Annotated in this window: 55 protein-coding genes (1 of these 55 running past the window's edge); 19 read left to right on the plus strand and 36 right to left on the minus strand. The window is 41.3% G+C overall.

The window, feature by feature from the left end; translation table 11 throughout:
* Nucleotides 1-344: 344 nt before the first annotated feature.
* The 15 genes from C4S61_RS12240 to C4S61_RS12315 all read right to left on the minus strand — a co-directional run bounded on the left by C4S61_RS12240 (nucleotide 345) and on the right by C4S61_RS12315 (nucleotide 21,104).
* Entirely contained in the window at nucleotides 345-1,055 is a 711-nt protein-coding gene (locus tag C4S61_RS12240; RefSeq protein ID WP_103925095.1) for a hypothetical protein, read from the minus strand.
* A 296-nt stretch (nucleotides 1,056-1,351) separates the two neighbouring features.
* Nucleotides 1,352-5,161, minus strand: a complete 3,810-nt coding sequence (locus C4S61_RS12245) for an AAA family ATPase (protein WP_103925096.1) — start codon at nucleotides 5,159-5,161, stop codon at nucleotides 1,352-1,354.
* 354 nt (nucleotides 5,162-5,515) lie between these two features.
* On the minus strand, nucleotides 5,516-6,211 hold the full coding sequence (locus C4S61_RS12250) for a hypothetical protein (RefSeq protein ID WP_103925097.1): 696 nt from the start codon (nucleotides 6,209-6,211) through the stop codon (nucleotides 5,516-5,518).
* 24 nt (nucleotides 6,212-6,235) lie between these two features.
* A complete protein-coding gene (locus tag C4S61_RS12255) occupies nucleotides 6,236-6,886 on the minus strand; it encodes a hypothetical protein (protein WP_103925098.1) in 651 nt (216 codons plus the stop codon).
* A 233-nt stretch (nucleotides 6,887-7,119) separates the two neighbouring features.
* Complete coding sequence (locus C4S61_RS12260) at nucleotides 7,120-8,130, minus strand: hypothetical protein (RefSeq protein WP_146064388.1); 1,011 nt, start codon at nucleotides 8,128-8,130, stop codon at nucleotides 7,120-7,122.
* 176 nt (nucleotides 8,131-8,306) lie between these two features.
* The gene (locus C4S61_RS12265) at nucleotides 8,307-9,113 is read right to left on the minus strand and encodes a hypothetical protein (RefSeq protein WP_103925100.1); all 807 of its coding nucleotides are present in this window, start codon (nucleotides 9,111-9,113) and stop codon (nucleotides 8,307-8,309) included.
* Nucleotides 9,114-9,164: 51 nt separating this feature from the next.
* Complete coding sequence (locus C4S61_RS21840; RefSeq protein ID WP_160111238.1) at nucleotides 9,165-9,320, minus strand: hypothetical protein; 156 nt, start codon at nucleotides 9,318-9,320, stop codon at nucleotides 9,165-9,167.
* Between the two features lie 218 nt (nucleotides 9,321-9,538).
* Nucleotides 9,539-11,626 (minus strand): antiviral reverse transcriptase Drt3b, encoded by a 2,088-nt coding sequence (gene drt3b, locus C4S61_RS12275; RefSeq protein WP_103925102.1) that lies wholly within the window; start codon nucleotides 11,624-11,626, stop codon nucleotides 9,539-9,541.
* A 3-nt stretch (nucleotides 11,627-11,629) separates the two neighbouring features.
* Nucleotides 11,630-12,973: an antiviral reverse transcriptase Drt3a gene (gene drt3a, locus C4S61_RS12280; protein ID WP_103925103.1), complete on the minus strand. Its 1,344-nt coding sequence runs from the start codon at nucleotides 12,971-12,973 to the stop codon at nucleotides 11,630-11,632.
* 406 nt (nucleotides 12,974-13,379) lie between these two features.
* On the minus strand, nucleotides 13,380-13,859 hold the full coding sequence (locus C4S61_RS12290) for a hypothetical protein (RefSeq protein ID WP_103925105.1): 480 nt from the start codon (nucleotides 13,857-13,859) through the stop codon (nucleotides 13,380-13,382).
* 162 nt (nucleotides 13,860-14,021) lie between these two features.
* A complete protein-coding gene (locus C4S61_RS12295; RefSeq protein ID WP_103925106.1) occupies nucleotides 14,022-14,924 on the minus strand; it encodes an RDD family protein in 903 nt (300 codons plus the stop codon).
* A gap of 62 nt (nucleotides 14,925-14,986) precedes the next feature.
* Nucleotides 14,987-16,159, minus strand: coding sequence for a tyrosine-type recombinase/integrase (locus C4S61_RS12300; protein ID WP_103925107.1), 1,173 nt, complete (start codon nucleotides 16,157-16,159; stop codon nucleotides 14,987-14,989).
* A gap of 163 nt (nucleotides 16,160-16,322) precedes the next feature.
* The gene (locus C4S61_RS12305; protein WP_146064389.1) at nucleotides 16,323-18,248 is read right to left on the minus strand and encodes a c-type cytochrome; all 1,926 of its coding nucleotides are present in this window, start codon (nucleotides 18,246-18,248) and stop codon (nucleotides 16,323-16,325) included.
* 20 nt (nucleotides 18,249-18,268) lie between these two features.
* On the minus strand, nucleotides 18,269-20,053 hold the full coding sequence (locus C4S61_RS12310; protein WP_103925108.1) for a 3-keto-disaccharide hydrolase: 1,785 nt from the start codon (nucleotides 20,051-20,053) through the stop codon (nucleotides 18,269-18,271).
* A 562-nt stretch (nucleotides 20,054-20,615) separates the two neighbouring features.
* Nucleotides 20,616-21,104 (minus strand): GNAT family N-acetyltransferase, encoded by a 489-nt coding sequence (locus tag C4S61_RS12315; protein ID WP_103925109.1) that lies wholly within the window; start codon nucleotides 21,102-21,104, stop codon nucleotides 20,616-20,618.
* Between the two features lie 118 nt (nucleotides 21,105-21,222).
* On the opposite strand from C4S61_RS12315, the gene C4S61_RS12320 reads away from it, so the two are divergent.
* Nucleotides 21,223-22,167 (plus strand): EamA family transporter, encoded by a 945-nt coding sequence (locus C4S61_RS12320; RefSeq protein WP_200820579.1) that lies wholly within the window; start codon nucleotides 21,223-21,225, stop codon nucleotides 22,165-22,167.
* A 3-nt stretch (nucleotides 22,168-22,170) separates the two neighbouring features.
* On the opposite strand, the gene C4S61_RS12325 is transcribed toward C4S61_RS12320, so the two are convergent.
* The 3 genes from C4S61_RS12325 to C4S61_RS12335 all read right to left on the minus strand — a co-directional run bounded on the left by C4S61_RS12325 (nucleotide 22,171) and on the right by C4S61_RS12335 (nucleotide 24,358).
* Complete coding sequence (locus C4S61_RS12325) at nucleotides 22,171-23,139, minus strand: metallophosphoesterase family protein (RefSeq protein WP_103925110.1); 969 nt, start codon at nucleotides 23,137-23,139, stop codon at nucleotides 22,171-22,173.
* Between the two features lie 11 nt (nucleotides 23,140-23,150).
* Entirely contained in the window at nucleotides 23,151-23,567 is a 417-nt protein-coding gene (locus C4S61_RS12330; protein ID WP_103925111.1) for a response regulator, read from the minus strand.
* Between the two features lie 89 nt (nucleotides 23,568-23,656).
* Nucleotides 23,657-24,358: a LytR/AlgR family response regulator transcription factor gene (locus C4S61_RS12335; protein ID WP_103925112.1), complete on the minus strand. Its 702-nt coding sequence runs from the start codon at nucleotides 24,356-24,358 to the stop codon at nucleotides 23,657-23,659.
* A 228-nt stretch (nucleotides 24,359-24,586) separates the two neighbouring features.
* Here C4S61_RS12335 and C4S61_RS12340 point away from each other — a divergent pair, with 228 nt between their 5' ends.
* Nucleotides 24,587-25,708, plus strand: coding sequence for a sensor histidine kinase (locus tag C4S61_RS12340; RefSeq protein ID WP_103925113.1), 1,122 nt, complete (start codon nucleotides 24,587-24,589; stop codon nucleotides 25,706-25,708).
* A 7-nt stretch (nucleotides 25,709-25,715) separates the two neighbouring features.
* Here C4S61_RS12340 and C4S61_RS12345 read toward each other — a convergent pair whose 3' ends face one another.
* The 5 genes from C4S61_RS12345 to C4S61_RS12365 form a co-directional block, all read right to left on the minus strand.
* Nucleotides 25,716-26,318 (minus strand): LbetaH domain-containing protein, encoded by a 603-nt coding sequence (locus C4S61_RS12345; protein ID WP_103925114.1) that lies wholly within the window; start codon nucleotides 26,316-26,318, stop codon nucleotides 25,716-25,718.
* A gap of 972 nt (nucleotides 26,319-27,290) precedes the next feature.
* Nucleotides 27,291-29,036, minus strand: coding sequence for an ABC transporter ATP-binding protein (locus C4S61_RS12350; RefSeq protein ID WP_103925115.1), 1,746 nt, complete (start codon nucleotides 29,034-29,036; stop codon nucleotides 27,291-27,293).
* 53 nt (nucleotides 29,037-29,089) lie between these two features.
* The gene (locus tag C4S61_RS12355; RefSeq protein WP_103925178.1) at nucleotides 29,090-29,836 is read right to left on the minus strand and encodes a TerC family protein; all 747 of its coding nucleotides are present in this window, start codon (nucleotides 29,834-29,836) and stop codon (nucleotides 29,090-29,092) included.
* A 76-nt stretch (nucleotides 29,837-29,912) separates the two neighbouring features.
* Nucleotides 29,913-30,311 carry a DUF1573 domain-containing protein gene (locus tag C4S61_RS12360; RefSeq protein ID WP_103925116.1) on the minus strand — a complete coding sequence of 133 codons (399 nt, stop codon included), beginning with the start codon at nucleotides 30,309-30,311 and terminating at the stop codon, nucleotides 29,913-29,915.
* A gap of 146 nt (nucleotides 30,312-30,457) precedes the next feature.
* Nucleotides 30,458-31,906: an ATP-dependent DNA helicase gene (locus C4S61_RS12365; protein WP_103925179.1), complete on the minus strand. Its 1,449-nt coding sequence runs from the start codon at nucleotides 31,904-31,906 to the stop codon at nucleotides 30,458-30,460.
* A 14-nt stretch (nucleotides 31,907-31,920) separates the two neighbouring features.
* On the opposite strand from C4S61_RS12365, the gene C4S61_RS12370 reads away from it, so the two are divergent.
* From C4S61_RS12370 to coaD, 4 genes are read left to right on the plus strand one after another with little or no spacing between them, the layout of a single operon-like run.
* Nucleotides 31,921-32,430: an NUDIX domain-containing protein gene (locus C4S61_RS12370; RefSeq protein ID WP_103925117.1), complete on the plus strand. Its 510-nt coding sequence runs from the start codon at nucleotides 31,921-31,923 to the stop codon at nucleotides 32,428-32,430.
* A gap of 49 nt (nucleotides 32,431-32,479) precedes the next feature.
* Nucleotides 32,480-33,064: a hypothetical protein gene (locus C4S61_RS12375; RefSeq protein WP_103925118.1), complete on the plus strand. Its 585-nt coding sequence runs from the start codon at nucleotides 32,480-32,482 to the stop codon at nucleotides 33,062-33,064.
* A 12-nt stretch (nucleotides 33,065-33,076) separates the two neighbouring features.
* Nucleotides 33,077-33,895 carry a DUF3822 family protein gene (locus C4S61_RS12380; RefSeq protein ID WP_160111239.1) on the plus strand — a complete coding sequence of 273 codons (819 nt, stop codon included), beginning with the start codon at nucleotides 33,077-33,079 and terminating at the stop codon, nucleotides 33,893-33,895.
* 2 nt (nucleotides 33,896-33,897) lie between these two features.
* Nucleotides 33,898-34,353 carry a pantetheine-phosphate adenylyltransferase gene (coaD, locus tag C4S61_RS12385; protein WP_103925120.1) on the plus strand — a complete coding sequence of 152 codons (456 nt, stop codon included), beginning with the start codon at nucleotides 33,898-33,900 and terminating at the stop codon, nucleotides 34,351-34,353.
* A 14-nt stretch (nucleotides 34,354-34,367) separates the two neighbouring features.
* On the opposite strand, the gene C4S61_RS12390 is transcribed toward coaD, so the two are convergent.
* Nucleotides 34,368-35,045, minus strand: coding sequence for an NUDIX hydrolase (locus C4S61_RS12390; RefSeq protein ID WP_103925121.1), 678 nt, complete (start codon nucleotides 35,043-35,045; stop codon nucleotides 34,368-34,370).
* A 95-nt stretch (nucleotides 35,046-35,140) separates the two neighbouring features.
* Here C4S61_RS12390 and pyrE point away from each other — a divergent pair, with 95 nt between their 5' ends.
* Complete coding sequence (gene pyrE / locus C4S61_RS12395; RefSeq protein ID WP_103925180.1) at nucleotides 35,141-35,785, plus strand: orotate phosphoribosyltransferase; 645 nt, start codon at nucleotides 35,141-35,143, stop codon at nucleotides 35,783-35,785.
* A 159-nt stretch (nucleotides 35,786-35,944) separates the two neighbouring features.
* Here pyrE and C4S61_RS12400 read toward each other — a convergent pair whose 3' ends face one another.
* The 7 genes from C4S61_RS12400 to C4S61_RS12430 all read right to left on the minus strand — a co-directional run bounded on the left by C4S61_RS12400 (nucleotide 35,945) and on the right by C4S61_RS12430 (nucleotide 42,182).
* On the minus strand, nucleotides 35,945-37,135 hold the full coding sequence (locus C4S61_RS12400) for a hypothetical protein (protein WP_103925122.1): 1,191 nt from the start codon (nucleotides 37,133-37,135) through the stop codon (nucleotides 35,945-35,947).
* A gap of 6 nt (nucleotides 37,136-37,141) precedes the next feature.
* A complete protein-coding gene (locus tag C4S61_RS12405; protein WP_317046052.1) occupies nucleotides 37,142-37,972 on the minus strand; it encodes a type 1 glutamine amidotransferase in 831 nt (276 codons plus the stop codon).
* A 40-nt stretch (nucleotides 37,973-38,012) separates the two neighbouring features.
* Nucleotides 38,013-39,131, minus strand: coding sequence for a carboxylate-amine ligase (locus C4S61_RS12410; RefSeq protein ID WP_103925123.1), 1,119 nt, complete (start codon nucleotides 39,129-39,131; stop codon nucleotides 38,013-38,015).
* Nucleotides 39,132-39,141: 10 nt separating this feature from the next.
* The gene (locus tag C4S61_RS12415) at nucleotides 39,142-40,098 is read right to left on the minus strand and encodes an ATP-grasp domain-containing protein (RefSeq protein WP_103925124.1); all 957 of its coding nucleotides are present in this window, start codon (nucleotides 40,096-40,098) and stop codon (nucleotides 39,142-39,144) included.
* Between the two features lie 25 nt (nucleotides 40,099-40,123).
* Entirely contained in the window at nucleotides 40,124-40,837 is a 714-nt protein-coding gene (locus tag C4S61_RS12420; RefSeq protein ID WP_103925125.1) for an esterase family protein, read from the minus strand.
* Nucleotides 40,838-40,989: 152 nt separating this feature from the next.
* On the minus strand, nucleotides 40,990-41,511 hold the full coding sequence (locus tag C4S61_RS12425) for a hypothetical protein (protein WP_146064390.1): 522 nt from the start codon (nucleotides 41,509-41,511) through the stop codon (nucleotides 40,990-40,992).
* A gap of 137 nt (nucleotides 41,512-41,648) precedes the next feature.
* Nucleotides 41,649-42,182 (minus strand): gamma carbonic anhydrase family protein, encoded by a 534-nt coding sequence (locus C4S61_RS12430; protein ID WP_103925127.1) that lies wholly within the window; start codon nucleotides 42,180-42,182, stop codon nucleotides 41,649-41,651.
* 139 nt (nucleotides 42,183-42,321) lie between these two features.
* Between C4S61_RS12430 and C4S61_RS12435 the strand changes: the two genes are divergently transcribed.
* From C4S61_RS12435 to secG, 8 genes are all read left to right on the plus strand, one after another.
* Nucleotides 42,322-43,044, plus strand: a complete 723-nt coding sequence (locus C4S61_RS12435; protein ID WP_103925128.1) for a YceI family protein — start codon at nucleotides 42,322-42,324, stop codon at nucleotides 43,042-43,044.
* Nucleotides 43,045-43,107: 63 nt separating this feature from the next.
* Nucleotides 43,108-44,352: an anthranilate synthase component I family protein gene (locus C4S61_RS12440; protein ID WP_103925129.1), complete on the plus strand. Its 1,245-nt coding sequence runs from the start codon at nucleotides 43,108-43,110 to the stop codon at nucleotides 44,350-44,352.
* On the plus strand, nucleotides 44,342-45,454 hold the full coding sequence (gene dinB / locus C4S61_RS12445) for a DNA polymerase IV (RefSeq protein ID WP_262495019.1): 1,113 nt from the start codon (nucleotides 44,342-44,344) through the stop codon (nucleotides 45,452-45,454). The genes C4S61_RS12440 and dinB overlap by 11 nt, the downstream gene beginning before the upstream one ends.
* A gap of 429 nt (nucleotides 45,455-45,883) precedes the next feature.
* Nucleotides 45,884-47,359, plus strand: a complete 1,476-nt coding sequence (gene miaB, locus C4S61_RS12450; protein ID WP_103925130.1) for a tRNA (N6-isopentenyl adenosine(37)-C2)-methylthiotransferase MiaB — start codon at nucleotides 45,884-45,886, stop codon at nucleotides 47,357-47,359.
* Between the two features lie 61 nt (nucleotides 47,360-47,420).
* Entirely contained in the window at nucleotides 47,421-48,707 is a 1,287-nt protein-coding gene (locus C4S61_RS12455; protein WP_103925131.1) for a sigma-54 interaction domain-containing protein, read from the plus strand.
* Nucleotides 48,694-49,230 carry an LPS assembly lipoprotein LptE gene (gene lptE, locus C4S61_RS12460; RefSeq protein ID WP_103925132.1) on the plus strand — a complete coding sequence of 179 codons (537 nt, stop codon included), beginning with the start codon at nucleotides 48,694-48,696 and terminating at the stop codon, nucleotides 49,228-49,230. The genes C4S61_RS12455 and lptE overlap by 14 nt, the downstream gene beginning before the upstream one ends.
* Before the next feature lie 30 nt (nucleotides 49,231-49,260).
* Nucleotides 49,261-50,007, plus strand: coding sequence for a hypothetical protein (locus C4S61_RS12465; protein WP_103925133.1), 747 nt, complete (start codon nucleotides 49,261-49,263; stop codon nucleotides 50,005-50,007).
* A 10-nt stretch (nucleotides 50,008-50,017) separates the two neighbouring features.
* A complete protein-coding gene (gene secG / locus C4S61_RS12470; protein WP_103925134.1) occupies nucleotides 50,018-50,395 on the plus strand; it encodes a preprotein translocase subunit SecG in 378 nt (125 codons plus the stop codon).
* 139 nt (nucleotides 50,396-50,534) lie between these two features.
* On the opposite strand, the gene C4S61_RS12475 is transcribed toward secG, so the two are convergent.
* Nucleotides 50,535-51,242, minus strand: coding sequence for a hypothetical protein (locus tag C4S61_RS12475; RefSeq protein WP_103925135.1), 708 nt, complete (start codon nucleotides 51,240-51,242; stop codon nucleotides 50,535-50,537).
* Between the two features lie 228 nt (nucleotides 51,243-51,470).
* Between C4S61_RS12475 and C4S61_RS12480 the strand changes: the two genes are divergently transcribed.
* The 3 genes from C4S61_RS12480 (at nucleotide 51,471) to C4S61_RS12490 (ending at nucleotide 53,971) form a co-directional block, all read left to right on the plus strand.
* Nucleotides 51,471-51,749, plus strand: coding sequence for a co-chaperone GroES (locus C4S61_RS12480; protein ID WP_103925136.1), 279 nt, complete (start codon nucleotides 51,471-51,473; stop codon nucleotides 51,747-51,749).
* A 39-nt stretch (nucleotides 51,750-51,788) separates the two neighbouring features.
* Nucleotides 51,789-53,417, plus strand: a complete 1,629-nt coding sequence (gene groL / locus C4S61_RS12485; protein ID WP_103925137.1) for a chaperonin GroEL — start codon at nucleotides 51,789-51,791, stop codon at nucleotides 53,415-53,417.
* Between the two features lie 200 nt (nucleotides 53,418-53,617).
* A complete protein-coding gene (locus tag C4S61_RS12490) occupies nucleotides 53,618-53,971 on the plus strand; it encodes a response regulator (RefSeq protein WP_317046053.1) in 354 nt (117 codons plus the stop codon).
* A 50-nt stretch (nucleotides 53,972-54,021) separates the two neighbouring features.
* Here the strand turns inward: C4S61_RS12490 and C4S61_RS12495 are convergent, their stop codons facing one another.
* From C4S61_RS12495 to C4S61_RS12510, 4 genes are all read right to left on the minus strand, one after another.
* Nucleotides 54,022-55,167 (minus strand): serine hydrolase domain-containing protein, encoded by a 1,146-nt coding sequence (locus C4S61_RS12495; protein WP_103925139.1) that lies wholly within the window; start codon nucleotides 55,165-55,167, stop codon nucleotides 54,022-54,024.
* A gap of 3 nt (nucleotides 55,168-55,170) precedes the next feature.
* Nucleotides 55,171-56,679 (minus strand): S10 family peptidase, encoded by a 1,509-nt coding sequence (locus C4S61_RS12500; protein ID WP_103925140.1) that lies wholly within the window; start codon nucleotides 56,677-56,679, stop codon nucleotides 55,171-55,173.
* 108 nt (nucleotides 56,680-56,787) lie between these two features.
* Nucleotides 56,788-57,003, minus strand: a complete 216-nt coding sequence (locus tag C4S61_RS12505; protein ID WP_103925141.1) for an amidohydrolase family protein — start codon at nucleotides 57,001-57,003, stop codon at nucleotides 56,788-56,790.
* Between the two features lie 147 nt (nucleotides 57,004-57,150).
* Nucleotides 57,151-57,558 carry a GNAT family N-acetyltransferase gene (locus tag C4S61_RS12510; protein WP_160111240.1) on the minus strand — a complete coding sequence of 136 codons (408 nt, stop codon included), beginning with the start codon at nucleotides 57,556-57,558 and terminating at the stop codon, nucleotides 57,151-57,153.
* Between the two features lie 24 nt (nucleotides 57,559-57,582).
* Between C4S61_RS12510 and C4S61_RS21845 the strand changes: the two genes are divergently transcribed.
* Nucleotides 57,583-57,671: the beginning of a hypothetical protein gene (locus tag C4S61_RS21845; protein ID WP_160111241.1), read on the plus strand. The gene runs 160 nt beyond the window's last position; only the first 89 of its 249 coding nucleotides appear in the window; the start codon lies at nucleotides 57,583-57,585; its stop codon lies off the right edge, out of view.

The raw sequence follows: 57,671 nt of genomic DNA on the forward strand, positions 1-57,671 counted from the left end.
CCCAAACGGGGACCACCAAAGGCCGTCTATCCCACTCTCTCAACCCAATTTTAATTCCTGATTTTTGTCGGGCTGGCGGAGCTATGCCTGCCCGATCTTCAGGCGGGCCTAAGCCACAAAAAAGCCCTTCCAAAACGGGGCTGAAAAGGCTCAGAATGATCTAATTTTTTTGATTCGATACGGAATCTGCTGGTAGGGTTTACTTTTTAATCTTAGTGGGCACCTCATTTACCTCCAAAAATACCGACTCAATCCCCATAAGCACTTCACCGGTTTCGTGCAACAGCGGTTTCATTGTTCGTGCTTCGCACGCAACGAAAACCTAGTTGTTATAGCCAGTGCTTCTATTTCTCATAGTAGTAAGTCCTTGTCAGCCCGTAACCAGTTTGTCTTTTATTTTCCTGTCCCCATTTTTCAAAGTCGGGATGTCCAGAGGTTTTCCAGTCAATGTAATTTCTCACAAGCTCTAAATCTTCTTCCAGTTCTTTCGTCCAGTATTCTCTTAGTTCCAGTGTCGTTAATTGTCGAATTTGTTCTTTTATTTTCTCTCCAAGTTTTATGTCGTCAAATGGTTCTCCGATGTAACCTTCGGGTAAATGATGAACTGAATAATAAATGTTGTAAGTCCACCAACCCAATATTGTCTGTCTTGCTAAGTCGTCCGTTGGGTTAATTTCTAATGCTCTAAATAAATGCTCTTCACTTCGATAATATTTACCCAACCAACGAAAAGGATTGTTGTCAATTTGCTCTGTGTCGCACCAAGTTGTCAAAGTCGGTTTTACAAGTTTGTCGCTTAATGGTTGAGGAAAAGCTCCATAGTCTGCGTCCTTAACATTCTCAAAAAAAGGAAATAGAAATTTCACAAAGTCAATCTTCTTGTCAAGCGACCAGTTTTCAGTTGATTTAAGAAATTTGTCAAGGTGCTTAAATGCCTCTTTTCTAAGACCCTTTTCTCTGTCAAAGCAATAGTTCGCATAGTCTGTCCAGTCGGAATTTTTCAAAGCTGAATTTCCAACTGTCAACAAGGCTGTATTTTGGTCTTTTGCTATCATTGGCTATGTCATCTTAGCATTGGCTATAACGGTTCTCAGCTATACGCAGGCAGGGATTTTAACCACTGAACTTCCTACGAAGAACTGAACTTTAATTTTACCACTTTCCTATCCTACGAAGCACGAAACCCCTGCTTGCGTATAGGTGATGTTATGCCTTCGCCCTTCTTTTTCTGTCGTCTGTTTTGTTGTCATATCGTGTCTGTTTGGGTGCGTTGGCTTGGTGGCTCTTTTGCAAAACTTGGCTTGTGGGTTGGCTTGAGCGGTTTTGCAAATGTGCCACTAATAGCGTGGGCTTATTCTTCTAAAATATATTTTTTTACAAGGTTGTCTATTTCTTGTGAGTTAATCCCTCCATTCGGGTTTTCTTCTGTTATGATTAAAACTTTTTCATTGTCAGGGTTTGCTTTTGTATGTAAAACAAACCCGTCTTGAATATATGATGCAAGCTTCTTTTCCCACTTCTCTCGATAGTCAGTTTTAGTCATCATTCCTAAATGTTCCCAATAGAACTTCTTTCCTGTTAGGATATTTTCTATTGTAAAATCAGGCTTCACTGTTCTTGTAGAGTTGTCAAATTTTAGTTTGTCCTCGTATGCGTATGAAATGCGGTTGCGATATTCTTTTTTATTTAAACAATTTGCAATTATAACTTCGTTTTTACTCAACATAGGTTCGCCTCTTTCACTGATATTAACATACCGAGCATCAAACCATTTCTGTTTGAGTTGACGCACTTCTGGCAAATGGAACAAATCAGTGAATCTTCTTGCAGTTGATGAAGCATCAGTCGCTGCAAGTCGAATAAAATCTCTAAAATCGCCTTGGTGTAGGATTATTATTTTATCCTCTTGCCTTGTCAGAGCAGTGTAAAGCAATTCTCTACTTAGGATAGCTCCTTTTGACGGAAGAACAAAAAACACTTTCTTAAATCCACTTCCTTGTGATTTGTGGACTGTAATTGCATAAGCTAAATCAAACGAATACTTTCCATCATCTTTCAACTGGTCAGCCCAAAAAACATAACTGTAGCCCTGTTGTGTTGAAAATGCAATTTCAATATTCGGTTCGCCCTTTCCCTTACCATTTGCTCCTCTGAACTCACCTGTAACAACACCTATCTCACCATTTGCGATATACTTAAATGCATCTTCTTTTCTATCGGTTGGTTTAATCCATTGCCAATTTTCCCAACGAGTATTCTTAAGATTAATCACTTTGTCACCATAAACAATATTGTCATTTCCTTTTGGTTTGGCAATCTTTCTTTTCTGAAAATAAGTGGAATTTTTCGGTTGAACATTCAGTGCCAATTCAATGAAATTTTTTCGATACGTTGTTTGAATAAACTTGTTCACTTCCTTTACTCCATATCCGTATCCATTAACTGGTGAAATGATTTGCCAATCCTCAATAACCTTTTCAGCATAGCCATTATTGAAATATTGATAATCTCCGAAATCCTTTGCTCCAATTGTTCTGTTAAAAGATTTTGAAATGTCTTTTGCATCCAATTCAAGTTCATTCTCTAAAATTTCTTGAAACTTCTTTCTGAAATCATCACTCTCATACCATTTTACCATGAGAATGTGTTTGGATGAAATTTCATCGGCAGCTATCGAATGAAAGGTTTCAATGTCTTCTTTTGTTGGCTCGTCACCGAAGCATTTGCTTAAAGCAACATCCCAACGCTTGTCTTTTTGTTGTGCCTGTCTTCTTATCTGTCTTAACTCTGCATATGCAGGTGCTGAACGGATATTTTCTTTTTCAAAAGTTGTTGGTTTCAGTTGTGCAACAATATCCACAAATGGTCTTCCTGTTCCTATTGGTGGTAGTTGTCTATAATCACCAACTAAAATAATTCGGTCAACAGGTCCCAAAGCATCGAATAAAGAAGCAAGTTGTTCTTCTGTCAACATAGATGCTTCGTCAATTATTATGTTTCGTGCACCTGAAAATTTTGCTCCTTCTTCATTAATGAAATAATTTCCGGTTAAAGCATCATATCTGTCAGGGAAAAGAAACTGTGCTAATGTCTTTGCATCATGACCGAGTTTCACTCTTGCCTTTCCTGTTGGTGCTAACTTCAAAACACCGCCTCTGCGGATTTCAGGTATTTGTTCAAAGATTTCAAGCAATGATGTTTTCCCTGAACCTGCAGGACCAATTAAAACTGAAAATCGGTAATTTGTTAAAATCCTCAATGCCTCGGCCTTTTCTTCTCTTGCTAATAGCTCATCATTGTAGTCTGGGCTTGTGCTGTCAAGAGTTGGGAAATCTTTGTAGTTATTAACTTCATTCAACCAATCTTTGTCAATATTTAAAGGCTTACCAATAATTTGCTCAAAATTTAGTCGCTGACGAATTATTGCTTTTAACTCAACTAATCTTTTTAGTTTGAAAAATAGAAATTTATTTTCCTTACTTGGAAGGACTGATTCAATTTCTTCCTTGAAAAAATCTTCTTCCGATTGAGCAGTCAAAATATCTTCATCAATCGGAAAGGATTCGTCAATAGCTTTTGCTTGCAACCTTTCTAAAACATCATTAAATGGAAGGATAGAATGTCCTTCTAATGCTGCTTCTTCCATTATAGAAGTTGCAAAAGCTCTTACTCTTCTTTCATCAAGATTGTCTGTTAATGCAATACATTCTTTCAACGGAAACGCATCTCGAATCTTTTCAGGGGGCAAGACAAGTTTGTCTACTTGTCTAAATGAAACTCCCGCTGCCGAAAATCTTGTTTTCTCATAAAGTAGATACAGATTACTTGTGATTTCCTCTGTTGTTCCTATTTCAGTTTGATGATGGTCAATTATGTAACTTGCTTGGTCGTTATTCAGTTGGCAGCGGCTAAGTAATTTGAGAAACTCTTTTTTCTTGGATGGTTTTCCTTTCCAAATTCTTTGTGATGTCGCAGTAAAAAGTTTTAAACCCTTTTCCTTTACATATTTGTTAGGTTCAATCATACTTTCTTCAAATATTTTCCAAGGGTCGGATTTTAAAAGGTCTCCGTCTTTTTGAAAAATATATTTTTCAATCTCCCATGCAATAGTGTTTCCATCCTCTATCTGCAAGGCACTTAAAACTGAACCCATTCCTGGGAACGCACCACGCATATCCCAAATTTTGGAAATTTCATCATCAATCCATCTTAGTTCTTTGGTGAATTTTTTATCAAGTAGAACCTCTGACTTTTTTAAACTGTCAGCCATAGTAAGTAGGGAATCAATGGCAGTGTCATGTTCAACTAATTCGGCAGCAAATGAAAATTGTGCAAAGTCTGGGGCAAAAGCCGCATATTCTTTTAAGTCAACTTCAATCTCATTTTCATTTATGAATTTAAGTATATCGTGATATGGTAATAAAAATCCTTCAGAATTTTTGTTGGTCAAAGTATGTTCAACACATCTGTCCCAAGGATAGCTTCTATGCCCATTATCGGTTTCTTTATCAAACTTATATTGAAGAATTTCGCCAATGTCTGTTCTGACTTTTGCCACTCCAACAATTACTCTTTCGTTCGGTTCTGAAAACGGAGTGTGTTTACAGTAAAAAAAAATTAATGATTGCTGTTTTTTTAGGCAACCGAAAAATGAATCCAACAAAACTTTTTGGTTATGTGGATGCTGAACCCAATGATTTCCTTCAAAGCCAAGTTTTGCATCAACTTCTGCTTCTAATTCTGGTTTGTAATCTAATTCATAAATTCTTGCTTGCTGTGAGCGGTGCGGATGGTCGCTTTTTGAATTTTCTTTTATCATCCACAAAAACGGAACTGCGTCAAATGAGAACGGTTTGTCTTGGTAAACGCATGGTCTAAAATGTTTGAAGAGTGGATTGATGTTTGTCCAAGCATGAGGAACTTCTCTTGCATAGCTATGTGGAGAAAGGAATGTTCCTTTTTCTGAAACACAAGGAGGAAGAAACTCTTCATTAATTTCCTTATCCGAAGTTTCGCTGTCTGGTTGTTTTGTTGCATCAATTTTAGGCAATATTCTGCAAAACGAATTGTCTAATACATTACAGCAAGATTTTCCATTCCACTTATTGTCATGCCATGGAACTCTCGCTGATAAATGTTTGATTGGTAAAGTTTTATTCATTGATTGTCTTTTTTGGAGCGTTGGGGCAAAAGCAAATGTGCTGCATTGGGTCGGCTTTGAGCGTTGGGATGCAGCTCTTTTGATTTTGCTGAAGCGTTGGCATTTTGTCTTTCACTTTTCTGTTCGTTTTTGTCGGTCGTGTCGTTTTTTAGGGTGAGGCATAACGGTATTCAGCTTGGAGACGGCGGGCATTGGAAGCCGTTCCCTTCCAGCCTACTCCTAACTTCTTAAAGATAGTAAACTTTCAATTTACTCTGAACCGCCCGCTGTCTTCCAAGGTGATGTTATGCCTTTGCCCTTTCTTTAGGTATTTTCAAAATAAAATCAAACTATGAGATTTAATAAAGGCTTTGGTCAATAATATCTTGAGCTTTCAAATCGGTCACCTGTATTATCATAAAGTTCTTGAATTATTCTTGATACCGTTGTTTCAATATTTTCACCTTGCTTTACAAAATATCTTCTCGGTTGAGACTTTAATAGATAAAATGCAATATTGGTCATTATATAATTCAAAGTCTTCTGAGAATCAGTGTAATATTTAATTTCGCTAACATACTGGAGAAAATAATCACAAAAGTGGTCAAACCATCTATCTGCTTGGTCTTGTCTAAAAGCAAGGAATTTTGTCGGAATTTTTCCATAAAACTTTGCTTTCATGTCCATTTTATCACCACTTTCTGTTATCGAGAGGGCATATTTAATTAAACTGTTGAATAAAGAATAGTTTATTTGAACTTCTGTAAGTTGGTTAATTTCTTTATTTGTGCTAACAATATCTATGAGCATTTTAACTTCCTTGGATTGGTAGAAATATTGATGGTTATCATTAAGTTTAAGAACCATTAAAAAACTGTTTATTATTCTTATCAAATTTTTGGACTCTAAATAATGTACTTGATTAATCTCAGAATGCTTAAAATTCCCAATAAAATCTACTAGTGATTGTCCTACTATGAAGTTTGATGCAATTAATCTTACATCATTATCTGAAATAAACTTACTATCAATTATACGTCTTGCTTCTTCGTGTGTAATTTTTTTTAACATTATACTTCAAGGTTTATAAGTTCATTATTTAAGAAAGTCTAATTTAATTTTACTTTCGGTGCTTTTAGTCGAGATTTTTTTCATAAAATCAAAAAGTCCTTTAATTTTCAAATACTGTCCTTGAGTTGGTTGAGAGTTGGCACTATTAGAATATTTATATGTTTCATTGTTGTATAAATCAATCAAATAAAAACAAGAACCTGAACCAGATGAACCTAAAATTCCTATCCCTTGTCTTTCGTAACTTACTTCTCCTTTAGAATACATCACTTCTACAGTTTTGGTCCAAAATGAAGTTCGAGGGCGCATTAATACTTTGTTTTTTTCAAAGATTAATTTCCATATTTTAACAGTTCCTCCATTGCTTAATTCAGAAAAATTATGTCTGATAAAACCATTTAAGGCTTTTGGCAATACCAGATTTACTATTTCTTGAACCTTTTCAATATTTTCTGTTGTGCTTGTTCTTTGTAAAAATGAATTGCTTGCAGAAACTGAAATCCAAATTGAATTATTTTTCCCAATTAATGTAAAGTCAATTCCTCCTACAAAATTTACGTATTGATGTGAAAATTCGAAATCAATAATGTCATCGTACTTAATACTATCTTTACCATAAGTAATGTAAGTGTCGGTAATAATTACTTCTTTGTTTTTAATTTGATATTTAATCATAGTTTACTGGGTTGATTAATTTAGATTATTTTTAATTGGTAAAACTCCTTTGCTTTTTAATCATAATGGGTTTTGGTTTTTGGTAGTTTCGTCTTTCAGGGTGAGGCATAACGGTTTTCAGCTATACGCAGGCAGGGATTTTTACAAATGAACTTCCTACGAAGAACTGAACTTTAAATTTACCACTTTCCTGTCCTACGAAGCACGAAACCCCTGCTTGCGTATAGGTGATGTTAGCGGTTCGGGCTTTTATATTTTGTCGTTTCAAATACATTGTCAATAATTGTTTCTACTGCATTTTTTGTTCTCGTGACACTGTCAACAAGTAAATATTCACGAAGTCTGTTAGCAATGATTTCAGGTCTTGGATTGTCAATTAGTCTTGGGTTTAATTGTCGTAACCAAAGCGATTGGTTTAATCTTTCGCCTATTGTTGTGCAATAAATTAAACTGTCAAGTGCTATCAAACTCAAAGGTCGTCCGAATGTCAACCACTTATTTGCTCTGTTCCAAGTGAACTGCGAACTTGCGGCAAGTTGTCCCCAGGTAGAAGAAATATTTTTTATTCTTTCACTAACTTTTTCAATCCAGTCAAGTGTCTGGTCGCTTTTGAAATAGAGCAGTGCAGAAACATTTTCGGATAGAAATTTGTCATCTCCTCTTTCAAGTTCTCTGGTAAGAATTTTAAATGCTTCGTCAAAATTCAAACACTTTGCTATTGGCTCTGCAAATATTTGAAGTTCATTTTCTCGTCTGTTTGCCCATTCTTTCTTTATCCATTCTTCTGCTGTCCTACCAATTACTTTTCCTGCAATTTCATAAGCTTTGTAATTGATAGCACGATTATAATCTACCTTCTCTTTAAGTCTTTTAAGCACTTCCAATTTGTCGAACTTTTGAAGTTCTTTGATAACAAAATCGTCTGTAAAATACTGAACGAATGCAAAGTCAATAAGTCTTTTTAAGTCACTTTTGATTTGTTCAAAGTCGGGAAATGGAAATTTTTCAGCGTCAATTACTTCAATTTCTGGTTGAGTTGCTTCGCCTGTGTCGTAATCGTAAAAATCATCGTGTAAATAGTAACTGTTTCCATGAATTGCAGTTAAGTTGAAAAACTCCATAGGTCTTAGTGCTTTGTTTAGCAGTCTGTCTTGGCAAGGCAAACACAAACGAAAAGGATTTTGTCCTTCGTCCGCAAGTACTTCAACTTCAATTTCTCTTATGTTACAACTTTCACATTTCATTGTCTGTACCATTTTTTAGCCTGACCGCTAACGTTTTGCAGCTACCCGAAGGTGGCGATTTCGAAGCACTTCACTGTCAACCAAGCACAAACTTTGATAGAAGCACAAAGCTTGATTTAACCACTGAACCGCCACTTTTGGGTAGGTGCTGTTATGCGGTCGGCTTTCTGTTTTCGTCATTTCTTTTTCTTCTTTTTTTCGGGTTCTTTTTCAGCGTGTATCCAAGTCCAACTATTGTCTGCCTTGAATGGTGTGCTTATACTTTTTGAGTTGTCAATAACGATTTTTGTAAAGTATGATTTGTAATACCAAGCAAAAAAGACTGCTCCTAATGTCGGTTCTTCGGTGTCACGATAGTTTATCCAAATTTCTCTTGGATTGTCAACTTTGAACCCAAGAAATTGTCCTTGAAAATAGCTTTCATCTTTAAGTACTTTCGTTCCTGTCGGGTCAATTGTATAGATAAATTCTCCACCATAAACAGCAACACTATTCGGTTGAAAGGCTGGTAAAATCCAAACAGAAAGTGTCTGGTCGTCATTTTCTTTTATGTATTGATTAAATCTCAAATTGACGGTGTCTTTAAGTGTTTTAATCTGTCCACTTGCTGTTTTCAATGCTCTTGAATATCTATGAAGCAATGTAGTGTCAACTGTTTCATTTGTTCTACTTACTTGTCCGTTGTCAACCTTAAAGTGAAAAACAAGGTCAAACTGATTGTTTTCATATTTTCCGTAAACAGCGTGCCAAATGTCATTTTTCTTGAAACAAAACCAATCACTTCCCAATCTTGCCAAGTCTTTTTTGTCTTGGGTCATTACGCTGTCCGAAGTTTTCCAAGCAATCATATCATATTCATACAACCATTCAGCGACTTCCATTTTCTTGTTGAAGTCCTTAATGTCAAAATTTGGTCCTTTTGATTTTTGTCCATAGGTCAAAGTTGTCAACCCGATAAAAAGTAATGTTAGAATTTTATTCATTTTTTTGTTTATGTTACGTTGTCTTTTAAGCTGCCGCATAACGGTTCTCAGCTATACGCAGGCAGGGATTTTAACCACTGAACTTCCTACGAAGAACTGAACTTTAAATTTACCACTTTCCTGTCCTACGAAGCACGAAACCCCTGCTTGCGTATAGGTGATGTTATGCCTTCGCCCTTCTTTTTCTGTCGTCTGTTTTGTTGTCATTCTACGCCTGTTTTGTCGTGCGTTTGCTCGGTGGCTCTTTTGCATTTTTTGTTTGGGTTTGAGCGTTGGCAAAAATACAAATGTGCAACCGAAAGCGTTGGTAACTAATTTAAAAAGAAGCAGCCCGTCCCTGCTGCTTCCTTGTTTCACTTTCATTGTATCTGAAAAGCGAAAACTATGCTTGTGTGTGAATTTATTTTAGACGGTGCATAATATCTTTAATAAACTTCCTGACTATGTTTCGCATCAAGTTCTTTTCCGAAATCAAAGTCAGTCCATTTTGTGAACCAATGTTTCCTTGTATTAATTATTTCTTCTTGTAAAGCTGGGTCTGTCACACCGTGCAAAGTTAGCATTTCTTGTTTATAGGTTATGTCTAAATATGGGCAAGTCAGAATGTCAAAAAGTAAATAAACTAACTCAGAAGATTTTCCGATATTCTCTTTGCTGACTTCATTGAATCTCATACGAATGTGGTCTTGTAAAAATGACCGTAACAATGAATACCGCTTTTTGTCTCTCATATAAAACAGTAAAACGATAATTGCGAAGAAATTAAGAGAACCTTTATAACTCAATGCTCCGCTATCCTTGTCTTTGTCAATGCAAAGATATTGTCTTAAAACATCAGCGTCTAACCAATACTCTTTGCCTAATTCGCCCAATGCAATCAGCAAATACAAAGTTTCAACTTGTGTATGTTCTAATGATTTGTTTTTTTGAAGTGTGAAATAAATATTATCGTAAATCTTTTTGAAAGCCAAATGTTTAAAGTCAATATTGATGTTGCCTTTCTCGCTAAGAAACTCTGTTAGCTTTCGCAATATTCGGGACAGCTTAATTGTCGTATTTACTCTTGGTGAAACTGAATAGAGAAAAAACGTAAAATCCAAAATCTCAAGTATGGCTTTTGTAAATGCTTTCTCAGAATTCTTTTTTCTTTCAAGTTCTTGATAGTCTTTCAAGATTTTTGCAATCTTCCTCTCAATAAGGGAAAGTGTATAATTTAAAATGTCTTTGTAATCAATTCCTGTTTCTTTGATTATTGTTTTGAATTTTGTGATGAGTTTATTTGAACTCACATAAATTGAACCTGACTTTTCATTATTATCTTCCGTTGCATCCTCAATGGCATTTTCACCTTTCGCATTTTCTTCTTCGCTAACTTTGTATTTGAGATACTTGTTTAGTAGGTCAGTAATTTTCTGTTTCGCTATTGTGATCTCAGTAATAATTGGTTTTTCATATAGAACTGTTTTTGAATCATTCAAGTAAAGTTTGTAATTCTTTAATTGTAAACGAAAATGTTTTAGAATTTTATCCTTTGTGCTTTCGGTGTTATAGAAAACAAAGAAGTCATCCACATAGCGAAATATTTCATAATCAACTTTGTGCTTTAAACCTTCTTCTTCTCTCAAAACCATTTCAACATTACGGTCAATTCTTTGAAGTATAAGCTCTGCAAAAATTCTTGAGAATTCAGGCCCAATCACAATGCCGTTTGTTTCTCCATAATTTAGATTTTGCATTATGGTATCAAACTTTCCTCCAAAGGTATCATTGGAAGAACGGGTTGATGAACCTAAAGTGTCTTTAACCATTTCTTTGTTGAGCAAAGCCCACGAAATAGAATGAGAGTAAATGCTGTCAAAGCATTTTGATATGTCAAACTTGAAAAGTTTGTTATATTTTTTTTCACAACGATGATACTTGTAGGATTCATAAAACTTGTGAATGTTGCTGTAATTCTTGTAAACAAAAAAGGTTTTCAAGCTCTCATATTCCTTGTCGTATTCTTCAACTGTCTCATAATCTTGGTTGTTGGATAGTTTGTCTTTGTGTGTTTTGTCCTTGTGAAAAATAAACTTTGCAACTTTATCTGCTCTCCTAATTGAGAAAGGACTTAAACTGCAATAGTGTAAAATTAATTGTTTGTTTGCCTCGTAGAATTCAATCAACGCAAGTTGATTTTTAGGATGAACAATTGTCAGTTCTCTAAAATCATTTTCCTTGTGTGATATTTTATAGTTGAAGGGAATAGTTTTTAATTCCCACTTTCTGTTGATTCCAATTTCATTTGTGATTACAGCTTTATCTCTGAAGTCAAAAAGGAGTTTAATGATTGTATTTAATGTGTTCTCATTTTTGTCCCACTTAATTTTGTTCCCCGATAATTCAATTTTGTTTTTAATCAAAAAGTCATAAAAGTGCCTATTGGAAAAAGTAATAGGTATCTCAAATGGCAAAACATCAGAGAGAACAACTCTTTCCTTTTTATACTTTATAGGTCTTTTATTTTTTTTCATTCTCTATTTTGTATTCCAAATTTCAAGTATATCTGATAGTTCATTGGTTGTAAAGGCTGAAAACCTTCTTGACGAAAAACCATCTTCGAATTTATACTTTGCTAATCGTGTTTGAAGATGAGGCAATGTAATTTGTGATTGTATTTTGTGGGTAAGATAGCTGTCTAAACCTTTAAAATCCGAACTTTCAGTTAGTAGGTTGTTCGAATAGAAAACACCAACTAAAATATTTTTCTTGTTGTTAAGTAATCTTGTATTTCCTGTCAAAAATTTTAACCTCTTGACTAAAATCTTTCTCGCTTTCTTCTCGTTTACTTTTGCATAGTTGAGATAAGAGTCAAGAACTAAATCAATTCGGTGTTTGTATCTGGCTATTTTGTTAGCTGTTAATTTCAACTTAATAGAACCGTTACCAAACTGAATTTTATAACCTAAATATTCAAGGTTGCAAGATGCTGGAGTGTCAACTAAATCAAAGGCTTTGGTTTTGACTTTGTTTCTTGTAAGAGAATATTTCGTTTCGATAATTTTGTCAATTTCTACTAAATAATCTCGGCTATCTTTGGTTGAAATAGGAGTAAAGACAATAATGATATCGTCCACATATCTTGCGTAATAGGTTACTGTTGGAAGTGATTTCATTTGTTTATCAATATCACGCATATACAACTCGGCTAAGTATGCACTCACGCCAACCCCTCTTGGTAATCCTTTTTCACTGCCTGATAATCTTTTATACTCATTGAGAATTTGAAAAAGAATTTTCTTGGAATAGAAAGTCAATAAGTTTTCCTCGTTGAGTTTTTGTAAAAGTATATCGTGCGGAATGCTTTCGTAAAATTCCTGTATGTCAGTTCTGATAACATATTTCGGAAAATTATCGTCTAATAATCCTTTTATTTGGCTCACAATAGCAAACCTATTTGCTTGTTTTACTTTATAAAGCTTTCTGAAATTATATTGTATCTGCTTTAATGCAAAAAAGTATTCTGGTTTCTTCTCAATCTTATAAACAGGCTTGTCAGAGATATCATCATCTTTTGTTAGCTTAATTCTAAACTTATCATTCACTACAATGTCGCTGATTTTTTGTAGTTCAATTGTTAGTTGTTCTTCTTTTTTTTCTTTCAGCTTTTCTTTCTTCTCGTTGATTTCTTTTCTGAAAATTTCAAATGCTTCTTCTGAAACTTTGTGCTTTTTTTCTCTGATTTCTGTGTTACACTTTTTAATTTCCTCGGTTACTTTTCCAATGTCAGGAAAATACTCTCCTTCAAGATACACGCCTTTCCTATTCTCGTAATCAAGAATTTTTCTAAAATTTTCTGCTGAAAAGGATTGGTCTAACATATTTTAATTGTCTTTAAGCGTTGGGGCAAAAGCAAATGTGCTGCATTGGGTCGGCTTTGAGCGTGGGGATGCAGCTCTTTTGATTTTGCTGAAGCGTTGGCATTTTGTCTTTCATTTCTCTGTTCGTTTATTGTCGGTCGTGTCGTCTTTTAGGGTGAGGCATAACGTTTTGCAGCTACCCGAAGGTGGCGATTTCGAAGCTCTTCACTGTCAACCAAGCAGAAACTTTGATAGAAGCACAAAGCTTGATTTAACCACTGAACCGCCACTTTTGGGTAGGTGCTGTTATAGCCAGGTTTTCTTTTGTAAGTCGCCAGTTTCAATGTTTTTAAAATTAATTCAGTCAATATGTTAATACCAATTTTAGTTTTTTTAGTCACGCTATGTATAGGTCTTTTAGTGATACTTATTTGGGTTTCTTCCGAAGAATAAACTCGTTTTTAAATTCTATGTATTCTGTCTTGTCGTTAAATAAAGAGCGTAGTATGTCGTCAGCCGATATTCTTGTCCACCGGTTGCCCATATCTTTTCTTGCTATTGCTGCAAGTTCTGCCCAATTCCAAAGTCGGTATCCTTGTTTTAGTTGGTTGTCTTCCCATTCAAAAAATTTCTTTATGATTTTGTCATTGCCGTATAATATGAGGTCTCTTTTAACGTCCATTACACGTTTTAAAACTTCGTCTTCAGAAACAGTTTTTAGTCCTTTTGTCTGGTTTATCAAGTCAAATAATATGGTCAATATTTCGTGGTATGTCGAGTATTTCTTGTCTGAAAGTTTTGCTTTGATGTCTCGGATTTTGTCACTCTGTATTTTTATAAATGTCACCAAAGTCAACGAAAATGCTGATAGGATTGCAAGGGCTATTTTTAGTTCTGTTTCGTCCATTGGTATATGTCGTTTTAAACTTGGCTATAACGGTTTGCAGCTACCCAAAGGGTGGGACTTTTACCACAAAACTTGATTTGAAAAACTAATGTTTGATTAACCACTAAACTGTCTTTGGAACACGAAACCCCGCCTTTTGGGTAGGTGCTGTTATGTGTAGCCCTATTCCTCACGTTTCGGTTTTATGTCTGTCCCTAAATGTATTGCCCTACTTTGCATTTGTCCCGATGTCTGAAAAATATATTTGACTTGTCCTGTAAATGTTTCTTTAGGACATTTTGAGTAAATCAAGGTTGTCGTTAAAGAGTTAAGTTGTTCATAGTTGCTTTCGTCTTCTAAATAATTTTCTTTCAATTGCAGAATTGTCGAGATATACTTCAAGTCCTCATTTTGGATTTTATCGTAAATTTTTACACTCGGAGTCAAATACTGTCCTAAACTGTCAGTAAGTAATTGTTCCAATTCTTTACTTGATTGCTGATTAAAAGAAGTCTCAACGTAATTTATTTTTTGTCCTTCCATTGCAGACATTAGTCCTTTGAAGGGAAGCATAAATAAAAACATAAGTCCATAAGCAATAGCAACAGGAATTAAAACCTTTCCAATATTTACTTTTGGTTGTTCAAGTGTCGGGTCAAATACAATAAGTTTAGTTCCTGCAACTCTGTCTCCAAGTCGTCTGCTCGGATTTGTCAAAGCAATTATGCCTTCTATTGGCCATATTATTATAAACATGTTTCTGATAAAACATTTCAAAGGACTTGCAACTTGTCCAGTTGAGTTGTCAACCACTTGTAGTTTTAAAATTCTTTTTGCGATGCTTCGTCCGTTTATGCAGTCTTTACAAAAATATATTGCGAAGCCGAGCATACTTAAATAGCCAAAGCCTCCTCCCATAAAATTAGGTCTTGTCTGTTCATGGCTTACATTAAATGCGTCTGCAAAACCTGAAATCATTCCAGGGATAAAAAATACCATTGCTATCATTGTCATGAATAAATGGTCTAATAGCATTGCACCAAGTCTTGTTCCAGTGCTGATTTTTTTGTTGTCCGTTACGTTCATAAATTGTCGTTTGTTTTGTTTGTTGTCGGTCTTTTTGGGTTACACATAACATCCCAATAAATCTAACTCCCATCCCCAGTTTCGTGTATATCCTTTGTGTGCGGAGCAGATTTTTTGGCTGTTTCTGTGGTCAAATTAAGCAATTCGGTGATTTGATCAAGGGGTGAGACCACATTTTTGTTGGAAACTGCCAACACATGACTGTAAATCTCTGTAGTCTTACTGCTGGAATGGCCCAACAGAACCTGAATCATCCGCAGGTTGGTGCCGTTTTGCAATAAATGGGTCGCAAAACTGTGCCGCAGCGTATGCACTGTCGCCCAGGGATTTGCTCCGCTTTTCTGTATGGCTGCCCGAAAAATATTCTGAATGCTCTTCGTGGAATACTGACCTCCCTCCTGCCCCTCAAATAGCCAATAAGATGGCTTGAAGGCCCGATAATAGGCTCTCAGTTCCCCAAGAAGAACAGGTGACAAAACCGTCTTATGGTCTTTTTTGTTTTTGGAGCCTTTGATAAACAGATAGCCTTCATCGGAATGAATATCCCTGACGCGAAGCCGAATAGCCTCACTGATCCGAAGTCCCGCACTATAGATGGTCAGCAGGATCGTCCGGTGCTTCAGATTGGAGGTAGCCTGAATTATTCCGGCAATTTCCTCCTTGCTAAGGACATTTGGTAGCGCTTGGGTTGCTTTCGGCCGCTGGATATCATAGTATTCTCTCGGCTTGCCCAACACGTGCTCGTAATAGGCTTTCACGGCATTAATCAGACTGTTTTGGGCAGATTCTGAGATTTTATATTTACTGATTTGATGATAGACAAACCCCTCTATCTCCTCTTTGGTAATGGTCGTGAGTTCACGCTGTTCGAAAAATCGGAGAAACTTGGCAAACGCAGTCGCGTAATTGCTTATTGTCGAAGGACTGTAGGCCTTCAGCGTGAGTTTTTGACGGAGTTGATCCATTGCCTCCAAACTTTTTTCAGCCAAAGTAAAAGTGGGTTGCGAAAGTTGAATTTGTTCACCTTGATCCATCTTCAGTTTTTCACCAAAGAGTGCCTGTACCCGCTTGATATTTTCAGGGGTATTGACCATGCTCCATAGTTTTTGGGAAGGATGGTAATAACTGGTGTTCAGCTTTTTGAATGCCTCCCGCTCGGATTTAAGCGCATAGGGAATAAATACTTTAAATCTTCCTGACTTTGGGGCTGGAATGTACAAAATGACCTGTTCCATATTCTTTTTTTCAAAAAATATAGAATGCGCAATCCAAATAAGTCGGTTGTTAACCGTTTGTAGTCGTTTGTTGTCGTTTGTTGTCGTTTGTTGTCGTTTGTTGTCGGAAAAGCTCCCCTCTACCCACAAAAAAACCGGAGCTATTCACTCCGGTTTCACTTTTTTACTTCAATGAATTAATCCATCGCGCAATTTTCAGCGCTTCTTCTCTTGGCACCTGAGGCATCGGTGGCATCGGTGTCGCATAATCCGGCCAGTTTTCCGGCTTGGGATTGTAGATCAACTCCACGATTTTCTCAGGAGTATAGTTCCGCTTTGCCACCTCGGTATAAGCTGGGCCTACCTGCTTTTTGTCTTTCTGATGACAGGCGGTGCAGGTGTTTTTGGCCAGCAAAGTCTTTATTTCAGTTTCTGTAGGGATTGCAGGTGCAGCAGGTTTGGCTGGAGTAGCTGCTGCTTTAGGGGCTGAAACCGATTTAGGCACCGGAGCTGTTGCCACTACCGGCCTAGGCTTGATCACCATTTTGTCCCCTGAAGGAATCTCATTCAGGGTATAGTAGGCATCCATGTGCACCAACTCATGCGAGTTCACCGCTTCCCTAATTCCCGGAAGGCTGATTCTGTGAATATGATATTGCTGGGGATCATCGATGGCAATTCTGACTTTTCTACCGTCTTCGGAAACTTCCACTCCCAAAATCTCATGCTCCATGGATTTCACCGGAGGACTTCCGTATACCGGGAAGTACTTGTAAGTGAAACTGGAAATCAGGTAAGAAGTCAGATCCTCCGCCGACTTCTTGTCCACCGGCTTGGTAAATTCAATCTCAAAACCATCCGGCTTTGCCTTCACCGTACGCATTTCAAAAGGAGCCTCTCTGTTCCAAACCAGGCGCTGCAAGCCTTCATTGGCATCCCCTGCAGAACCCCAGCCCCGGTTGGTTTCTCCCACAAAGAGGGATTGATCTTCTGCGAAAACCATTCTCAGGACTCCCGATTGGAAGCCGCTTCTAAAATCAATCGAAGCCCCCTGATAGACGCCGTTTACCTGCTCCAGCATGATCCGCATGATCTTACTTTGCCCCTGATCTCCCACCAGAATCTGTCCTCCAAAAGGCCCCCAGTAATTCTCAGGTATCACAATCGGCTCGGAATTGGAAATGCCATGAATACCGTGAGGTAACCAAACTGCGGGAAGCTTAATCGCGGGCAAGGATTTCTTGGCTTCTGCCAACGTGATAAATGACCCATTGACCTCATTTTCAGGCTTGATAAACCGGCCGTTGGCATCCTTTTTTTTCATTGGATCCACGACTGCATCAAACTGGGCTGTGGTCATTTTTATCGGAGAATTTTCCAATTCTGACCAACGCAGTCCTGCCGGATGTCCGGAGAAATCACCTTTTTCCAAATGCCACAATCCACCCGAGCCCATGTAATCCCCTTGATTTTCGGTGTAAAACACCTCCCCGTTCAAGATTCCCGGGCCGGCAGGGGATCGCATACCGGTGGCGTAGGGTTCTATTTTTCCATCAGGATAAATCTTCAGGGTCCAACCTCTGTAGGGAACCCTACTCTCTCCTCTCCACCATTCCTGATCGCCAAAGGCCACATTGGTAGTGACAATAAATGCTCCGTCAGGAGTGATTTTAGGACCGAAGCTATACTCATGGTAGTGGGCCGAAAGTGGCCAACTCGCGATGGTTTCGTACCAGTCTGCCTTGCCATCTGAATTCAAATCGGTCAATTTGGTCAGTTCCCCCCGCTGCACCATGTAGAGCGAACCTTCATGATGGGCCAATCCGAGGATTTCATGCAGACCGGAAGCAAACTTCCGGAAATAGGGTCGCTGAGCGGTGGGATTTTCCACGATAAACACATCTCCCCGCCGGGTGGCTACGCCGAGGTTTCCATTGGGAAGCATGGTCAATCCGCCCACCTCGAGAAGGGTGCCTTCGGGAGCGGGTACTTTAAGGATTTTGAAAAAGTCCTCTTCTTTGGGTGACTCCTGCGCAATCAACGAAAGACTCATCCCCAGCGCAACTGCACTCAGGGCCAATGATTTTAAGTTAAAATTCAATCGAAACATAGCTTTTCTTTTCTTCAGATTTAAAACAGCAGGTTGTAACTCAAACTCGTCGTGACAGGCAGAAAAATACCATCTTTACCCACTTCCGGCTTTTGATCCGCACGTTCCACCTTTAGGTAAAGCCCGGAATCCTCAATCCAATACAGGTCATCAGCAATGGCAGTCAGCACTTTTCCCGGAGCCACCCGAATTTTCATCGGAGTGGAATTTCCCGAAAGCTCAATCTTGCGGGCTATGCCTTTCCCATCTGCGAGGACTTGGATTTGATCAGTCAGGCTCTGTCCGTCTACAGATTGGGAAGAAAACTTCACCGCTCCATCGCCTAAAATCTGATAGCCTTTTGCCTGCCATTCTGCTGACATGGCACTTCTATCTGCATTTAAAAGCAAGGCGGTTCCTAGACTCAATTCGGTAACAGCGCCTAGGGGCCTGGAAACCCCGTTTCCGCGGTTATTCCACATCGGTGTCGCATCCAAAAACCCCCCTCTCCAAACCCGAAGCAGTTGATTGGAATTCAAATCATAGGAAAAATGCGTACCGGACTGGGACGAAACAGAAATTCCATGCGAAATTTTGGAACGGTCAGGTAACTCGATGAAGGACCGCAGTACCGGTGTTTCACGGGTATCTACCAGAATCGGATCCGTAGCCCACACTTCCATGCCGGCCGGCGAAGTATAGGTCTTTGGCCACATGGCTTCTGATTCAGCAGCCAAATAAAATCCCTGAGCCGTCCAGTCGGTGGGTTTGGAAACCCAAATCACAAATGGAACTTCGCCCGCCGGAAGGGATTTTTCAGCGACGATCATGCCCTGCCTGAGCTGAAGCGCTTCGGTGGCATTTCCAATTTGTAGGAGGCCCAACCCATTGCTCGGCACGGACATTCTGAAAGTATAGTTTCCTGCTTTTTTCACAGCGATCGTTCCTTCAAATTTGCTCAGAGAAGAGCTCGTCAATCCGGCAACAAACTCATCAAATGAGGTGATTTTACCCACAGAGGAGGCTTTCAGGTTGTTTTCAGCCGGCAATTCGGTAAACGAACCCGGAAAGACCTGATAGGAAATGTTGTTGAATTCAGGTGCGGGAGTATCAAAAGGCTTCACCTCCAGGGATCGGATCGCAATCGGCCCGTGATCTCCCTGAATCCGAATCGGGCCCTCGGCCACTTCTCCACCTGCCAATGCCCCGCGTGTAGGACCAAAAAGCTCCACATCTTCATGGATCGTCACGCCATTCAGGATTACGGATACAATCCGGGCATTTTCGATTTTTTCACCGGTAGCATTGAATCGGGGTGCCTTAAATTGGATTTTCAACGTTTGCCAAACTCCCGGAGCTTTGCTGGCATTTTGACGGGGAGCATAGCCTTGATAGCCTTTTTGTCCATCAGGCTTGCTTTCGTCCCAGCGCTCGTAGATACCACCGTTATCACCGGCTTTGACTTCAGTTTTAGCCCAGCTGTCCAGCAGTTGAATTTCATATTGTCCCTGAAGGTAAAGACCGGAATTGGATCCCGGAGCCATCATGTAGACGAGGGTGATTTCCGCGTCTCCGAACTTTTCCGTGGTAATGATATCTGTTCCGGGTTTCTTCTTGGTCGGAGCGTTGAGAATAAGGGTACCTTTTCCTTCGGAGAAAAGAACCGGGTCGGACTGCATGGGATCAGCCCAGACCTTGGCGACTTCCGACCAACTTCCGCCCGGATTTTCGAAAGCGGAAAGTTGGAGTTTGGTTTGCGCCTGGACAGAAACGGCCGAAAAGATCAAGGCCATCCCCAGCCCAATCGTTTTTTGGTTTGAGAGCATAAAATATATTTGAGGTAATTTAGGGTTGAAAATAACGCTGAAACCTTAGAGCAGCAAATCAAAGGATCAATTATCAAACTCCATGATCAATCTGATTATCCGCAATCCTGCCAGTAATTAAGAATTATGCTTTAGAAGTTGCGGCTAATCGTCCACAGACGACGGTCGACGGTCCACAGCATGTTCTAAGGAACTTCAAACGATAGTTAATAGGGTTACTGGTAAGAAAGCGGATATACATAATGATCAATTATCAAACTCAAGGATCAATGATCAAACTCAATTTTCAATATGTGTATCCGCAAAGATGCACGTTGAAAGAATTTTGGTTTAAACCGGGCGGATACACGTCCACAGACGACGGTCCACTGTCAACAGTAATGTTAAACTAGTGATCTAGCCATTCTTTATTTGGCTACGTGCAGCTATCCGAACACACATAATTTTCTATGACCAAATTCAATTTTCAATGATCAAAATGAAAGTTTTTTTTGTAATGACAACCAATTTAAACCTTGCTTATCAGCTCTTGTTTCCAATATTTAAAATCTTGCTTCTCCATTCAAAGCTTCCGATACATGACCAAAACATTGATCAGGCCCAACTCGGGATGGATAAACGCTTCCGGCACTTCGCCCACGATTTCAAATCCGAGTTTGGACCAAAGACTGATGGCTGCTGAGTTACTTTTGACCACAAAATTGAATTGCATAGCCTTAAATCCCAATCGTTTGGCTTCCTCAAAAGAATATTCCGCCATCTTCTGGCCTATTCCCTTCCCTCTTGCATTTGGAGAAACCATATAGCCTGCATTGACTACATGAGAACCCCGATCCGGTTGGTTTGCTTTCAGGAAAAAGGTGCCTACAATTTCCCCTTTCGATTCTGCCACATAAGTAGCTTTTTCCGCAGCCAACCAAAACGTCATTATTTTTTCTTTGGAAGAATCGGGTGAAAATACATAGGTCTTTCCCTCCCGGATGATCGGTTCGATGATTTCCCAAAGCGATTCCGAATCAGAATCCACTGCCTTTCTGATGTTTATTTCCATTATCCTGAAGATTGAATTCGCTTGAGCCAGTCAAGAAAAGTTGAATCCACACAAAAACCAAAATTGAAATCTGAAAATTGACAATATCTTCGCAAAACGATTGAGCCTCCAACCTTTCATGTCCATACCTACCAAATACCAAAAAGTCCCGGGCCTGATCATGGCCATTGGTTCTGCTGTTTTTTGGGGGATTTCCGGGACTTGCGCACAATATCTTTTTGAACAGAAAGGACTGGACCCCGGCTGGTTGGTATGTTGGAGAATGTTGCTTGCGGGACTGATTTTGGTGCTTTTTTCCATGAGCGAAAAAAATTCAGACACCTTCCGAATCTGGAAAAAACCCTTGGACGTAGTCAAACTCCTCCTGTTCAGTATATTGGGAATGGTGGCTGTCCAGTTTACTTATTTCTACAGCATTTCGCTCTCTAATGCCGCCACAGCCACGGTTTTGCAGTATATCGGTCCTTTGCTTGTAGTGGGATTTTATGCCATCAAGCACAGAAGATGGCCGATTCTCGCGGAATACGCATCCTTGGCCCTGGCTCTGGTGGGCACATTCCTACTCGTGACTCACGGGTCATTTGACACCTTGGTTATATCCGAAGCCGCCCTATTTTGGGGATTTTTGTCCGCGCTGGCTTTGGCATTTTACACCATTCAGCCAGTGGGACTGCTCCGAACCTATTCTCCGTCGACAATTACAGGTTGGGGAATGTTGCTGGGTGGGATTGCCTTTAGCCCATTTACAGCCCCTTGGGAGATGCAGGGGATTTGGGATCTGGAAGCAGGACTTGCTTTTGCCTACATCATTCTTTTTGGAAGTGTGTTGGCATTTTACTTTTTTCTCAAGTCTGTGACCATCATTGGCGCGACGACAGCAAGTCTGCTCTGCAGCGTCGAACCCCTGGCAGCGGCCGGCGTAGCGGTAGTTTGGCTGGGCATCTACTTTGGGCCGATGGACTGGTTGGGGACTTTTTTTATCCTGCTGACGATCGTTTTGTTGACTTTGAGCACCAAAGGAAAGGATTCCCAATCAGAACTTTCCGTAAAAGAGTCCTCCTGAAAATTAGATTTTTCGCTTGCTGATTTGCGGCTGAAGGTAAATCTTCTGCTCGCTTTCACTCAGAATAGCATATCCTAATTCAAGTGGAGAAGGTCCAATCCACTCGGTTTTTCTTCCGTGGATTGAAATTTTCCTGGATTTGGGATCCACGGTTAGCAGAGCAAAGAGCGGGTCCAAATAGGGACAAGTGAATTTTAGCGAGGGGTGATTTTCATGGATCTCGGGGGATAGACTTTCGTGTTCCAGTTTTTCTCCCACCCAATAGTAAGAGGCGGAGTTGATGTGGACATAATTCACTCCTCCCACTTCGATATGCTGATCCACGTGTGCATGTCCATTGATTGCCAGGAGTATTTTGGAAGAAAAGCGGCTTAAGATGGACTGAATCTCTTCGGAATTGACAATGGGATAAATACCGGCAATCGGCTGATGGGATACAATCAAAACCGGTTTTTCAGCCATTTCAAGCTCATTAATCAACCAGGATTGCTGCCTGGGACCGATGAACGAATCATAGATACCCTGTTTGGTGGGTCCTCCCGGATCATTCCCATCCAAAACGATTAATTTGATCGTATCGAGATCTGAAGAATAATAAAAGGCGGGCATTCCAAGTGCTTTCGCCACAGAATCTTTGGAATATCCCTCATCCATGTCGTGATTGCCCAACACATGAAAGACTCTGGGATGCGCAGCATGGAACGATTGGATGATTGCCCCATTTTCCGGCTTTGGAATTACAAAATCACCCATTTGAATCAAGGCATTGGGTTTTTCATTTTGCATGGCTTCCAAAAACACGCCAAGTCTGGCCTTGCCATCGTGAATGATGTCCAGGTGTAAGTCTGAGATCAGGCCGAGCTTCACCTGATCCTGATTCGGAAAGAGCCTAAAAACCGAATCGGGCAGGACTAAGCTAAAAATGGAAAAGGTGCTCGTACGAAGGAAATTTCTTCTTGTTGAATCAAACATTTAGTAAAAAATCAATCGGTCAGCGTACTGCAAAATCGCTCAAAAACCTGAATAAATTCAAGGTATTGATCTGATTCTGATGGCTTTACTATGTAACAACTCGCCTGCTCCTGGTAGCTGGTCAGAATGTCATCCTGAGTGGATGATGTGGTAAGCATGATCACAGGAATCTCTCTGGTGGAGGGATTAGCCTTGATTTCCTGAAGTACTTCGTGACCGGACTTAAGTGGCAGATTGATGTCCAACAAGACCAAATCAGGCCTTGTACTATTTTGAAAATTTCCCCTCTGAAACAAAAAGTCTACCCCTTCTTTGCCATTGGTTGCGACCTCTATGTCGACAACAAATTTGCTTTCTTTAAGCGCCTCTGTAGTCAACAATATATCCCCCGGATTATCCTCAATCATCAAAACTTTAAACCGCTTCATAGGAATCAATTTGGACTATTAATTAATTTAAGAAAGGACAAATCCTGATTTCGCTCATCGAATTTCGGACTTCATCTTTTCGAATGCAATCAGACATTTAGTTTTCCCATTAATTCCTTGTATAAACCTCGACGGATAGGAATGCTTGTTTCCCCCAGATTTACTTTTTTCGCATTAAATGAAGCAATGAAGCTAATATTGACCAAAAATGACTTATGAACCCGAAGAAAAATATCTGCGGGGAGTTTTTCTTCGAAACTTTTCAAAATGTCCCTTACCAAATACGATTTGGCTTTGGTGTACACCTTGGTGTACAAGCCGTCCGCTTTGAGGTAAACAATCTCTGAATAGGGAACCGGCACCAAATACCCCTTATCCATGATTTTTAGCGAACCTTTTGCTCTGTTTTCTTTTCCTGATTTCTCCTCATGACGCTTGAGACCAAAAAAGATGGCGGTTTTCAAGCTATCGAGCGAAAATGGCTTTAAGAGGTACCCTTCATGGATTTCGGAAGAAATACGCTCAAGATATTCCGTACCTGAATACGCCGTACTGAAGACCAAAGGCAAATTGTATTTTTCGCGAATTTTGTATGCCAAGTCGATCCCGTCGAGATCCCCGTGAATCAAGATGTCCATCAGGACCAGATCCACTTCGTTACTTTCCAGAAACTCAAGAGCGTTTTTGGCATTGTCTACAATGGCGGCAACTTTATAATCCAAATTGGAAAGAATCTCGCTGATGTTATTGGCAAGTTCCTCTTCGTCTTCGACTATCAGAATTTTTTTCATGCAATCAATTTAAAAAAATACCTTAACATTCAACTGACTCTTGATTTACAATTGCAATCAAGCTGCACTAAAAAGTAAATGTATGGTAATGCTTAGATTTTGATGACCACTTTTCCAGGCCTAATTTCGAATCTCAAGCTAAAAGTCACTGGATTTTCCACAGCAAATTGTACTGAATCCACTTCTTTTTAGTTATTTAGAAATGATTCATTACCATATCCACTTGCTTTGAATACCAGCTCCAAGAAGTCAGCCCAGTCACAACAGACCTCAGGCCTAACTGAGGAAGAAATACTCCAACTTTTCATTGAACATTCCGAGGACATCCTGGTCCTGACCAATTCAGAGATGATCTTGGAGTATGTTTCTCAATCGCTGGCTAGAATGCTCGATATCAGGATTGAAGATTCATTAGGAAAAAAAATCAACATCGTCCTGGAAAATTTCCCTTCACTTCCCTTGATGAAGCAGAATCAAAAAATGGTCATTCCGCTGATCAATTCGGTGAATAAGCGGAAATACCTGATTGAATTTCAATTCAAACTGGTACTCGCATCGCATGGAAATCTACAGGCAATCTTCGCCATAGGCAAGGATGTCACCGACCGGGAACTTTCTTTGAAGAAATTTAAGGACACCGCTTTCAAAGAAAAGGAGCTTAACCAGCTCAAATCACGGTTTGTATCCATGGCTTCTCATGAATTCCGGACACCTTTGTCCACCATACTTAGCAGTTCTTTTTTGATCGAAATGCTCTTACAAAAGGACTTGGGTGAAGGGACCAAAGACAAAATCCTAAACCACATCAAAAAAATTATTGCCCAAGCCAACAGGCTCACGGATATCACCAGTGATGTATTACTTCTGGAAAGGAGTGTCCAGGCAGACAGTAAGGTCCATCGTAAAAAAATATACATCCTGCATTTTGCAAAAGAGCTAGTGGAGGCAATAAATCATGAAAACTTCGAACTCCGGACGGTCAAATTCTTTGGACCGGATTCGGATAAAGCGATACATACTGATCCCAGTCTGCTCACCCATATCTTAAGAAATCTGATCCTGAATGCCTTGAAATATTCGGAAGGTGCAATCGACCCTGAAGTTCATCTGGTCTATCGTGGAGCGTATTTTGAGATCTCGGTCAAGGATTACGGGATGGGAATACCAAAAGAAGATCGGGAACACATCTTTGGCTCGTTCTACAGGGCAAAAAATGTCGGAAACATCAAAGGTACCGGACTGGGATTGAACATCGTTAAAGAACTGACTAAAAAATTAAACGGCGAGATTTGGTTTACCAGCAAACTGGGGATGGGATCAGAATTCTTCGTCTCCTTTCCGGTCAAATGATCCTGTATTATTTTTTTACCCGTGATTCCGCAGGTAAATCTTCATTGACCTGAATACCTGCACAAATCTCTGAGTCCCGTCCTATTCTTACTCCGTGGGAGACCGTAACTTCCTGTCCGATTCTGCTTTCATCCTCCAAAAAACTGTACCCGCCAAAGTTCACCGACTTCTCCAAATAACAATAATTGCTGATCACTGCCTCATGGCCGATGGAGCAGTTTTGATTGATGGAATTGAAGTTTCCGATCAGTGTACCAAAATTGATGAGGCTACCTTCCAGGATCAGATTCCCTTTTCCAAAAATACAATCTCTTGACACCCAAGCGCCACTTGAAAACAAATTGGGAAAGTCAAGGGAAGGATGATAGAGTAACCTCCTTACGACGTCAATTTTTTCACTTGGGCTTTGTATTGCCATGACTAATGCAACTTTCTGATAATGAAGCACACTATTCACAGCACCCAAAACAGGTAACCCTGCCAATTCCTTCCCCTGCAGCTTGAGGTTATCATCTACAAAACCAATTAAGGTGTGCCGAAGTCGAAACTGCGAGTAGTTAGTTGCAAGGTATTCTCCCAGCTTATTCGCTCCAGCGATGATTAAATTCATGAATGGATCAAAAGTTATTTTAAAATTTAGAGATATCGTTTTAATAAAACAAAATAAGTTTATAAAATATAAATATAAGAAACTCCGATAATAAGCTTCCCATGAGTTCCCCTCAGTTTCGATACGTCAACAAGATCTGCCGCAAACCAACAATCTGAAATGATTATCCGCAATGATACCAGCTAACTTTTTTCTTTTGGTTAAAGGGTTGGATGAACGATGACTTAAGACCAAAGTATAGCAATATCCAGCGTTTTTAAAACCCTTCTATTATCATCTTAAGTTACGAAAAAAGCGGATATACACCTACACACATCTGAATATGGATTTCTGCTTAATTGCATGTGGCAAAACAAAGTATAGCTAGAGGAACATTTTAAGCAGCAGTGGTCCGATGAGGCTGTATCAAAAGGCCTGATCGTGTCAGCCTGAGTCTTAAATATCCTGCGAACATGCAAAAAGGAAATGACAGGGTTTTGCACACCATATAAGTCAAAAATGTAAAACTACGTTTGATTTAGCCTGCGTAAACAAATCATCGATCGGAAGGACGCGGTGGGAGGATTTGCCAGCGAGCCAGCGTTCGGCCTTGTGCGGTTGGAGCTTTGGCAAATCTTGACCTTTTGGTTCTTTTGGGTTAAGCCAAAAAAAACGAAGAAAAAAAATAACCTAACCTAACCTAAACTTAGAACCAAGATCAACTAAATCATGTCAAGAAATCATATTTTATGAAATCAGAATTTAATTTTGAATAATTAATAGAAACAAAATTTAAAGTAAACTGTCATTGGTAGCGGAGTCGAAGGCCATTTGCATCGAATACAGTGACATTTCGACTTCGCTCAATGTGGCAAGCATCATTTATTAGACAGCCTCCGGACAATGGATCGTCGTCCTTGGAGTATCCAAATAATTTTCGCTTTGAAATCACCAACATACATCATAGCGGATAGCGGATGCTACTGATAAATTTTAAATCCTTGCCTGATAGGTGTACAACTGATAATACCTTCCCTGCAAAGAGATAAGATCATCGTGCCTTCCCCTTTCTACGATTTTTCCCTGCTCAATAACTAAGATCTGATCTGCCTGACGGATCGTACTCAGTCGGTGGGCAATGACAAAGGTAGTCCTGCCCTTCATCAATTCTTTCAAACTAGCCTGAATCAATGTTTCAGACTCGGTGTCCAGATTGGAAGTGGCCTCATCCAAAATCAAAATCCTGGGATCTGCCAAAATCGCCCTTGCAATGGCAATTCGCTGTCTTTGTCCTCCGGAAAGCTTCACTCCTCGCTCCCCTATCAAGGTATCGAGGCCGTGTTCAAACCTGTCCGAAAATTCCTGAACATGCGCGGCTTTTACCGCTTTTAGCAGTTCCTCCTCTGAAGCCTCCGGCCTCGGGAAAAGTATGTTTTCCCGAATTGTCCCTTCAAACAAAAAATCATCCTGAAGCACCACCCCCAACTTGGACCGGAAGGACTCCAACGTGATCGTTTGAAGATCAAGACCATCGAGAAGGATTCTCCCTGAGTCAGGATTCAGAAAAGTTGCCACCAGTCCGGCGATGGTGGTTTTCCCGGATCCGGAAGTACCCACCAAGGCAGTGACTGAACCTGCGGGCGCTTTGAAACTGATCGATTTGACCACTTCCTTTCCGGATTCATAAGCGAAAGAGACATCCTGAAACTCCACATCTCCGATAATGGAATCCAAATTGATCGTTCGCATGCGATCGTTAGCTTCCAGAGGCGTATTCATGATCTCTTCGGTTCGATCCAGTCCTGCAAAAGCTTCTGTCAGTTGGCTGCCGATATTGGACATCTGCACGATGGGAGCGATCATAAAACCCAAATACAGCGTAAATGCAAGGAAATCCCCAAACGTCATCTTCCCTTCCATGATCATGTAGCCGCCTATCCCCATGATTCCTGCTGAGGCCAGGCCCAGCAAAAGCGCTCCCGCAGAGGTCACGAAACTGGTTGCCGTCAAGCTTGCCTTGACATTTAGAAACAATTCTTCCACTCCTTTTTCAAACGTTTTGATCTCTTGCGCTTCTGCATTGAAGCCCTTGATCACCCGGATTCCTCCCAGGGTTTCGGTCAGTCTACCCGTGACTTGAGCGTTTATTTTTCCCCGCTCTCTGAAAATAGGCCTGATTTTGCCAAAGGCTTTGAGTGAAACCAAGCCAAAAACCAACACCGGTAGTAAGACATAGAGGGTCATCATCGGACTGATTCGAATCAACAGAAATAACGAAATCACCGCCGTGAGCACGCCGCCGATCATTTGGGCAAATCCTGTTCCGACCAAATTCCTGACTCCTTCTACATCTGTCATGATGCGGGACACCAGTTCTCCGGTTTTGGCATTGTCAAAAAACCGAATGGGTAATTTGATGATGTGCCGCTGTACCTGAGACCGCAGCTTGGCAATCAAGTGCTGTGCCTCGACACTCAGTATTTGGGTGAGACTATAGGAGGTAACGGACTGTACAATGATCGCCGCTACTACGGCAAGGATAAGCCACTTGAGCATATTCAGATCATTGCTCGGAATCACATCATCAATGAGGTATTTGCTGGCACCGGGCAGCACAAGACTGGCCAGTCGGCTGATGACAATAAGAAAAAGTCCTAAAAATAAATGATTTCTTCTGGGCCAGATGATGGTCTTAAATACCTGACCCATCGTGACTTTACGCATTGTTGCTTTTGCCATAGGTAGTTTAAACTGAAACGAGAAACCCCGAAATCTATTCCGGGGTTCATTTTTTACTTTTCTTCGGTCATTCTTGGTTTGAGTTTGACTGGTTTGCTGGATTTTCCTTTCATTCTCAAATTGACCATCTCTACCGCTAATGAAAAGAAAACTGCAAAGTATATGTACCCTTTAGGTACCTCGAAGTGGAATCCTTCAAGCAACAGCATAAAGCCAATAAGAATCAAAAAGGACAAAGCCAGAATCTGCAAGGTCGGATGCTTATTGATAAAGGCGCTGATTTTGCCTGCAAAAGCCATCATTACCCCCAGGGAAATAACCACAGCAATGATCATGATAATCACCTCATCCACCAATCCTACAGCGGTGAGAATGGAATCAAAGGAGAAAATAATATCAAGGAAAACGATCTGTACCAACACCGAGCGAAGGCTTTTTGCGGCACTGACCTTGATTTCCTCAGGTTCCCCCTCCATTTTATGATGAATTTCCAAAGTGGATTTAAAAAGCAGAAATAGACCTCCAACCAGCAAAATCAAATCTCTTCCACTAAAATCATGATCAAGGATAGTAAATAGCGGTTGGGTGAATTTGATGATGTAGGAGATCCCCAGCAATAACGCTACTCTGAAAAAGAGGGCTAACATCAATCCCAAATTTCTGGCTTTGGCTTGCTGAGCCACGGGAAGTTTGTTGGAGACAATCGAGATAAAGATGATGTTGTCCACCCCAAGAACAATCTCCAGGAAAGTCAAAGTAAGCAAGGCAATCCAAGTGTCGGTTTGTAGAAATATTTCCATTTGAAGTTTTGTTTGAAAGCAAATAAAAAAGCCTGTCAAAAATAAGACAGGCCTTAAGATTTTGAAACTTATCTAATCAATTTGTCTTTGGCAGAATGTTGGAAATCAACGAGACTTTCTCAATCGGCTCAGTGGCATTGGAGTAGATTCTGACCACAGAATTCTGCTTACCCATTTTTCCGGTAGAATTAAAAGAGACTTTGATCTCAGCAGATTTCCCCGGAGCCACAGGCTCTTTTGGCCAGCTTGGGACTGTACATCCGCAAGTAGCGGCTACATTTGAGATTACCAGGGGAACGGTCCCTTCGTTGGTGAGGATAAAGGTGTGTTCCACTTTGGCTCCCTGAACGATATCACCAAAATCCACAGATTTCTCTTTGAATGTGATCACTGCTCCGGAAGCTGATTCTTGTGCATTTGCCTGAAATACGAGTGCAAAAGCAAACAGCATCAATAGAAGTCCTAGTTTTTTCATGATTTTATTTGAATTTATCTGTAAAGGTTTCGATTTTTCAACACATATCAAAAGAACATGACATCATGCTATTTGATTCCAAAAGTGAAAATAACATGCCAATTTGAAAGTTCATAGCTGTTAATAATTGTGAACTTTGAAAAAAACTAATCCATCGGCTGATCCGGTACTTTCATAAAAAAACCGGGAGAAAAGTTCACCAGATAAAGTTCCTCCGTTGCACGGGTGATCGCTGTGTACAGCCATCTGACAAAATCACGGTCTACCTGTTCGTCTTTCAGATAGCCCTGATCCACGAATACTGCCTTCCATTGTCCTCCCTGAGCCTTATGGCAAGTCAACGCATAGGCAAACTTGATCTGCAAGGCATTCAAGTAGGGATCTTTCCGGATCAATTCCATCCGCTCAGTCTTGTTTGCCACATCAGCATAATCCTGAGAAACCAAGTCATATAGGCTTCGGTATTGTTCTCTCGTGAGCGATGGACTTGAGGAATAAAGGGTATCCAAAATGACCTTGGCCTCGAAAAAGGGCTCTTCGGGATAATCCAACAACCTGAGCTCCAAGGTCGCAAACCTCAAGCCGTACATTTCTTCGAAATTTCGAATCTTCATCACTTCTACCATATCGCCATTGGCCAGAAAATTGACCTTTTCCGATTCCGCCATGTAGGTATAGTTGTTTTTGACGATCATCAACAAATCCCCACTATTGATCTCTTCCTCAAAAAAATGAATGACGCTTCGGATGTACAGATTGAACTGAACAGCGGCTTTGTTGGAACGAGTGACAATGGTCGTGTTTTCCGTACCGTATTTATTATACGCGTAGCGAAGCCCATCCTCCAGTCTCTCGGAGGTCATTTTAAAAATGTCCCGAAAAGCACTCGTCTGGATTTTCACTTTCGGCTCCTGCTGCAAAAGCTGATCTCTCAGTGCCGTGGCATTGAAGAGGATTCCGGACTCCAGACGCTGACGCATTACCTCAGACAGCTCAATCTGATCAGCTTCCAATCTGTAGGTTCGCAACAAATATCCCGCATCGAGAGCTGGACTGTACTCACTTCCTACAGGAGGTAGCTGAGCCGTATCTCCAATCAGCAACAGCCGGTTATCCTTTCCCGAAAACACATACTGAACCAAGTCCCAAAGCAGGTTACCTGAGGTGCCTCCGTCATCAGCCAGCATCGAAGATTCATCCACGATGAAAACCGTGTCTTTGAAATAGTTCTTTTGAAGAATAAATCCTCCCCCCATCGTGCCGGGGTCGCCCTTTGGCTTATAGATGATTTTATGAATGGTATAGGCTCCTCTTCCTGAGTAATTACTCATCACTTTAGCTGCACGACCCGTCGGAGCCAGCAGAAGTGATCGCATGTCCACTTGGGGGAGAACCTTCACCAAGGCGGAAGTGAGGGAGGTTTTTCCTGTACCGGCATATCCTTTCAATACAAAGACAGGCTTCTCCTCAGCTTTTTTCAGTAGAAAAAAATCCATCCGCTTAAAAAATTCAGCCTGCCCAAAAGTTGGGGTAAAAGGAAAATATTTACCGAGTAGTACCGAAGGCTTAATTTCAGCCTGATTATCTTTACCCATACTCACGAATGTAAATGTCAAAAGACGAAATCAGCAAGGAAATCGAAGCAAAATTTGGAAACCAACTCCGCACCCGGGTGAATGGAATCCTGATAGAGGACAATAAACTCCTGATGGTCAAACACCAAATGGGAAATGGCAGAATCCTCTGGTCTGTACCCGGCGGAGGAATGAACTACGGCAGCACCGCCAAGGACAACCTGAAACGGGAATACCTGGAGGAAACTTCGCTGGAAATAGAAGTGGGAAAGTATTTATTTGTCCACGAATACTTAAAGCCTCCATTACACGCCATGGAGCATTTTTTTGAAGTAAAAAGGATAAACGGCAATGTAAAATTGGGAAAAGACCCCGAGCTTACAGGCACCAACCAAATCTTGCTCGAAATTGCATGGAAATCACTGGAAGAAATTAATTCCATTCCGAGTATCTCCCTTCATCAGGTCTTTTGGGGAATTAAATCTCTATCTGAGCTGGGATTGTGGAAAGGATATTTTAATTTTGAAAATATTTCCATAAAATAGCACGTTTTAAAAACCTCAACCTTAATCAGATTTCTAAATCTCAATCCAAATGAATCTTACAAAAATTCTCTCAGTTGTTTTCTTCGTTATTGCCATAGGACTTGGTTACCTACTCTGGAAAGGGGTAAATGACGTAGTGGAAGAAGAAAAAAGAATTGCTTTGCTGGAAGCTGCGACTATTGAAAAGCTGGAAATGCTTCGCGAAGCTCAACTGGCCTACCAAGCCGCAAACGGCAAATATGCAAGCTCTTGGGATTCACTGAAGATGTTTATCGAAAACGGAACCATCTGGCTCGTTCAGCGTACTGAGACTACCAAACTTTTGGATTATGGAGCTGAAGAAACTACCATTACTTATGACACGCTAGGGTCTGTTTCGGTTATGGATTCCTTATTTAACGAAAGAAAATTCCCTGACTTCAATATTGACCTATTGCCCATAGTACCAGGTACCGGTGGTAAGCAATTTGAGTTTTTCGCAGACAAAGTGGAAAAAACAGGGGGCTACATGGTCAACGTATTTGAAATCCGAGATCCTTCGCCGGTCAATCCTGAGCGCAGGGCAAATAACAATGAAAAGGCATTGAGAGTAGGTTCAAGGACTGACGCATCTACCGAAGGTAACTGGAAATAATTCCTTTGGATTTTGGAAAACAACCTAAAGGTGTACAAAAGTGATAAGTTTGATGTGGTAGACACAGCGAGCTTATCACTTTTTCTTTACCCCCAATCGTTATTTATTTTTGCCAAGGATCAAAATCTGGCAAATATCTGTGTACACTATTACTTTGATTTCACCATTGATCGGCTGGAAGGCCTCTTCAGTACGGATCAATTGTTGAGGCAAGATGTTCCCGTCAAGGTTTACTTCCATCAGACGGCGTTTAGTTTAGTTCCCGGAGTTCTTTATCAATCAGGAAAGGAAAACGAATACCTGCAATTCGCTCAGGAATTACCTGCCGAGCCGGAGTTTTTTGCTTCGCCACTGGACAGCACTAACTTACAAGTAGTCAGCTATATCCCCCACAGACTCAAAAAAAATCTGGATGCCAGATATTCGGAAGTCACACTCCATCATGGCAGTTGTTCGTTTCTGTCCTATTTATTCAAAGAGCGGTTCAATCTAATCGGGCAGGAAATCCTGGTGAATTATTTTGGTTCTCATATTTACATCGCAGCATTTACCGATCAGGAGCTCAGTCTGTTCAATATGTTTGAAATAGGCACAAAGGCGGATATTCTCAAGTATATTCTGATCGCCATGAATCAGTTGAAATTTGAACGAAATCACGTCAAGGTGAGCATCTATGGAGGTACTGAAGAAAGCGGGATCACTGTGGATTGGGGAAGTGATTATTTCCAAAACTTCAGACTGGAAACACCACATGCCAATCAAAATTACTCACATGGATTCAAGCATCTGAAGTCTGAAAATGTATTTGAAACCTTCTGGCAATACGATTAATTATGAAAAAGATTGCTGTTTTTCCGGGTTCATTTGATCCATTTACGATGGGGCACCATGACATTGTTTTGCGGAGTCTTAATCTTTTTGACGAAGTGATTATCGGCATAGGGTACAATTCCACCAAGCAAAATCGGTATTTTGAAATCGACCAGATGGTGACCAAAATCAAGGGAGTCTATCAGGGCAATGATCGTGTCAAAGTAATCGTATACAATGAGTTAACCTCCACCCTTGCAAAAAAATACGAAGCCAGGTTTTTAATCCGCGGTTTAAGAAACACAACGGATTTTGAATACGAAAACACCATCAGCCAAATGAACCGCTACCTCAATACTGAGCTGGAGACGGTCTTTTTGATCACTTCACCTCAATTTGCGGCTGTAAGTTCTACTGTAATCCGTGAAGTTCACCGATACGGTGGCGATGTGCGGGAGTTTCTCCCTTTCCCAATCTAAAAAAAGATTTTAAGCTAGATTTTAATGTGGTTTTTGAGATACTGCTTAAACAGGTATCGCATAGACGGATAGGAATTTATCAAGGCAGTCTTTGAATCAGCCTCGGACAGCCACAAAATTTCTTTTATCCCCTCCTCCTCCTGGGGTTTCATCCCGGTGTCATTGAGTGATTCCATCGCATACCAATAGGTTTTCTTCAAAATACTTTTCCTGTTTTGGGTATAGGTATGCCAGGTATTACAGATATGCGGTCCGAGTTTTACTTTGACATTCGTTTCCTCTTCGACTTCTCTTTTGGCGCATTCTGTGGGAGTTTCTCCTTTATCAAGCTTCCCTTTTGGAAAATCCCACTTTCCCAATCTGAAAATCATCAGAATCTTATTCTTTTTTGAGACAATCCCACCTGCCGCTTTTATGATCATGAAGCGACTTTTGATAAAAGCCTTCATCGCTTTTTTGTCTTTAGTCACCAGGGTGATCGAGTCAAGCTTTTTCATTTTCCGGGTCCGTAGCAAGTACAGGAGGCGAATGATGGTGTCATGGTTTGGCTCATGAAACAGAATATCCTCCTCCCAATCCATATCGGCCGGAATCTCCTCCAGATTTGAATAAATAAAATCGTAGGATTTTGCCGGATCGAGTTCCTCGTAACTGATCAGTTCAACCGGCTTGTCATTGACAAAGATTTTCATAGGTAAAAGTTGCTAAAAAAGGGATATGGTCAAAAATGCATAAAAAAATCAGGCAGTACAATTTAAAGGCAAATGATTCCATTAATTTTGACTACATGGAAATTCTAGATCAAAGCATCGCAGCCGAAGTTGCAGACAAACTCCTCGAAATTCAGGCCATTCGCCTACAACCGGATAAGCCTTTTACATGGGCATCAGGCTGGAAATCCCCGATTTATTGTGACAACAGACTCTCACTCTCTTTTCCGGAAGTGAGAAATATGATCAAAAATAAGCTCGTGGAAAGCGTTACCCATTTTTTTCAGAATGTAGAAGCCATAGCCGGCGTGGCTACTGCCGGTATTCCGCAAGGAGCACTGATCGCCAATGACCTCGGACTTCCATTCATCTATGTACGATCCAAGCCAAAAGGTCATGGCATGGAAAACATGATCGAGGGCAAAGTCACTCCCGGACAAAAAGTAGTGGTGGTCGAAGACTTAGTCTCAACGGGTGGAAGCTCGCTGAAAGCAGCAGAAGACTTAAAAAATGCAGGTTTCGAAGTCCTCGGTATGGTTGCTATATTTAGTTATGGTTTTGAGGTAGCCGCACAGAACTTTAAAAATGCGGGAATCAAATTGGTCTGCCTGAGTCACTATGATGCGCTGTTGCCAATTGCAGTCAAGCGCAACTACATCAGTTCAGAAATGCTGGATTCACTGTCAGAATGGAGAAAAGATCCAGGAAGCTGGGGGCAATAAATTTAGTCATCCTGAGTCTTAAATATCCTGCGAACATACAAAATGGAAATGACTGTGGTTTAATGTAAAAGCAGGGATATTGTCACCTTTAGCGGAGTCGAAAGGTCCTCAAACTTCCAGACTCACGTCTGTAAGGTGCTCGGACTGACATGCCATTTTTTACTTTTCAAACAGTCCAATCGTCCCCCCTACCCAATCTTTATCTTTATTGAATTTGACGCCGATCATCTCACCTCGGCTGAGTCTGACGAGATTTCCTACGATGGTGGGATTTTCATCCTTTTCGGGCCAAAGACAAAGCACCCGCACCTCGACTTTCACCTGGCCATCAGGCGATTTTACAACGGGAGCATAGTGAACTTTTTTTTGCAAAATATAGAGATCCTTCTCGGTAATGGCCTCCACATCTTCTCTTTTGACATGAAAAATCACCCCTGCACCGGAAAATGAAAAAAGGGGTTTCAACACGTAATTTTCCAGGTCTTCGGGAATCGATTCCAGTTCACTCAGCAACTTGGTCTCAATAAAATATGGGCCATGGAGGTAGGGAAGTATGAATTTTGAGATCCGCGTGTACCAATTCGGGTGACCGGCCCACTCCACATCCAACTCTTCTTCAAAGCTGAAATCAAGGTTAAGGTCCTTTCTCAAATCAAGTTCATCAAAAATCACCCGATTGTAGATCCTTCTGATTCGTTTCTTTTCTCCGGCTGAATTTGTATAAAACAACTGCTTCCCTTCCTTGATCACTTCTGTCACACAAACAATTGGAATTCCAAGATCCCTATTGGCATAGTAAAAGTCAATTTTGGTGTTTTGCTTTTCGGGTTCGATCTCCAATAAAACCACTTCCAGAGGATCGTATCTCCCCAAAATAACCTCAGTCAACATTCTCAGGTAAACCGATTCATCCACTCCATCCGGATAGGGCGAAAGTTCATTTAAAAATGGATAATAGGTTAAAATCTTGCGATAAAGATTAAACTGGAAATTGAAAATGGAGGGAAATCCCTGAACTTCGATCAGTTTGGGGACAATTTTTCCATGCTCCTGGCAAACTCCAAAATCAATGGCCAAAAACTGTGTATGTGCATCTTCATTTGGCACAGCGGTATTCAACTCAATGGATCGCCGGGTCAAGTCCTTGAAGTCAGGTCGTTTGATAAAGTCAATTACCCTTTGACTCGCTTCCAGGATTTGCTTACTAAGGTTTTTAGGAATAAAAAATGGAGTTTCTGCAATTCTGAATGTGGGTGCATACTCAAAATCCGAGGCAATATCGGCCAGAAAGGCCTGATACTTTTCAGGTGAAAATTCGGCATTAAATCGGGTTCTGAAGGATTCAATCATGAAAAATCAAGTCAAAGAAGGCATATTAAGCATTTTTAGTTTTCGAATGGACTGCTCCAGAAAGTTAGGAACCAGCGTTTCGTTTGTTTTATAAATTTTATTTTCATCGACCAAATCTTCGAGCATGGTTCTAAACTTTGCTTTGCCTTTGAGTTCGATTATTTTTTCCCGCACCATGGGCTTTTTCAGATGCTCCAGAAAACTCACAGCATCTGCCTCCGGGTGAAACTGCGTCCCCACGATCTCATCAGAAAACCTAATACCCATAATCGCCCGCTCATATTCCACATGATTTCGGATTTTCTCCAAGGCAATGATTTTAGCCCCCAAAGCCTTGAATTTTCTTTTGTCGGGCTGTACCACCTGATAGTCTCTGGAGTCCACCGCCCAAAATGGATTTTCAAGATTTATAAAAAGGGGATCCTGAAGTCCTTCTGCTGTTTTATGGACAGTCATCACACCAAATGACGTGGATTTTCGCTTGGTGATTTTACCCAGACCAAAATGCTTACATGCCATCTGAAATGAATGACAGATCAACAGCAGTTGCTTTTTCTGGGCATGGTTCATATTCCAAATCCAGACTTGGTCCAAAAAATCATTATACATCAAATCCCAGTTGCCGTCTCCCTCGCATGGATTTCCAGGCCCACCCGTAGAGATGAACAAGTCGAAATTTCGGATGTCAGGAATTTCTGCTTTTCCCCTTACATCAAATTCACGATAACTAATTTCTTCAGAAAATCTGGAAAGGATGTCATGGATGCACCGCATTCCCTGATTGGGCTCGCCATCATACATATCCAAAATAGCCAGATTTACTTTTTTCTTTCCCACGGAACTTTTGCTTTTCGTTGGAACAAAGGTAATCAATCACTCAAATCCCCTCTGTAAACTTGCTTGTAATAAAATCCACTACCGCCTCCAGACTGCCTGTTTTTTCATATACATCTAGCTGCTGATCGGCACCGGTACCCCGTTCTAATATTTTGTGAACATAGTTGATCTCCTCTCTACTGCCTAACTCATCGACCACATCCTCCACAAAATCCAAAAGCTCCATGATCAATTCCTTGGTCGGGACTTCTATTTTCCTTCCAAAATCAATCAAAAGTCCATCGACACCATTTCGGGCCGCACGGAATTTATTCTCCCGGATCAAAGCGATCCGGTAGATATTAAAGCTGGTATTACTGAGTAATAACTTATACAATTTGGCTACCACGGCCTGAATCAAAGCTACGATGCAAATGGTCTCATCTACGGTGAGACACATATCGCAAATCCGAAACTCGATGGTGCTGAAAAAAGGATGCATGCGCAGATCCCACCAGATTTTCTTCGGATTATCGATACAATTTGTTTTAACCAAAATCTCCAAAAAATTATCATACGACTGCACCGAGTCAAAATACTCCGGGAGGCCCGTTCTGGGGAATTTGGCAAAAACTTTAGCCCGAAATGCTTTGAATCCCGTATTCCTTCCTTCCCAAAATGGAGAGTTGGTCGTCAACGCATAAATGTGCGGTAAGAAATAACAGGCCTGATTCATAAGCTGAAGTGCTGTTTCCCTGTTTTCAATCCCCACATGGACATGCAGTCCAAAAATCAGATTGGATCGGGCAATGTCTTTCAATTCATTGACGATGTCATGATAGCGCGGGTCATCGGTGATTTCCTGATCCTGCCATTTGGAAAAAGGATGGGTACTGGAAGCCCCCACCACCAAGCCTTGCACGGAAGCGAGCTCGAAGATTTTATTCCGGAGGAAAGCTACCTCCTTTCTAGCCTCGGCTACATTTTGGCAAATATTTGTCCCTACCTCCACCACGGATTGGTGCATTTCGGCCTTGACCTGTTCCTTTAGCGTAATTTTCCCTCCCTCCACTATCTTAGACATGTGAGAGCGAAGATCCCGCGTGACCGGATCAATAATCATGTATTCTTCTTCCACTCCCAAGGTGAATTGCGGGAGTTTTTTCGAAACATTTGCCATAATCTTGTTCTTAAAAACGTTTAGCCATTTCGACCGAATTTTTCATAAATGTTCCCCAAGTCAGGTTCATCTTCCCGGTTTTTTGGGCTTTGGCATAAGCTATCGCCATTTTTGCAGCTTCCTCTACCACCCAGTCAAAGTTTGCCTGACCTACCGAATTGATGTCCGCATCCGGGGCCGGATTGCCAAAATCAATGGCGTACGGAATCCCATCCCGCACCGCAAATTCAACCGTATTGAAATCATAGCCCAATCCCGTGCAAAGCTTGATGGTGTAATCTTTCACGGTATTGAGTAGCTTTTTGGAAGCGGGGGCTTTATCGACCACATAGCGCAAGTGATGCGGATTTCGGGGTTCATATTCCATGATTCTTACAGCCTTGCCTCCCAGGCAGTACACTCTGAAATATTCGTCAAAAAGGATTTCCTCCTGAAGCAGCATCACCAGTTGACCCGTCTCAGGATGTTTTTGGAAAAACTCCTCCTTATTTTCCAGCCTATAGACATGCTTCCAACCTCCGCCTGCATAGGGTTTCATGTAGGCTGGAAAACCCGTGTAATTGAAGATACCCTCCCAATCCAAAGGAGCGACCAGATTTCGGAATGACTTGGCTGTAGTATCATCAGGATGCTTGGCAGAAGGTAAAATCACCGTTTTGGGCAGAGGAACCCCAAGCTGATCAGCCAGACAATTATTAAAAAACTTGTCATCCGCACTCCACCAAAATGGATTGTTGATGACCGCAGTCCCCGTCAGGGCAGCATTTTTCAAATACGCTCTATAAAAGGGTACATCCTGAGAAATCCGGTCAATAATCACCGCGTATTCCGTCAGGTGATTTTGAATGACCTTGTCGATCTGAACGATTTCAGCTGTAATCCCCTTAGGAGCTAGTTGATTTACCCGCTCTATAAAAGCATGAGGAAACGTGTCCTCCATGCCGAAAAGTATCCCGATTTTTTTCATAATTATGTAGGCTAAAATTGATGTATTAATTGAATTGGATGGTAGATAAATAGTGTGGGAACATTTCTTTCCAAATCGGCCAATCGTGCTTCTTTTCATGGCGAACGTCAAACCAATGGGGCACACCCCGCTTTTCAAGGACATCATGAAGCTTGATATTCGCATCATAGCAAATATCCCAATTGGAAGTTCCGAGCACAATTTTCATGTTCCAAAGTTCATAGTCCTGTAAACCGGGGAGATATTCCAGCGGGCTGTTGAAGAAAATATCATCGTGCTGATAGCCATCCATGAAGCTTCGAATATCAAAAGCTCCACTCATACTGAACATATGACTGACATAGCCCGGATGCCTAAAAGCAAAATTGGCAGCATGATATCCGCCAAAACTACAGCCAGCCATTGCGACTTTGGAAACGGGAGTATTCAGGCGAATGCGCTCTACCACTTCATGGCAAATCATTTTATCATAAGCCACGTGATTTTGAATCCGCTGATGGGGATGAATTCCTTTGTGATAAAAACTCTGTGCATCATTGCTCTCAGGACAAAAGATCTGAATTAGCCCTTGCTCAATAAACCAATGCGCTGAACCAATCAGCCCCATGTCCCTATTTTCATGAAATGATCCTTTTGAAGTAGGAAAAAGAATCACAGGAAACCCCGCATGACCAAATACCAACATTTCGACATCCCGATGGAGATGAGGCGAATACCATTTGAAATATTCCTCCTTCATTAGATTACAATTTATTTTTTCAAAAAGGCCGTAAGTATCTCAACTGAAATAAATTTTGAGCAGCTACACGGGTTGCCTAAGTATTACCAAATACTAGTCAAAATTCATTGAAAAAAAAAAAAGTCACCGAATAAGCAGATGTGAAGGAACGGTTAATTTTTCTGTTCCGCTGAAACTGATTCAGCCTTGGATCGCTTGAAAAAGTGCAAAATCAACCCCAGAATAATGAATACAGCCAAAATTCCGATCATTACCCATTTGCTTGTGGTAAAAATCGATGCAAAAACTGCCACAGGTTCATTTCGTTCAGGAAATAACCTAAGCATGCTCAATACCGAAATATTTTCTAAAAAATCGAATACCATGATCAGGAATGGAATAAAAACCACCTGCTTTTTCTTCCAGATCTTAACTAAAATCCCTGAAAATAGTAAAAAGTAGATCACGAGATAAGGCATATCCAATGTCAGAATACCAAAGTGATAGCCTTCCCTTTCATCGGCATCTAATCGACCTAAAGCTTCGTAAGCCTCCTCCACTGAGTATCCAAACTTCAAATCGAGGGCATGTTCCTTTGGCATGAATGCACTCATTAGGAAATTAGTCATCAGGAATAACAGAAACAGCAAGAGAAGTATCCTCCACTTGCTTACAAATAGAAGAAAGGAATTCATGATAGGATGAATGAGCTGGGTTACGCCAGATAAGTAGAGGAAAAACTAAAAGAATTGCAAACTATTTTTTTTGTTTTTTACCCATTTCATGCTCAACATGAGCAATTTCCATAATCTCGCAAAATATAACCAAGTTCCTAAAGCTTAAATCCTGAGGCCTCATTTTTAAACCATTCCGAATACATCGGGTAGTTTTTGGCAGTTCTTAGTATTACCGCTTCCATCTCAGATCCAGTTGGCTTCATCTTTTTTGCAGGGACTCCTGCATAGATGGAGTTGGCCTCCACCACCGTATTTGCCAAAACTACTGCCCCAGCCGCAATCACTGCGCCCGAATGCACAACTGCCCCATCCATCACTATTGCACCCATCCCGATCAAGACCCGATCATGAATCGTGCAGCCGTGTACACAGGCATTGTGGGCGATGGATACCTGATTGCCAATATGAGTCGGCGATGTCTGAAAAGTACAGTGGATGACAGCACCATCCTGAATATTCGTATCATCCCCAATTCGGATTTCGTGCACATCGCCTCGGATTACTGCATTAAACCAAACTGTGCAGTTTTTGCCCATCACCACATCTCCCACAATGGTTGAATTCGGTGCAAGCCAACAATTCTCCCCTAAAACGGGGCTTTTGCCCCGGACTTCCATGATTAATGCCATTTTTGATTTGCTTTAGCTCCGGTAAAACTAATTGCTTACAGGATTTTAATTTTTTTTTCAAGTTCGTGAACTTTTTTGAAGGGCATTGGTTTGCGTGTATATACATACAAATTTTGAAAACCAATCCAAAAAAAGCACAATGAAATTAACCAAACAAATCGGACTATTCGTAGCAGCATCTATGCTAGCATTTGCATGTGGTGCACCGAGTGAAACTGTAGAGACTACAGAAGCGCAGGAAGTAGCTGAAGCTACGGGACAAACTTTGGCCTTGAAAACCGACGAAACAGTTATCGCATGGAGAGGCTACAAGCCAACCGGTCAGCATTTCGGTAAAATCCCCGCAACTACAGGTGAGCTGGTCGTAGCTGACGGAACTATCAAAGGTGGAACCTTCACTTTCGACATCACCGGGTTGACCATCGAAGACATGGAAGCTGGAACGGAAAACCATGGCAAACTTTTTAGCCATTTACAATCAGCGGACTTCTTTGATGCGGCAAATTATCCTACCGCTACCTTCGAAATCACAGGGGTGGAACCGTTCACTGCAGGTGACAAAGTGGAGGACAAAGAAGAATTCATTTCCGAAAACACTCCAAATTCAGCTAGTTCACTATCTCCTGAATCACCAACACACTGGATCAGCGGAAATTTGACGATGAGAGGAACCACCAAAAACATTAAGTTTCCTGCTGCAGTTACCATTGCCGATGGCACAGTAAAGGCCAAAGCAGGATTTAACATCGACAGAACTGCCTGGGGTCTTGCTTACGGTGACGAAGCCACAGCAGTTGACAAAGCAAAAGATCAGTTTATCTACAATACAGTCTCCCTGGTATTGGATGTAACTGCTCAATAAATACCAACTACCCAATGTCAAAAAAGAGGGATTCTTCGGGATTCCTCTTTTTTTTGTACCAAAATGAAATCCTATCCTTTTTTCTATTCGCTGTACTCCTCCCGATGGGAAGAAAAATTATGCCTTTGGGCCGATAAAAATTTCCGGTTTTTCGCTTTCACATCGGGAAATAATCACGTGTATCCTTCTCAGCCTTTTGATTCATTTTTTTTTGCAGGAAATAAAGAATTGTCCGAAAGTGAAATTTGGCAAACCGTCAAATTAAAAGTCGGAGTCATTGGATATGATTACAAGAATCGAATTGAAAAATTAAACAGTGACAACCTAGAATTTTTCCCCCTGCCCGAGCTTTGCTTTTTTGAGCCGGAATTAATATTCAAGCTGGATGCAAAAGGCATTTATTCGTCAAGCGAAATTCCCAAAGCTTATTTGAACGAAATAGAAGCCCAAATCCTTCCGGCTAATCCATCCCTATCCTGCCAAGTTTCTCCTCAGGTGACACGAGATGAATATCTCCGGAGCGTCCTCAACATCCAAAATGAGATTTTGGAAGGCAATACTTACGAAACGAATTTCTGTCAGGCATTTTCCGGTTCTTTTGCATCTTGGGCCCCAATCGCTGCGTTTTTCAGATTGAACGAACTTTCCAAAATGCCTTTTGCCGCATTATTCAAAGCAAAAAATCAATGGCTTCTGTCCGCTTCCCCGGAGCGATTTTTAAAAAAAACCGGTTCAAAACTCATTGCTCAACCTATCAAAGGCACTATAAAAAGAGGGTTAAATCCTGAGGAAGATGCCGAAAATCGGGAAAAATTGATTTCCAGCGAAAAAGAGCGGGCCGAGAATCTGATGATCACCGATCTGATGCGGAATGACCTTGCCAGAGTTTCGAAAACGGGTTCAGTCCGGGTAGAAGAACTATTTGGAATTTATCCCTTTCCACGGGTATTGCAGATGATCAGCACAGTGAGTTCTGAAATCAAGGATGTGGTGACTTTTGAAAATATAATCCGGGCAACTTTTCCAATGGGAAGCATGACCGGTGCCCCAAAGATCAGCACGATGAAGATCATTGAGCGGGAAGAATGTTTCAGGCGGGGCTGGTTTTCAGGAGCATTTGGATGGATAGATGAAAATGAAGACTTTGATTTTTCAGTCGTAATTCGATCTATCATTGCTGATTTGGAAGTAAAAAAGCTCTATTTTGGAGTGGGAAGTGCCATCACCATTGATGCCTCGGCAGAACAGGAGTATGATGAGTGCGAGCTGAAAGCCCAGGCCCTTTTTGAGTTGCTTCGTGGAAACTAACCAAGAAATCCCCCCTCCGATTCGCAAGATTATCCATGTGGACATGGATGCCTTTTATGCCTCTGTGGAGCAGCTGGATCATCCCGAGTGGCGAGGCAAACCCCTGGTCGTAGGAGGAAATGAAGCCCGAGGTGTGGTGGCCGCAGCGAGTTACGAAGCCCGGAAGTTTGGGATATTCTCAGCGATGTCTTCAGCCTTAGCGGCGAAAAAGTGCCCTCAGCTGATTTTCGCAAGACCTCGATTTGATCGGTACAAGGAGATTTCGAATCAAATTCGGGAGATTTTCCATGAATACACCGATTTGGTGGAACCGCTTTCGCTGGATGAAGCCTTTTTGGATGTGACTGAAAACAAAGTCGGGCTAAAGTCAGCAATTCTTATTGCAAAGCAAATCCGGGCAAAAATCAAGGAAAGAACCGGCCTCAATGCCTCCGCCGGAGTCAGCTACAATAAGTTTCTGGCAAAAATTTCCTCTGATCTCAATAAACCCAACGGTCAGGCGGTAATTTTGCCGGAGGAAGCCGAAGCTTTCTTGGAAAAACTTCCGATCGGTAAATTCTTCGGAATAGGGAAGGTGACGGCCGAGAAAATGCAAAGTCTCGGCATTCACAATGGCAAAGACCTCAAGGAATATTCGCTTCAGTTTTTGACCAAAAAGTTTGGTAAGTCTGGTCTTCATTACTACAACATTGTCCGGGGAATCCATCTTTCGGAAGTTCAGCCACATCGGGTCAGGAAGTCATTGAGTGCAGAAAACACCTTTGAAAAGGATCTGATAACACCTCAGGAATTAAAAGAAAACCTTCGTCCTGTTTTCGAGGAAGTGATCAAACGCATCGAGCGAAACGGAATAAAAGGACGTACGATCACCCTGAAAATCAAGCATTCGGATTTTACGCTTCAGACTCGCAGCCGCACTTTGGAACAATATCCGGATGAAGAAACATTCTGGAAAATCGCACTGGAGCTACTTCATCAGGAAGAAATAGAGCAGCCCGTCCGACTTTTAGGCTTAGGCATTTCCAACTTAAACATTACCGAGGAGCAGGTTCATTTCGGGGAGCAATTGAAGATTCCTTTTGAAAAATTTAGTCAGGGTTAGAATCCTTTGATGAAAGTTCGGCTTGGGTTTTTAGAAAAAACTTTTCTATCTATTCCACCAACTTGAGGGGATAATTCTTTTCAAACCACAAAGTCACATAGAAACAAAGTTTATTGGATTCAAGTCCATGATCTTTGTGGACTTTGATCCTTTGTGTTTTCTCTTTTTAAAACCACCTAGTCACCTGGTAAAACATAGAGAAAATGCTTAGGGTGTTCAAAACCTAGGTGATACTATGTTCCTCCTAGGTGGTGAATCAAATTAATGATGCTGGAAGTTTTTTTGTTAAAACCTTTCTAAGTTGATAAAATTACTTAACCAAACTGCCATTTTGTCCGCATTTTCGTAATTTCGCAACTTCATTGAATCCTTTTGGGTTTGATATGCTGCAAACACCGATTCTAGACCAGTTGACAAAAATTCCAGTTCATGGATCTGATTAAAGATATTGACATTATTTCTGTTGAGGAAGCGCAAGCCTGCGACTTCAAAACCACAGCAGACGAAAATACCGGTAAAACCAAAAAACTCTACATTGAGAGCTACGGCTGTCAGATGAATTTCTCTGATTCAGAGATCGTAGCTTCAATCATGAAGGAGAATGGGTTTGATACCACTTCTGATTTTGAGCAGGCAGATGTAATCTTTTTGAATACCTGCTCAATCCGTGAAAAAGCCGAACTTACGGTCAGGAAGCGACTTAGCCAATTCCAAAAGGCCAAGAAAAACAAGCCTGAGCTGACCATTGGAGTCTTGGGTTGTATGGCTGAGCGCTTGAAAGAAAATCTGTTAACCGAGGAAAAAATCGTGGATGTGGTCGTGGGTCCGGATGCCTATCGGGACTTGCCAAACCTGATTTCAGCGGCTGAAGATGGTGAAAAAGGCGTCAACACCTTCCTTTCCCGAGAAGAAACCTACGCCGACATCGCTCCGGTACGTTTGAATTCAAATGGTGTCACTGCCTTCATATCCATCATGCGAGGTTGTGACAACATGTGTTCCTTCTGTGTAGTACCCTTTACCCGTGGAAGAGAGCGAAGCCGTGATCCCTATTCCATTGTGGCAGAAGCAAAAGATCTTTTTGAAAATGGGTACAAGGAAGTGACACTTTTAGGTCAAAATGTAGACAGCTACAAGTGGTCTCCGGAAGAAAACAACAAAGCAAGACTTAACAAAAAAGAGGAAGAAGTAACTCAGGTAGTCAATTTTGCAAACCTGCTGGAAATGGTGGCCCGGGTCAGCCCTTACCTTAGAGTGCGATTTTCCACCTCACATCCCAAAGATATCACAGACGAGGTCTTACATACCATCAAGAAATACGACAACATCTGTAAATACATTCACTTACCTGTGCAAAGTGGAAATAGTCGCGTGTTGGACTTGATGAACCGGACTTACGATCGGGAGTGGTATCTCAACCGGGTTCAGGCTATTCGTGAAATCCTAGGTGAAGAATGTGGCATTTCTTCCGATATGATCGCTGGATTCTGTACCGAAACTGAGGAAGAGCATCAGGACACCCTTTCTTTGATGGACATCGTAAAGTACGATTTCTCCTATATGTTTTACTATTCCGAGCGACCGGGAACTTTGGCTGCCAAGAAATATGCGGATGATATTCCATTGGAGACCAAGAAAAGAAGGCTAGCCGAGATCATTTCCAAGCAATCAGAACTATCATTTGAGCGAAATAAACTGGATCTCCATCAGGAGCAATTGATCCTCATCGAGGGATTTTCCAAAAAATCCGATCAACAACTGAAGGGGCGAAATTCCGCCAACAAAGTCGTAATTATTCCGGCAGATCAAGTTAAAAAAGGCGATTACGTCCGGGTGAGAATTACGGAAGTTTCTCAGGCTACTCTATTCGGTGAGGTATTGGAAGTAAATCCTGTTTTGGCATGATCACACGAATGTCATTGCGAGCAAAGCAAAGTAATCTTTTCGCCGTAAAACCAAAATTTGCATGATCACACCTTCAGAAATTCAAAGTGTCAAGCAGCGCTTTGGTATCATTGGCAACAGCCCTCTGCTGAATCATGCGATCCAGGTAGCCATGCAGGCCTCTCCTACCGATATGACCGTATTAATCACGGGAGAAAGTGGTAGCGGGAAAGAGAGCTTTTCGAAAATCATTCATTCCCTTTCCCTCAGAAAGCACGGAAAATTCATCGCCATCAACTGTGGGGCAATTCCTGAGGGCACAATAGATTCAGAGCTTTTTGGTCATGAAAAAGGTTCGTTTACCGGCGCTTTTGAGTCTCGAAAAGGATATTTCGAGGTTACCGATGGGGGTTCAATCTTTTTGGATGAAATCGGAGAGATGCCACTAGGAACTCAGTCAAGGCTACTTCGTGTCCTGGAAAATGGAGAGTTCATCAAAGTCGGTTCGTCCAAAGTCCTCAAAACCAATGTCCGGGTTATCGCTGCCACGAATGTAAACTTGCTGAAAGCAGTGGAGAAAGGCAAATTCCGTGAAGACCTCTATTACCGATTAAATACAGTTCCGATTTACGTTCCGCCTTTGCGTGATCGAGGGGAGGATGTTTTACTCTTATTTCGAAAATTCACAGGCGACTTCTCTGAGAAGTATCACGTCCGTCCAATTTCACTTAATTCGGAAGCACAGGCATTGCTGCTCCGCTACCCTTTTCCCGGGAATATCAGACAGTTGAAGAACATTGCGGATCAGATTTCCCTGCTTGAAGAAACGCGTGAGGTCAATGCGCAGACGCTGTCCAAATACCTTCCCGCGAACCCCTCTCGACTACCCATGGCTTTGGGACACTCGACCTTTGGTGAATACACCGACTTCTCTGAGCGCGACATTCTGTACAAAGTCCTTTTTGACATGAAAAAGGACATGAACGACCTGAAAAAACTCGTCTTGGAATCCTATCAAAACGGGGGAATCAATTCCAACATCATGCAGAAGCATCAGGGGCTTTTTGAGGATTTGGATTCAGGATTTACCCAAAACGAATCAGTGGATAATAATTCGTCTTACAAGGTTCCTTTGGTCTTGGATTCCCAGAAAAATTCCGGGATGAACAATGAGGAGTACGAAGAGGACGTTATCGAAGACATCATTCATGAAGAAGACGATAATTCACTTTCGCTGGAGAAAAAAGAAAAAGAAATGATCCTTAAAGCACTTAGAAAGCACAACAATAAGCGAAAATACGCCGCGAGTGATTTGGGAATCTCAGAACGGACTCTTTACCGTAAAATCAAACAGTATGAAATTGTATAGGCTCTTCGTCCTTTTGGCAGGCCTTACCCTGTTTTTATTTCAATCCTGCTCGGTAAAGTACAGCTTTACTGGAACCAACATCAATTACGAACTGGTAAAGACCTTTTCGGTAGAAAACTTCTTCAATGACTCAGGCGGAGGCCCTGCCAACATGGAGCAACGCTTCACAGAAGCAATCAAGGAGTATTACCAGCGAAATACACAGCTTGAATTGGTGAGAAATAACGGTGATTTGCAGTTTTCTGGTGCCATCAGCACTTACTCTTTGACCCCACAAGCAGCAGTGTCCAGCGGCGATCCAAATCTACCCGATCGTGCCGGACAGATGCGATTGACTATTTCGGTAGCTGTAGATTACATCAACTTGAGCAATGAGGAGGAAAATAAAAAACAGAACTTCTCCTTTTTCAAAGATTATGATCCAAGAACCGTGACCTTGTTGGATGTGGAAAATGAGTTGGTAGAGGAGATATTTGAAGTAATCATCCAAGATATTTTCACTGCGACGGTTGCCAACTGGTAATTTTACTAACTTGAATACAAAACCCGGAAAGTGAACGCAACACAATTTCTTGAACTCATTCAAAAGGCCGATCACCTGGAAAAGTCTGATATTCTCCTGCTAAAAAAAGTACAGGAGAATTTCCCTTACTTTCAGATACCCCATGTACTGACCGCACGGTATGAATTTTTGAAAAGTGAAGGAACCGAAAGTCATTTCCTGGCTCAGGCAGCAGTTACCAGTCCTGATCGGATCTGGCTGAAAAAACTGATCGAGAAACCAATCCCTGAAGGTTTCAAACCTGATCCGGCAAAAGAAGACCTACTTCCCGAGGATCCGGAAAAGGAACACAATCCTGCATCGCGGACAGCCTCCCTGAAAAATCTAGGAATGCAATTGAAGGGGCAAGTCACCCCGGAAGAGCCACCGAAACCTGAAAAACCTGCAGCCAAAAGACGGAAGCCGCCCAAAGATGATCTCATCGAAACGATCAAGCGAAAGGAAAAGCGGGAAATCGTCGATTCCAAAAAGCAGGAACAGATCGATATGATCAAAGCTTTCAGCAAAAAGGAATTCAAGTTGGCAACAATCAAAGAAATCGAAGCCAATCAAAACACAGAAAATCTGGCTGAATCCAGTACCAAACTTAATAGTAATTTGCTCTCCGAATCCTTTGCAAGGATTTTAATCCAACAAGGCAAAAAAACAATGGCAAAGGAAATATATGAGAAGCTTGCCTTGAAGTTTCCGGAGAAAAGGACTTACTTTGCGGACTTAATTGAAAAACTGAAAGAATAATTAAAAACATATGTTTACTTTACTTATTACCATCATCTTAATCCTTGCCGTCTTGTTGATCTTGGTCATTCTTGGTCAAAATTCAAAAGGCGGTGCAGGTGCAGCATTTGGAGGCAGTGCTTCTCAGATTATGGGCGTGACCAAAACTGGTAATGTATTGGAAAAAGCCACTTGGGTTCTTGCTGTTTCTATCCTAGTGCTTTCCTTGGCTTCTTCTGCTTTCTACACCAGCAGCCAGCCTAACCAATTTTCATCTCCTAACATCGAAAGTGCAAAACAGCAGGTTGTAGCCCCGGCATTTGGTGAACCACAAATCACTGCTCCCTCAGAGGAGACTCCCGTGGAAAGTGACACCACTCCTGTAGAAAACGACACCACTGGAAACTAAACATTAGTTTTTAAGAAAAAAAAAAGTCTGATCTTGCGGTCAGACTTTTTTTTTATTCGTCCTTTGAGTGTCACTCCCAACAGAAATTCAGGGAGTAGGGACTCTTATGGTGGTCACAAGACAATCACAGAGGCAGTTATTATGAGACAGACTTTAGCAAAAGTCGCTTACTCAATGGAATCAAGGTCTCTTCGATCGGAAATACATACGGACTATGGACACGCCATGTCGCCGGATTTGGGAGTTCTTTTACTTCGCGAATTAGCTGCATTTTAAGCTTTTCCATCGTGTTGACGAGGTTTTTCTGAAAAATACCCAACAACCAAAAGGTAATACTTCTGAATTTTTCCCCTGCCAACTGAAGGATATTGGACTTGTACCGAAAGGCATGAACGTCTGCACTTGATTCTCTTGTAATCAGCACAAACCCCTCTCTGTTGTAGATCGGCACGATACCGACAGGTTCAAATTCCACTTGCTCTTCCACGAAATTATAAATGGATTTTCCCTCCTCGATTTGCTTCGAAATGCGGGGTAGCGCAAAGTCGGTGATTTGGGAGATTTCCTTCATTACTTCTCCATCCTCGACTTGGGGTTGGTAATAAAGCTGTGCCGTGTTGAGATCAATTCCATTCAGTGCTTTCGGAAAAAGTTTACTCAATTCGGTTTTGCCGGAGTTCAATTCATCCAAGACGCGATGATGATCTATCAGATCCGAAAGCATGGGATAGAGCTTGACGGCCTTAAACTCCCGATCAGCTTCCTGCAGATAGGCAAGCAATTGATATTTTTTGTATTCGAAATCGATCAACCCTTCGGTGACCCAGTTTTTAGGTAAGGTTCGCATAGGTGTTAATAGTTTGGTAACAAAATAATAATGAATTCTGACATTTTTTACATAGAGGAAAGAAAAATTGACAGACTTTTTTGACAAAAAAGTGAGGAGAGGTATCCCAAAATACTGACTTTTGCGGCCGATTTGTCAGCCTTTTGGACACAAAAGCCCTTGGCACAGGAAGTGCTATTAATGCAATAGCATTTTAATCTAAAATCTTACCTTAAACAATTTAATACTATGTCAAACGTGAACATCAAACCTCTTGCAGACCGAGTTTTGGTACAACCAGCTGCAGCTGAAGAGAAAACTGCTTCGGGCCTTTATATCCCGGACACTGCCAAAGAAAAACCACAAAAAGGCACTGTAGTCGCAGTAGGCAACGGAAAAAAAGATGAGCCCTTGACTGTAAAAGTGGGAGACACCGTTTTGTACGGAAAATATTCCGGCACTGAACTTAACGTGGAAGGCAAAGATTTCCTCATCATGAGAGAATCTGACATTTTCGCTATCCTTTAATCAATCAACCAGAATTATTAACTAAAAATTCTAAAAATCATGGCAAAACAATTGTTTTTCGATACAGACGCGAGAGATCGTCTGAAAAAAGGCGTTGATGCATTGGCAGACGCAGTAAAAGTAACTTTGGGACCAAAGGGTCGAAATGTAATCATTGACAGAAAGTTCGGTGCTCCAATGATCACCAAAGACGGTGTAACTGTAGCAAAAGAAATCGAATTGTCAGAGCCTATCGAAAACATGGGTGCTCAGCTCGTAAAAGAAGTGGCTTCCAAGACTGCAGACAATGCAGGTGACGGAACTACCACAGCGACTGTTTTGGCTCAATCTATATTCAACGTAGGTATCAAAAACGTGGCGGCAGGTGCAAATCCGATGGAACTCAAAAGAGGCATCGACAAAGCGGTTTCTGCCGTAATAGCCAGACTTAAGGAAAACTCCAAGCCCATTTCCACTTCAAAGGAAATCGCCCAGGTAGCAACCGTATCTGCCAACAACGACGAAGAAATCGGGAATATGATTTCTAACGCAATGGACAAAGTAGGCAAAGACGGTGTAATCACTGTGGAAGAAGCTAAAGGAACTGAAACCGACGTGAAAACTGTAGAAGGTATGCAGTTTGACAGAGGTTATCTTTCTCCATACTTTGTGACCAACACAGAGAAGATGGAAGCAGAACTGGATCAACCATTCATTTTGATCTACGACAAGAAAATCTCTTCCATGAAGGAATTGCTTCCTGTTCTTGAGCCTGTAGCTCAGATGGGTAAGCCTTTGCTTATCATATCTGAAGATGTAGACGGAGAAGCTTTGGCTACTTTGGTAGTGAACAAAATCAGAGGCGCTTTGAAAGTAGCTGCTGTCAAAGCCCCAGGTTTTGGTGACAGAAGAAAAGCAATGTTGGAAGATATCGCCTTCCTCACCGGCGGAACTGTAATCTCCGAAGAAAGAGGTTTCAAGTTGGAGAATGCTACAACTGAAATGCTTGGAAGAGCTGAAAAAATCAATATCGATAAGGACAACACCACTATCGTAAACGGTGCAGGTGATCCGGCTGCAATCAAAGGCAGAATCGCTGAAATCAAAGCTCAGATCGACAAGACAACTTCTGACTACGATAAAGAGAAGCTACAGGAAAGACTTGCTAAGCTTTCTGGTGGTGTAGCTATTCTTTACATCGGTGCTGCTACTGAAGTAGAGATGAAAGAGAAGAAAGACCGCGTGGATGATGCATTGCATGCAACCAGAGCTGCTGTACAGGAAGGTGTAGTAGTAGGTGGCGGTGTTGCACTGGTAAGAGCTGGTGACGCACTGATCAATCTCAAAGGTGACAACGAAGATCAGGAAACCGGTATCAACATCATCCGATTGGCAATCGAGTCTCCATTGAGAACAATCGTAGCAAACGCCGGTGGTGAACCATCTGTGGTGGTCAACAAGATCAGAGAAAACAAAGGAAACTTTGGATACAATGCAAGAACAGACGTGTACGAAGACCTGTTTAAGGCAGGTGTCATCGATCCTACTAAAGTGACTCGATTGGCACTGGAAAATGCAGCATCTATCGCCGCATTGCTATTGACTACCGAATGCGTAGTGGCAGACGTAAAAGAAGATGCTCCAGCTATGCCTCCAATGGGTGGCGGAGGAATGGGTGGCATGATGTAATCCAAATTCCATCAAAAATTAAAGGAGATCCACTTGGGTCTCCTTTTTTATTGACCTGATTTTAAGCACTTGTATTTTCTTAAAAATAAAAAGCATGTAAATCCTTTTCTATGGCGAAGGAATAATTGTATTTTGGAGTACTAACACAATCAAACTACTGACTTGAAATTTTAATGATCTGCTTTGATGTAATTTTTTTAGTGGACGATGACCCTATCAATAACCTGATCAATAGGAGACTTTTGGGAAAAACAGGAATTGGAAATGAAATAAAGGAATTTCTAAGTGCTGAAGAAGCTCTTGAAAAAATCAAGTTACTTCCACCTGAAAGTAGTCTGTTAATTTTCCTGGATATCAATATGCCTGTGTTGAATGGGTGGGAATTTCTTGATGCCTATGCTGAATTATTCCCTTTCAGAGCAGATACTATCGTTATCCTTTCCAGTTCCATTGACTATCAGGACAGACAAAAAGCCTTGGAATATCCTATAGTTTCCGGATTTTTAGAAAAACCGCTTTCTTTAGAAAAAATTGACAATCAGTTTAACAGATGATTAAATTCTGAACAAAACTGAACCAAATCCTAAGCCGGAACAGGGAAAAATCAATTCCCCTGAATAGTTGGCGTCATCACTTTTGACAGTCGCTCCCACAGCTGCCGAACCAAAAAAGCCGGAACTGGAAGCTCTCCCGGGGCACCACCCATTCGGATAATCACCAGATTTTGAGAAGGGATCACCATTAAAATCTGCCCATTCTTACCCATGGCCTGATACATATCTGCCGGGGCCTGGGGAATCAACGATCCTGAAATCGGAGATTTCAATTCCGGCAACAAATAAGAACTCTTGCCATTTAACCAAGTGAGGTATCCATAGCTTGGATTACTATTTTGGGAAGATTCCGTCATTTCATCAAAATAATCACCAGACCAAATTTGATTCCCATCCCACTTTCCCTTCCCCAAAAGCAACAAGCCAAATCGGGCAAAAGATCTGGCATCGGAGTAAAACACAGTGTTTAATCCGGATTTTTGCCAAAAGCCCTTCATGCCGATTTTATTTCCCAGTTTCTCTTTAAAATACGTTTGGAAATCCATCCCGCTGGCATTTACCAGCACTTGCACGAGCATAGTATAGGTCGCGTTGTGATAACTCCATTTGGTCCCGGGCTTGGAGTGGTATTTAAAATTTGAAGGAGAAAAATCATCCAAATTTGAAACTTTATCATCGATTCCTGTAGTAAGCGTCAGGTGATGTTTCAGTCTGATTTTACGCTCTTGCTTAGCCGGCATGGAAGTCCATCCCGGGCCAAGAAATTTTTGAGTACGGTCATTGATACTGAGCAGCTTTTCCTGTTGGGCTAAGCCTACCATTGCCGCAGTAAGGGTTTTGCCTGCCGATGCCCAGTACCAATACGAATTTTGGTCCATCTCCCCCACTCCGGTGAGTTTACTGCCCCAGTATTCCTCCACCACTATTTTCCCGTCCTTCAAAATGAGAAATGCACGGGTGTCTTGTGTCGGAAGCCAAGCGAGCATTTCTGCAAGTGCATTCTGATCCCATCCAAGCTCCGCCAGAGGTAATTTCTCCCAGATTGAAGATTCATTTGGGGGGAAATATAAACCCGTGTTTGCGCTTGACTTTGCACTTTGGGCTTCTGCTTCCTGCCATTTAAGAAGAATGAAACCTAAAACCAGAAGGGGGACTAGCGTATTTCTAACCAGGAAAGGCAAGGGGTTTTGTGTCATCTGTTACTTTCTCTGGGTGTCCTCGATAAATTTCTTCAAATCCTCACGGAAGAGCTTGGCTGAAGGCAAATGCGTATACATCATGTGACCTGCTTCATAGTAGGTCATGATGATCCTGTCTGTAGCTGACTTAGGCAAATCAAGGTGGGAAATCGAATGCTCAATAGCATAAAATACCGTAGCCAAATCATAATACCCGTTCATGATTAACACCTTGACATTTGGATCTTTGCTGAGGGCCTCTGCCATATCCGGCAAAGTGGTCACTGCCGCATCTGCGCCCCAAAAACTATTGCCCTGATGTTTCCAATCCCACTTAAAACCTTCCTTAGCGTAGGCAGAAGTCGAATAAAGCAAATCCTTACTCACATTCAGACTGCCATGGAAGTAATCAAGGAAACCCATTGTATAGGCCGGTGAAATGGCGTCGCTTTGAGGATCGGTAAAGGAGTCCATAGACATGGGATCAATATTGATTCCCTTATATCGCGAATCCAAACGTCCTACCGTTTCGCCAGTGCTGCGGAGTAATTCCTGGAAATATTCCCCGGCATTAATTTTAAGATTGGCACGCTTCCAGATCTCGGCAGAAATACCGGTGAACTTCTCCAGTTTCCCTGCGATCTCGGACTTTTCTGTTTCAGTGATCCGATTGCCTTTGAAAAGAGCCGGAGAATACTCCTTCTCTGTAAACGCTCTTACCTCCTCGACAAATGCAGGAAGGTCTGATCCCTTATTGGTGATCTTATCATGATACCAGCTTGTGGCAGCCATGGTCGGAAGATAGAAGATGTAAGAAAGATCTTCATTTGGAGCGAAGAATAAGCTTCGCAAATCAAAAACGGAAGAAACCATCACGACTCCATTAAGCGCGTAGCCTTGATTGAGCAGGTAACTCATAACTCCGGCATTTCGGAAAGTACCATAACTTTCTCCCAAGATATATTTAGGAGAATTCAAGCGATCATGCGCTTTCAAAAACTGCATGATAAACAAACTCACACTCCGAATATCCTGATCCACTCCCCAAAAATCCTTTCCTGTGGCCTCCCCGATGGGAACACTTAATCCCGTCCCGACAGGGTCCATCATGACTACATCCGCTATATCCAAAACAGAAAACTCATTATTGACCAATTCATACGGGGCAGCCCCATTGTAATTAGGATCATCTACCACAATCCGTTTTGGCCCCATGATTCCTATATGAAGCCAATAGGAAGATGAACCCGGCCCGCCATTATAGGCAAAAATTATGGGACGGTTTTTCTCCGGATTTTCCTTGAAGTAGGCTGTAAAACCAAAAAGTGCGATGGGTTTGTTGTTCTCATCTTTGAGCTCCATGGTCCCGGCTTTTGCATTTAAGCTGATGGTTTTCCCGTCAATGGTCACTGATTGCTTGGACTCAAAAACCTGTGCTTTCAGCTGAGGGGAAGTAAGGGAGTCTTTTTTTTCTTGCGCAAAAACGAAGTTAGAAAGCAAGAGAAAAAGGAGGAAAAATCGATTTTGCATAGGGGTTAGATTTTGGTGGTTGGATATGAATTTTCAATTTCCAAATTCAATTATCAATTTTCAAGTAATGATCTCACCTGAATTTGAAAATTGACAATTGAGAATTGATCATTGCTTAAAGATTTTACCAGCTTTCATCACAAAGATGACATCTTTCATCACTTTGATATCTTTCTCGGGATTACCGGAAACGGCAATGATATCAGCTATTTTTCCGACCTCAATTGTTCCAGGCTTATCTTCAATTCCCAATAGCTGTGCCGCATTCAAGGTAGCGGACTGAATGGCTTCCAGGTTTGGCATAGCGACTTCAGTCATGTACATAAACTCCCGGTAGTTTTCCCCATGAGGAAAGTAAGTTAATTAATATTGGTGATTGAAAAACAGAAAGTCAGAAAGCTAAAGTCAGAAAGCTAAAGTCAAAAAGCTGAATTTTTTTAGATTTCATACTACATACTTCTGACTTGAGACTTACCGGAGTTGTTCTTCGGGTTTTAGCTGGTAGCAATGCTCATGGGGTTTGAAACCCAGTTTTTGATAGAATGGCTCGGCATCCTCCGCCGCAAAGAGAAATAAACGTGCTTCCGGTGCAAGGCTTCGTGTGAACTTGAGAATTTCACGCCCCACTCCTTTCCTCTGAAAATCTTTTGCTACGGCCAGATCAGCAATAAAACATCGGTAGCAGTAATCCGAAAGCCCTCGAAGAAACCCGATCAGTTCGCCTTCTTCACGGGCAGTAACAAGCAAATTAGAGCCTTGAATCATTCGCTTAAGATGATCCGGGTCGTGCATAGGTCGACGTTTTCCCAAGCCGGAGCTGTTAAGAATAGAGATGTATTCTTCAAGCCTCAGATTCTTTTCAACTTGGAGCGAAATCATTACTTTTAGAGAAAACCGGATACAATGACAGGCGGTGTGGGATTTAGTAAGCAAGCAAGTCAGTCTTTCGAGGAGAATCATCACCTGGGCAAAATCCGTCCAAAATCCACTTA

Origin of the sequence: Algoriphagus boritolerans DSM 17298 = JCM 18970 (assembly GCF_900108085.1) — a bacterium.
Classification (GTDB): Bacteria; Bacteroidota; Bacteroidia; order Cytophagales; family Cyclobacteriaceae; genus Algoriphagus; species Algoriphagus boritolerans.

Excerpts from the sequence above, each read along its gene's own strand:
- C4S61_RS12425 (WP_146064390.1), bottom strand. The coding sequence starts at position 41,511 with ATGAATTCCTTTCTTCTATTTGTAAGCAAGTGGAGGATACTTCTCTTG.
- C4S61_RS12410 (WP_103925123.1), bottom strand. The coding sequence starts at position 39,131 with ATGGCAAATGTTTCGAAAAAACTCCCGCAATTCACCTTGGGAGTGGAA.
- C4S61_RS12345 (WP_103925114.1), bottom strand. The coding sequence starts at position 26,318 with ATGAATTTAATCATCGCTGGAGCGAATAAGCTGGGAGAATACCTTGCA.
- C4S61_RS12250 (WP_103925097.1), bottom strand. The coding sequence starts at position 6,211 with ATGTTAAAAAAAATTACACACGAAGAAGCAAGACGTATAATTGATAGT.
- lptE (WP_103925132.1), top strand. The coding sequence starts at position 48,694 with ATGAAATTGTATAGGCTCTTCGTCCTTTTGGCAGGCCTTACCCTGTTT.
- C4S61_RS12505 (WP_103925141.1), bottom strand. The coding sequence starts at position 57,003 with ATGTACATGACTGAAGTCGCTATGCCAAACCTGGAAGCCATTCAGTCC.
- C4S61_RS21840 (WP_160111238.1), bottom strand. The coding sequence starts at position 9,320 with ATGACAACAAAACAGACGACAGAAAAAGAAGGGCGAAGGCATAACATC.
- C4S61_RS12310 (WP_103925108.1), bottom strand. The coding sequence starts at position 20,053 with ATGCTCTCAAACCAAAAAACGATTGGGCTGGGGATGGCCTTGATCTTT.
- C4S61_RS12315 (WP_103925109.1), bottom strand. The coding sequence starts at position 21,104 with ATGGAAATAAACATCAGAAAGGCAGTGGATTCTGATTCGGAATCGCTT.
- C4S61_RS12305 (WP_146064389.1), bottom strand. The coding sequence starts at position 18,248 with ATGTTTCGATTGAATTTTAACTTAAAATCATTGGCCCTGAGTGCAGTT.
- C4S61_RS12320 (WP_200820579.1), top strand. The coding sequence starts at position 21,223 with ATGTCCATACCTACCAAATACCAAAAAGTCCCGGGCCTGATCATGGCC.
- C4S61_RS12325 (WP_103925110.1), bottom strand. The coding sequence starts at position 23,139 with ATGTTTGATTCAACAAGAAGAAATTTCCTTCGTACGAGCACCTTTTCC.
- C4S61_RS12430 (WP_103925127.1), bottom strand. The coding sequence starts at position 42,182 with ATGGCATTAATCATGGAAGTCCGGGGCAAAAGCCCCGTTTTAGGGGAG.
- C4S61_RS12245 (WP_103925096.1), bottom strand. The coding sequence starts at position 5,161 with ATGAATAAAACTTTACCAATCAAACATTTATCAGCGAGAGTTCCATGG.
- C4S61_RS12375 (WP_103925118.1), top strand. The coding sequence starts at position 32,480 with ATGAATCTTACAAAAATTCTCTCAGTTGTTTTCTTCGTTATTGCCATA.
- drt3a (WP_103925103.1), bottom strand. The coding sequence starts at position 12,973 with ATGTTAGACCAATCCTTTTCAGCAGAAAATTTTAGAAAAATTCTTGAT.
- C4S61_RS12260 (WP_146064388.1), bottom strand. The coding sequence starts at position 8,130 with ATGAAATGTGAAAGTTGTAACATAAGAGAAATTGAAGTTGAAGTACTT.
- C4S61_RS12365 (WP_103925179.1), bottom strand. The coding sequence starts at position 31,906 with ATGGGTAAAGATAATCAGGCTGAAATTAAGCCTTCGGTACTACTCGGT.
- C4S61_RS12390 (WP_103925121.1), bottom strand. The coding sequence starts at position 35,045 with ATGAAAATCTTTGTCAATGACAAGCCGGTTGAACTGATCAGTTACGAG.
- C4S61_RS12300 (WP_103925107.1), bottom strand. The coding sequence starts at position 16,159 with ATGGAACAGGTCATTTTGTACATTCCAGCCCCAAAGTCAGGAAGATTT.
- miaB (WP_103925130.1), top strand. The coding sequence starts at position 45,884 with ATGGATCTGATTAAAGATATTGACATTATTTCTGTTGAGGAAGCGCAA.
- pyrE (WP_103925180.1), top strand. The coding sequence starts at position 35,141 with ATGGAAATTCTAGATCAAAGCATCGCAGCCGAAGTTGCAGACAAACTC.
- C4S61_RS12420 (WP_103925125.1), bottom strand. The coding sequence starts at position 40,837 with ATGAAGGAGGAATATTTCAAATGGTATTCGCCTCATCTCCATCGGGAT.
- C4S61_RS12510 (WP_160111240.1), bottom strand. The coding sequence starts at position 57,558 with ATGATTTCGCTCCAAGTTGAAAAGAATCTGAGGCTTGAAGAATACATC.
- C4S61_RS12240 (WP_103925095.1), bottom strand. The coding sequence starts at position 1,055 with ATGATAGCAAAAGACCAAAATACAGCCTTGTTGACAGTTGGAAATTCA.
- C4S61_RS12255 (WP_103925098.1), bottom strand. The coding sequence starts at position 6,886 with ATGATTAAATATCAAATTAAAAACAAAGAAGTAATTATTACCGACACT.
- C4S61_RS12350 (WP_103925115.1), bottom strand. The coding sequence starts at position 29,036 with ATGGCAAAAGCAACAATGCGTAAAGTCACGATGGGTCAGGTATTTAAG.
- C4S61_RS12500 (WP_103925140.1), bottom strand. The coding sequence starts at position 56,679 with ATGCAAAATCGATTTTTCCTCCTTTTTCTCTTGCTTTCTAACTTCGTT.
- C4S61_RS12290 (WP_103925105.1), bottom strand. The coding sequence starts at position 13,859 with ATGGACGAAACAGAACTAAAAATAGCCCTTGCAATCCTATCAGCATTT.
- secG (WP_103925134.1), top strand. The coding sequence starts at position 50,018 with ATGTTTACTTTACTTATTACCATCATCTTAATCCTTGCCGTCTTGTTG.
- C4S61_RS12495 (WP_103925139.1), bottom strand. The coding sequence starts at position 55,167 with ATGACACAAAACCCCTTGCCTTTCCTGGTTAGAAATACGCTAGTCCCC.
- C4S61_RS12330 (WP_103925111.1), bottom strand. The coding sequence starts at position 23,567 with ATGAAGCGGTTTAAAGTTTTGATGATTGAGGATAATCCGGGGGATATA.
- C4S61_RS12440 (WP_103925129.1), top strand. The coding sequence starts at position 43,108 with ATGAAATCCTATCCTTTTTTCTATTCGCTGTACTCCTCCCGATGGGAA.
- C4S61_RS12400 (WP_103925122.1), bottom strand. The coding sequence starts at position 37,135 with ATGATTGAATCCTTCAGAACCCGATTTAATGCCGAATTTTCACCTGAA.
- C4S61_RS12295 (WP_103925106.1), bottom strand. The coding sequence starts at position 14,924 with ATGAACGTAACGGACAACAAAAAAATCAGCACTGGAACAAGACTTGGT.
- drt3b (WP_103925102.1), bottom strand. The coding sequence starts at position 11,626 with ATGAAAAAAAATAAAAGACCTATAAAGTATAAAAAGGAAAGAGTTGTT.
- C4S61_RS12265 (WP_103925100.1), bottom strand. The coding sequence starts at position 9,113 with ATGAATAAAATTCTAACATTACTTTTTATCGGGTTGACAACTTTGACC.
- C4S61_RS12455 (WP_103925131.1), top strand. The coding sequence starts at position 47,421 with ATGATCACACCTTCAGAAATTCAAAGTGTCAAGCAGCGCTTTGGTATC.
- C4S61_RS12480 (WP_103925136.1), top strand. The coding sequence starts at position 51,471 with ATGTCAAACGTGAACATCAAACCTCTTGCAGACCGAGTTTTGGTACAA.
- C4S61_RS12355 (WP_103925178.1), bottom strand. The coding sequence starts at position 29,836 with ATGGAAATATTTCTACAAACCGACACTTGGATTGCCTTGCTTACTTTG.
- C4S61_RS12435 (WP_103925128.1), top strand. The coding sequence starts at position 42,322 with ATGAAATTAACCAAACAAATCGGACTATTCGTAGCAGCATCTATGCTA.
- coaD (WP_103925120.1), top strand. The coding sequence starts at position 33,898 with ATGAAAAAGATTGCTGTTTTTCCGGGTTCATTTGATCCATTTACGATG.
- C4S61_RS12335 (WP_103925112.1), bottom strand. The coding sequence starts at position 24,358 with ATGAAAAAAATTCTGATAGTCGAAGACGAAGAGGAACTTGCCAATAAC.
- C4S61_RS12415 (WP_103925124.1), bottom strand. The coding sequence starts at position 40,098 with ATGAAAAAAATCGGGATACTTTTCGGCATGGAGGACACGTTTCCTCAT.
- C4S61_RS12370 (WP_103925117.1), top strand. The coding sequence starts at position 31,921 with ATGTCAAAAGACGAAATCAGCAAGGAAATCGAAGCAAAATTTGGAAAC.
- groL (WP_103925137.1), top strand. The coding sequence starts at position 51,789 with ATGGCAAAACAATTGTTTTTCGATACAGACGCGAGAGATCGTCTGAAA.
- C4S61_RS12475 (WP_103925135.1), bottom strand. The coding sequence starts at position 51,242 with ATGCGAACCTTACCTAAAAACTGGGTCACCGAAGGGTTGATCGATTTC.
- C4S61_RS12360 (WP_103925116.1), bottom strand. The coding sequence starts at position 30,311 with ATGAAAAAACTAGGACTTCTATTGATGCTGTTTGCTTTTGCACTCGTA.